At 63.8% G+C, this 57671-nt stretch carries 50 protein-coding genes (2 of these 50 running past the window's edge); 36 read left to right on the forward strand and 14 right to left on the reverse strand.

Features of this window, described 5'->3' with window-relative positions; translation table 11 throughout:
• Positions 1-462 carry the beginning of a type III PLP-dependent enzyme domain-containing protein gene (locus tag FME97_RS09960; protein WP_141429481.1) on the reverse strand. The gene continues 933 nt to the left of window position 1, outside the view, so the window shows 462 of its 1395 coding nt (coding positions 1-462); the start codon lies at positions 460-462; its stop codon lies off the left edge, out of view.
• 983 nt (positions 463-1445) lie between these two features.
• Between FME97_RS09960 and FME97_RS09965 the strand changes: the two genes are divergently transcribed.
• From FME97_RS09965 to secG, 11 genes are all read left to right on the forward strand, one after another.
• Positions 1446-2636: a DUF4595 domain-containing protein gene (locus FME97_RS09965; protein ID WP_141429483.1), complete on the forward strand. Its 1191-nt coding sequence runs from the start codon at positions 1446-1448 to the stop codon at positions 2634-2636.
• 18 nt (positions 2637-2654) lie between these two features.
• Positions 2655-3968 carry a BACON domain-containing protein gene (locus FME97_RS09970; protein WP_141429485.1) on the forward strand — a complete coding sequence of 438 codons (1314 nt, stop codon included), beginning with the start codon at positions 2655-2657 and terminating at the stop codon, positions 3966-3968.
• Positions 3969-4041: 73 nt separating this feature from the next.
• Complete coding sequence (locus FME97_RS09975; RefSeq protein WP_141429486.1) at positions 4042-5469, forward strand: BACON domain-containing protein; 1428 nt, start codon at positions 4042-4044, stop codon at positions 5467-5469.
• A 12-nt stretch (positions 5470-5481) separates the two neighbouring features.
• Positions 5482-6195, forward strand: a complete 714-nt coding sequence (locus FME97_RS09980; RefSeq protein ID WP_141429488.1) for a hypothetical protein — start codon at positions 5482-5484, stop codon at positions 6193-6195.
• Between the two features lie 84 nt (positions 6196-6279).
• Entirely contained in the window at positions 6280-8232 is a 1953-nt protein-coding gene (locus FME97_RS09985) for a tetratricopeptide repeat-containing sensor histidine kinase (protein ID WP_141429489.1), read from the forward strand.
• Positions 8229-8897, forward strand: a complete 669-nt coding sequence (locus FME97_RS09990; RefSeq protein WP_141429491.1) for a response regulator — start codon at positions 8229-8231, stop codon at positions 8895-8897. Before FME97_RS09985 ends, FME97_RS09990 begins: the two co-directional genes overlap by 4 nt.
• Positions 8898-9080: 183 nt before the next feature.
• Positions 9081-9902 carry a hypothetical protein gene (locus FME97_RS09995; protein WP_179954809.1) on the forward strand — a complete coding sequence of 274 codons (822 nt, stop codon included), beginning with the start codon at positions 9081-9083 and terminating at the stop codon, positions 9900-9902.
• 34 nt (positions 9903-9936) lie between these two features.
• Positions 9937-11145: a sigma-54 interaction domain-containing protein gene (locus tag FME97_RS10000; RefSeq protein WP_141429493.1), complete on the forward strand. Its 1209-nt coding sequence runs from the start codon at positions 9937-9939 to the stop codon at positions 11143-11145.
• A 3-nt stretch (positions 11146-11148) separates the two neighbouring features.
• Positions 11149-11661 carry an LptE family protein gene (locus FME97_RS10005; RefSeq protein ID WP_141429495.1) on the forward strand — a complete coding sequence of 171 codons (513 nt, stop codon included), beginning with the start codon at positions 11149-11151 and terminating at the stop codon, positions 11659-11661.
• Between the two features lie 8 nt (positions 11662-11669).
• Positions 11670-12155 (forward strand): hypothetical protein, encoded by a 486-nt coding sequence (locus FME97_RS10010; RefSeq protein WP_141429497.1) that lies wholly within the window; start codon positions 11670-11672, stop codon positions 12153-12155.
• 22 nt (positions 12156-12177) lie between these two features.
• Complete coding sequence (gene secG, locus FME97_RS10015; protein ID WP_141429499.1) at positions 12178-12549, forward strand: preprotein translocase subunit SecG; 372 nt, start codon at positions 12178-12180, stop codon at positions 12547-12549.
• 454 nt (positions 12550-13003) lie between these two features.
• Here secG and cdaA read toward each other — a convergent pair whose 3' ends face one another.
• Both cdaA and FME97_RS10025 read right to left on the reverse strand, forming a co-directional pair.
• A complete protein-coding gene (gene cdaA, locus FME97_RS10020; protein ID WP_141429501.1) occupies positions 13004-13804 on the reverse strand; it encodes a diadenylate cyclase CdaA in 801 nt (266 codons plus the stop codon).
• Positions 13805-13907: 103 nt separating this feature from the next.
• Entirely contained in the window at positions 13908-14498 is a 591-nt protein-coding gene (locus FME97_RS10025) for an OmpH/Skp family outer membrane protein (protein WP_141429503.1), read from the reverse strand.
• Between the two features lie 98 nt (positions 14499-14596).
• Between FME97_RS10025 and ruvA the strand changes: the two genes are divergently transcribed.
• The 5 genes from ruvA (at position 14597) to dnaK (ending at position 20663) form a co-directional block, all read left to right on the forward strand.
• Positions 14597-15184: a Holliday junction branch migration protein RuvA gene (gene ruvA, locus FME97_RS10030; protein WP_141429504.1), complete on the forward strand. Its 588-nt coding sequence runs from the start codon at positions 14597-14599 to the stop codon at positions 15182-15184.
• 366 nt (positions 15185-15550) lie between these two features.
• Positions 15551-16141 (forward strand): FKBP-type peptidyl-prolyl cis-trans isomerase, encoded by a 591-nt coding sequence (locus FME97_RS10035; protein WP_141429506.1) that lies wholly within the window; start codon positions 15551-15553, stop codon positions 16139-16141.
• A gap of 47 nt (positions 16142-16188) precedes the next feature.
• Positions 16189-17763, forward strand: coding sequence for a hypothetical protein (locus FME97_RS10040; protein ID WP_141429508.1), 1575 nt, complete (start codon positions 16189-16191; stop codon positions 17761-17763).
• Between the two features lie 389 nt (positions 17764-18152).
• The gene (locus FME97_RS10045; RefSeq protein ID WP_141429510.1) at positions 18153-18395 is read left to right on the forward strand and encodes a DNA-binding protein; all 243 of its coding nucleotides are present in this window, start codon (positions 18153-18155) and stop codon (positions 18393-18395) included.
• Positions 18396-18743: 348 nt separating this feature from the next.
• On the forward strand, positions 18744-20663 hold the full coding sequence (dnaK, locus tag FME97_RS10050) for a molecular chaperone DnaK (protein WP_141429511.1): 1920 nt from the start codon (positions 18744-18746) through the stop codon (positions 20661-20663).
• 382 nt (positions 20664-21045) lie between these two features.
• On the opposite strand, the gene FME97_RS10055 is transcribed toward dnaK, so the two are convergent.
• Together FME97_RS10055 and FME97_RS10060 are read right to left on the reverse strand one after the other, a co-directional pair.
• Entirely contained in the window at positions 21046-22350 is a 1305-nt protein-coding gene (locus FME97_RS10055) for an alpha-L-fucosidase (RefSeq protein WP_141429512.1), read from the reverse strand.
• 124 nt (positions 22351-22474) lie between these two features.
• Positions 22475-23353, reverse strand: a complete 879-nt coding sequence (locus tag FME97_RS10060) for a DMT family transporter (RefSeq protein ID WP_141429513.1) — start codon at positions 23351-23353, stop codon at positions 22475-22477.
• Positions 23354-23477: 124 nt separating this feature from the next.
• Here FME97_RS10060 and secDF point away from each other — a divergent pair, with 124 nt between their 5' ends.
• The 9 genes from secDF (at position 23478) to FME97_RS10110 (ending at position 32603) form a co-directional block, all read left to right on the forward strand.
• The gene (gene secDF / locus FME97_RS10065) at positions 23478-26501 is read left to right on the forward strand and encodes a protein translocase subunit SecDF (RefSeq protein ID WP_141429514.1); all 3024 of its coding nucleotides are present in this window, start codon (positions 23478-23480) and stop codon (positions 26499-26501) included.
• 207 nt (positions 26502-26708) lie between these two features.
• Positions 26709-27104 carry a hypothetical protein gene (locus FME97_RS10070; RefSeq protein ID WP_141429515.1) on the forward strand — a complete coding sequence of 132 codons (396 nt, stop codon included), beginning with the start codon at positions 26709-26711 and terminating at the stop codon, positions 27102-27104.
• A 7-nt stretch (positions 27105-27111) separates the two neighbouring features.
• A complete protein-coding gene (gene coaE / locus FME97_RS10075; RefSeq protein WP_141430013.1) occupies positions 27112-27702 on the forward strand; it encodes a dephospho-CoA kinase in 591 nt (196 codons plus the stop codon).
• The gene (gene folP, locus FME97_RS10080; RefSeq protein ID WP_458574550.1) at positions 27683-28525 is read left to right on the forward strand and encodes a dihydropteroate synthase; all 843 of its coding nucleotides are present in this window, start codon (positions 27683-27685) and stop codon (positions 28523-28525) included. The genes coaE and folP overlap by 20 nt, the downstream gene beginning before the upstream one ends.
• On the forward strand, positions 28522-29172 hold the full coding sequence (locus FME97_RS10085) for an ABC transporter ATP-binding protein (protein ID WP_141429516.1): 651 nt from the start codon (positions 28522-28524) through the stop codon (positions 29170-29172). The genes folP and FME97_RS10085 overlap by 4 nt, the downstream gene beginning before the upstream one ends.
• Positions 29156-29941: a TIGR02757 family protein gene (locus tag FME97_RS10090; protein ID WP_141429517.1), complete on the forward strand. Its 786-nt coding sequence runs from the start codon at positions 29156-29158 to the stop codon at positions 29939-29941. Before FME97_RS10085 ends, FME97_RS10090 begins: the two co-directional genes overlap by 17 nt.
• Positions 29942-29944: 3 nt before the next feature.
• A complete protein-coding gene (locus FME97_RS12595) occupies positions 29945-30829 on the forward strand; it encodes a tRNA1(Val) (adenine(37)-N6)-methyltransferase (RefSeq protein ID WP_232522866.1) in 885 nt (294 codons plus the stop codon).
• Positions 30830-30881: 52 nt separating this feature from the next.
• On the forward strand, positions 30882-31775 hold the full coding sequence (locus FME97_RS10105) for a DUF4831 family protein (RefSeq protein ID WP_141429518.1): 894 nt from the start codon (positions 30882-30884) through the stop codon (positions 31773-31775).
• Positions 31776-31784: 9 nt separating this feature from the next.
• Positions 31785-32603: a DNA alkylation repair protein gene (locus tag FME97_RS10110; RefSeq protein WP_141429519.1), complete on the forward strand. Its 819-nt coding sequence runs from the start codon at positions 31785-31787 to the stop codon at positions 32601-32603.
• On the opposite strand, the gene FME97_RS10115 is transcribed toward FME97_RS10110, so the two are convergent.
• From FME97_RS10115 to FME97_RS10150, 8 genes are all read right to left on the reverse strand, one after another.
• A complete protein-coding gene (locus tag FME97_RS10115) occupies positions 32597-32923 on the reverse strand; it encodes a thioredoxin family protein (RefSeq protein WP_141429520.1) in 327 nt (108 codons plus the stop codon). The two genes, FME97_RS10110 and FME97_RS10115, sit on opposite strands and share 7 nt — an antisense overlap.
• A gap of 68 nt (positions 32924-32991) precedes the next feature.
• The gene (gene radA, locus FME97_RS10120; protein WP_141429521.1) at positions 32992-34359 is read right to left on the reverse strand and encodes a DNA repair protein RadA; all 1368 of its coding nucleotides are present in this window, start codon (positions 34357-34359) and stop codon (positions 32992-32994) included.
• Between the two features lie 5 nt (positions 34360-34364).
• Positions 34365-35075, reverse strand: coding sequence for a hypothetical protein (locus FME97_RS10125; RefSeq protein ID WP_232522868.1), 711 nt, complete (start codon positions 35073-35075; stop codon positions 34365-34367).
• A 13-nt stretch (positions 35076-35088) separates the two neighbouring features.
• Positions 35089-35766: a lactate utilization protein gene (locus FME97_RS10130; protein WP_141429522.1), complete on the reverse strand. Its 678-nt coding sequence runs from the start codon at positions 35764-35766 to the stop codon at positions 35089-35091.
• Positions 35767-35810: 44 nt separating this feature from the next.
• Positions 35811-36365 carry a sugar O-acetyltransferase gene (locus FME97_RS10135; protein ID WP_141429523.1) on the reverse strand — a complete coding sequence of 185 codons (555 nt, stop codon included), beginning with the start codon at positions 36363-36365 and terminating at the stop codon, positions 35811-35813.
• Between the two features lie 10 nt (positions 36366-36375).
• A complete protein-coding gene (gene rseP / locus FME97_RS10140; protein WP_141429524.1) occupies positions 36376-37698 on the reverse strand; it encodes an RIP metalloprotease RseP in 1323 nt (440 codons plus the stop codon).
• Between the two features lie 12 nt (positions 37699-37710).
• Positions 37711-38862 carry a 1-deoxy-D-xylulose-5-phosphate reductoisomerase gene (locus FME97_RS10145; protein WP_141429525.1) on the reverse strand — a complete coding sequence of 384 codons (1152 nt, stop codon included), beginning with the start codon at positions 38860-38862 and terminating at the stop codon, positions 37711-37713.
• 5 nt (positions 38863-38867) lie between these two features.
• Entirely contained in the window at positions 38868-39737 is an 870-nt protein-coding gene (locus FME97_RS10150; protein WP_141429526.1) for a murein hydrolase activator EnvC family protein, read from the reverse strand.
• Between the two features lie 169 nt (positions 39738-39906).
• Here FME97_RS10150 and FME97_RS10155 point away from each other — a divergent pair, with 169 nt between their 5' ends.
• From FME97_RS10155 to FME97_RS10175, 5 genes are all read left to right on the forward strand, one after another.
• Complete coding sequence (locus tag FME97_RS10155) at positions 39907-40818, forward strand: nucleotidyltransferase family protein (protein ID WP_179954811.1); 912 nt, start codon at positions 39907-39909, stop codon at positions 40816-40818.
• Positions 40819-40974: 156 nt separating this feature from the next.
• A complete protein-coding gene (locus FME97_RS10160) occupies positions 40975-42261 on the forward strand; it encodes an alpha-amylase family glycosyl hydrolase (RefSeq protein WP_141429527.1) in 1287 nt (428 codons plus the stop codon).
• A gap of 33 nt (positions 42262-42294) precedes the next feature.
• On the forward strand, positions 42295-43197 hold the full coding sequence (locus FME97_RS10165) for a TPM domain-containing protein (protein ID WP_141429528.1): 903 nt from the start codon (positions 42295-42297) through the stop codon (positions 43195-43197).
• Positions 43198-43257: 60 nt separating this feature from the next.
• Positions 43258-43833, forward strand: coding sequence for a LemA family protein (locus tag FME97_RS10170; RefSeq protein WP_141429529.1), 576 nt, complete (start codon positions 43258-43260; stop codon positions 43831-43833).
• Between the two features lies 1 nt (position 43834).
• Positions 43835-44827, forward strand: coding sequence for an EamA family transporter (locus FME97_RS10175; RefSeq protein WP_141429530.1), 993 nt, complete (start codon positions 43835-43837; stop codon positions 44825-44827).
• A 54-nt stretch (positions 44828-44881) separates the two neighbouring features.
• Here FME97_RS10175 and FME97_RS10180 read toward each other — a convergent pair whose 3' ends face one another.
• Entirely contained in the window at positions 44882-47248 is a 2367-nt protein-coding gene (locus tag FME97_RS10180; protein WP_141429531.1) for an outer membrane beta-barrel protein, read from the reverse strand.
• Between the two features lie 426 nt (positions 47249-47674).
• On the opposite strand from FME97_RS10180, the gene FME97_RS10185 reads away from it, so the two are divergent.
• The 6 genes from FME97_RS10185 to FME97_RS10210 form a co-directional block, all read left to right on the forward strand.
• On the forward strand, positions 47675-48403 hold the full coding sequence (locus FME97_RS10185) for a lysophospholipid acyltransferase family protein (RefSeq protein ID WP_141429532.1): 729 nt from the start codon (positions 47675-47677) through the stop codon (positions 48401-48403).
• A 3-nt stretch (positions 48404-48406) separates the two neighbouring features.
• Positions 48407-50281 carry a DNA topoisomerase IV subunit B gene (locus FME97_RS10190; RefSeq protein ID WP_141429533.1) on the forward strand — a complete coding sequence of 625 codons (1875 nt, stop codon included), beginning with the start codon at positions 48407-48409 and terminating at the stop codon, positions 50279-50281.
• An 83-nt stretch (positions 50282-50364) separates the two neighbouring features.
• The gene (locus tag FME97_RS10195; protein ID WP_417281451.1) at positions 50365-53397 is read left to right on the forward strand and encodes a DNA gyrase/topoisomerase IV subunit A; all 3033 of its coding nucleotides are present in this window, start codon (positions 50365-50367) and stop codon (positions 53395-53397) included.
• A 2-nt stretch (positions 53398-53399) separates the two neighbouring features.
• Positions 53400-53933 carry a shikimate kinase gene (locus tag FME97_RS10200; RefSeq protein ID WP_141429534.1) on the forward strand — a complete coding sequence of 178 codons (534 nt, stop codon included), beginning with the start codon at positions 53400-53402 and terminating at the stop codon, positions 53931-53933.
• The gene (gene murI, locus FME97_RS10205) at positions 53914-54693 is read left to right on the forward strand and encodes a glutamate racemase (protein WP_141429535.1); all 780 of its coding nucleotides are present in this window, start codon (positions 53914-53916) and stop codon (positions 54691-54693) included. Before FME97_RS10200 ends, murI begins: the two co-directional genes overlap by 20 nt.
• A gap of 224 nt (positions 54694-54917) precedes the next feature.
• On the forward strand, positions 54918-57671 hold the 5' portion of the coding sequence (locus tag FME97_RS10210) for a DNA translocase FtsK (protein WP_141429536.1). The gene runs 516 nt beyond the window's last position; the window shows 2754 of its 3270 coding nt (coding positions 1-2754); it begins with the start codon at positions 54918-54920; the stop codon falls past the right edge of the window.

The following is a 57671-nucleotide window of genomic DNA, read 5'->3' on the forward strand; positions in this document are numbered from 1 at the left end:
AATCGTGTTGGTGAATCCGTCGTTCACCAACTGGGCGATGTTCTCCACATACTGCGGACGCTTGAATCCGTTGCAGATGATGTAGCGGTCCTTGTCTATGATGCCGCCGTCGTAGAGGGCGTTGATGATGTGGATGTCGTATGCCGACGAGGTTTCGAGGTGGATGTCGTTCTTCATCGCCTCCTCCAGCACGAACGAGAAATGGCTCGACTTGGTGCAGTAGCAGTAGTTGTACGAACCCTTGTAATCGACCTTGGCCATCGCCACGTTGAACATGCGCTTGGCGCGGTTGATCTGTTGCGAAATTTTCGGCAGATAGGTGATTTTCAGCGGTGTTCCGTACTGTTTTATCAGCTCCATGAGCGGAATGTCGTGGAAGAGCAGCTCGCTGTCCTCGACGGAAAACTCGTCCTGCGGAAAATCGAACGACTGTTCGATCAGATCGATGTACTTGTCTTTCATGTCTCGTTTGCGGCGGTTTTCGGAATCCGGCTTCGCTACATGCTTCGATTTCGGCCGAAGTGGCTCGTCCGGATTCCCGTAATTTTCGGGATGCAAAGTAGGTGAATATTTTTCGGATAACCAACTGTTCGGTCGATTATTTTCCGAAAAACAGGGTGATTGCGACGATTTGCCGTCCTCCGCTTCCGTGCGGCGTGCGTCCCGGACGTTCCGGGGGAACGGGCGGGGCCGTTTCCGGATGGCGGTCCGAAGAGCGGAAAGCGTCGTGCGGTGTTCTCTCCGGCCGGTCCGGAAGGAGGACGCGGGATGCCGGAATGCGTCGCAGGCGGCCGGACAGGGGGCCGGAGCGGTTGTCGGAAAAAGCCCCGAACGGATTAAAAAACGCCCGTATCCCGGAAAACGGTGATGTTTATATGAAGACATTCTCCGATCTTTGCTCCCGAATCCGTTTCGTCCGGGCGTCTTTCGGCCGGCGGTCCGCCGCCGCGCCATCCGGGATGCCCGGGACCGCAACGGATGACCGCGACAGATTTCGAACGATTCGCCATGAAACGACAGCAGTTTTTTCCGTCGGGGGTCCGTCCGTGCCGCCGCATTGCGGTCCGGAGAGCCGGAATGCGACGTTCGGCCGTGCGCCGCAAGGCGGTTTCTGCCGTCCGGCCGTGGCCGGAGAGCGGCTTCGGCCGGCATACCGTTGCAAATTCCGGATATGTTTCCTATTTTTGCGGTAACATATTGACCAACACGGAAAGTGTAAGTTTATTCTCGTTAAGCGAATCTGGAAAATTCAAAGGAGAGAGAGTAAGCAAACATTCCCGCGTCTTATCCCATCGTGGATACAGGCGTGGGGCTGTCGCTCGTTTCATCTCCGGGGTTTTCCAGAACCTGCTTAAGTGAAATAGGCTTCGGCTCCACGCTTTCTGTATTTTTAACAATCCTTCGCCGGGGAGCGGGCGGAGGAACGATCGACTTCAATACTATTTATGAGAAGATTCCGCACTTTGTTGCTGGCCGCTGCGGCGGCCGCTTTCTGCGCCTGCTCGGACGACAACGGCGGCGACGGAGGCAAGGACATCCAGTTGGCTCCCGGTACGCCGAAAGACTACACGATTTTCGCCGACGAGACCTCGGGCACTCCTTCCGAGGGCATTTCGTTCACGACGACGGGTCCGTGGCGCGCCACGGTTGCCGAGACCCGCGCCGAGGTATCCGGCGGGTCGCCGTCGTGGGTGACCGTCTCCCCGGACCACGGCGATGCGGCGGGCGACTACACGATTACGATCGGGCTCGGGGTGAACGCCACGGGCAAGGACCGTCGTGCTACGGTCACGATCGAGTGCGGCTCGACGAAGATCACGATCACCGTCGAGCAGAAGGGCACGACCGAGGAGGGCGAGGTTCCCGACGAGGGCGACGAACCCGTCGTACCGGCCGGCGTGCAACTGGTTTCGGAGGTGTATTGCTACTTCAACGACTCTCCCGGCGTGGAGGACAGACGCATCGAGCTGACCTACGACGAGCGGAACCGGCTGGTCCGCTGGAAGGAGACGACGAACGAGGTCGTATCTCCCGGAACGGTCGAGACGGTTACCCGAACGTACGAATACGAGTACGGCGACGGCGTCGTGCGGATCGCCAACCCCGAGGAGGATACGCACTTTACGGTCTGGCTCAACGCCGCGGGGTATGCCGAACGGGTCGAGCGGAGCCGTTCCGGAGAGTCGGCGGACATCACCACCTATGAATACGATTCCGAAAACCGTCTGATCCGCACCGAGCAGGAGGACGAGTGGGAGGATTACGTGTGGGAAAACGGCAACCTCGTGGAGAGCCGCTACGGCAGTCCGGACGGCGAGAGCGACGTGACGCGGTTTACCTATACCGATCTGGAGAACCGCGAACGGCCGGATTTCATCGGCGCATGGAACGAGCTTCCTTCGTGGTACGAGGAGCTGGCGTGGGCCGGACTGCTGGGCGTCCGGAACCGCAACCTCATGCAAGGGACGAGAGGCGACGGCGAATGGTCCTACAAGGATGATTTCTGCATGGAATACGAGGTGGATGCCGAAGGCTATGTCACCGAGGCCGTCGAGTACGGGCTGACCTCCGAAGGAGAGACGGACCGTTCGAATCCCCGCACATACGAAGTCAAACACATTGCATCCCGTAAATAACCTGAAAAATGACGAATCATGAAACGCATTTTCGCATTCCTGTTCGCAGCGGCCGCTTTCTGCGCCTGCTCGGACGACAACGGCGGCGACGGAGGCAAGGACATCCAGTTGGCTCCCGGCACGCCGAAAGACTACACGATTTTCGCCGACGAGACTTCGGGCACGCCCTCCGAGGGCATTTCGTTCACGACGACGGGTCCGTGGCGCGCCACGGTTGCCGAGACCCGTGCCGACGTATCCGGCGGGTCGCCGTCATGGGTGACCGTCTCCCCGGACTACGGCGATGCGGCGGGCGACTACACGATTACGATCGGGTTCGGGGTGAACGCCACGGGCAAGGACCGTCGTGCTACGATCACGATCGAGTGCGGCTCGACGAAGATCACGATCACCGTCGAACAGAAGGGCACGACCGAGGAGGGCGAGGTTCCCGACGAGGGCGACGAACCCGTCGTGCCGGCCGGCAAGAAGCTGATTTCCCGTATGGAGAATACCTATTGGTACGATTTCGGTTCGGGGATCGAGGAAGATGGCGGAGAAATCGTGAATTATTTCTACGACGAGAAGTCCCGCCTGACGAAGATGGTCGTGGAGACCTATTCCGAGACGAATGAGCCCTCTCCGGCCTTTATCCGCAGGCGGATTCCCGCTGCGTCCGCTGCCACCCGTACGCGCGTTCCCGTCACGTTCACGGCCGCTTTTACCTACGGCGACCGGAGCGTTTCCTACGAGATAACGCGCGAGGAGAACGGCGTGGCGGATTCCCGAAAGGATACCGGTTCGGTCGAACTGGACGAGGCCGGGCGCGCCGTGTCGGGCAAATGGACCTCGTACTACGACGAAGACGGTGGTACCCCGACTTCCGCCACGTACGAACTGTTTTACGATGCCGAAGGGTATCTGGTGAAATCGGTCTCCTCCGAGGACGGCGAGGAGCGTATCACGTGGACGGGCGGCAACCCGACCGAAGTGTGGTGGGGAACGATCGACGGGCAGGATGTGATCGACAAGGCGAGCTACGGAACGGTTCCCAACAAGACCAACCTCGACCTGAACTGGTTCTGCGTACTGAAGACCGAAGGCTGGGCCTTCGCTTCGGGAGATGCCGACAACATCTTCCCGCTCATCGGCCTTACGGGCAAACGGTCGGCGTATATGGCCGAAACGGTCACTGGATATATGTTTGCCGGATATTCCGACGGAGACTCTTACGAGTACGTTTACCAGACCGACGCCGACGGCCTGCTGATCAAGATCACGCAGAAGAGGCACAGCTCGTACGTCGAACAGCCGTACAAGAGCTTCGAAACCGTAATCACCTACACCGAATGATTCGTGCCGTTGCCGCCGGTTGCGCCGAAGCTTCCGGCGGCAGCGGTCCGATCCGAACGACAAACGATTGATTATGAAACGTATTTTCGCGTTCCTGTTCGCGGCGGCCGCTTTGGCTGGCTGCTCGGACGACAACGGCGGCGACGGAGGCAAGGACATCCAGTTGGCTCCCGGCACGCCGAAAGACTACACGATTTTCGCCGACGAGACCTCGGGCACTCCTTCCGAGGGCATTTCGTTCACGACGACGGGTCCGTGGCGCGCCACGGTGGCCGAGACCCGCGCCGAGGTATCCGGCGGGTCGCCGTCGTGGGTGACCGTCTCCCCGGACCACGGCGATGCGGCGGGCGACTACACGATTACGATCGGGCTCGGGGTGAACGCCACGGGCAAGGACCGTCGTGCTACGATCACGATCGAGTGCGGCTCGACGAAGATCACGATCACCGTCGAGCAGAAGGGCACGACCGAGGAGGGCGAGGTTCCCGACGAGGATGACGACGACCCCGCCGTGCCCGAACCTTCGGTGCGGAAGCTCGTCAGCCGGATCGACCAGACGATCGACTACTGGTCGGGCTGCGAGGACCGGTTCGATACCGATACCTATGTTTTCAAGTACGACGACCGCGACCGTATCGTCGAATATTCGATCGAAGTGGATCGTGACGGCAGCGTTTCCGACCGGCGCGTCTGCCGGCTCGACTACTCGGTCGCGGACGAAATCCGCATCGAGGAGGCCTATGATTTTTCGGACGGCGGCATGCCGGAACGCTATACCGTCTCCCTGAACGATGCGGGGTATGTCCGGCACGTCGAACTGCCCACCGCGATAAGCACCCCCTTTGTCTGCGATTTCGGATACGACGACGCGGGACGGCTGATACGTCAGGAATGGTCCGCCGGCTATTCGTCGGGGTGGACGACCTTCGACTATACGGACGGCGTCGTTTCGGGCGGTACGGTCTGCGACGACGAGGGTGAGAACTCGGCCGACGGGTTCGAACGCTATTTCGGCGACGTGAAGAACGATCTGCTGAACATCGACCCCAATGCGCTTTTCATGGGCGGACTGCTCTACGACGGTACGGAGAACTACTCCGATATCCTCGGTCCGCTCGACCGGCTGGCGTTGCTGCGGCTCGTGGGACGGGGATCCGACCGGTATGTCGTGCGTTACGACGGAGGAGACGAATCGGTGTCCGGGGATGAGATGGGATCGTGGCCGGAACCGAACGTCACGGTTCATCAGAGTTCCGAATATTGCGAATACGAGTGGGACGAGACGCTCCGCTATGCCTTCAACGACGACGGTTCGATTGCGACCGTTTCCCAGGAGGAGCTCTGCACGAGGATTCGCTATGAATACGACATCGTGGTGGGCGACGAACTGGTGAATCCCGACTATCCGGAGGGCGGATACAAGTGTACCATCGCCAATGAAACCCGGACTCCGGTCGGAAAGGGTACGAATACTTATATTTATACCTTCACTTACCGTTAAACCCCGGCGGTCATGGCTTACGTTTATCTGATTGTCGCGCTAAGCTGGCTTCTCGGCCTGCTCTGCCTGGCGGTGCTGCTCGCTCCGCCCGTCCTCTGGTTCCTCCACCGCCGCGATGCGAATTTCGCCCGTCCGGTCCGCTGGGTGGCGCGCATCGACCTCGCTTTCATTCTGTCGTGGTTCGTGTCGTTCTTCTTTTTCAACCTGCGTGATGTCCGGCCCGACGGCGTAGGTTACGATCTGCTCTACATCGTCTTCGGACTGCTGACGCTGATCGCCGTGTGGAAGATGAAGGCCGGCGAGGGCTTCAGGGGGCTGTTCCGCAATCCCGGTACGGGGAAATTCCCGTTCGCCGTTTACCTGCTGACCGCAGCCGGGGTGACTGTCGTCACGGTGGTGAGTCTGGTGAGCTACGTGATCGTCGCGGCGTGCATCATCCTGCTCTTCTGGCTGCTGTTCATCAAGCTGGACGTCCTTTCGATGGCCTTCGGCGGTTCCGGCGGGGGCGGCGGTCTGTCGCTGGGCGGCTTCGGAGGCGGCTCGGGCGGCGGTGCGGATACGGACGGGAGTTGGCCCCTCATGCAGGGCGACGAGACGTGCGACGCCAAGGTGGAAGACCCTTCGTGCGGCATCTGCAATCTGAACAAGGTCAGCGAAACGGCTTTCGAGGACCAGTACGGACGCCGCTGGGAGAAGACCCAGAACGGCAAGGTCCGCCTGTTCTGAATAAAAAAGAGCCGCCGAAACGCTTCGGCGGCTCTTTTTTGCTATCTTTGTCGAAGAAGACGCAACAAACCCGACGAAAACCCGATGAAACGAATCCTGATGACGGGCTGTCTTGCCGCTGCCTGTTCCTTCGCGGCTGCGGCGGCCGCACCCGCCGACGAACTGGAAGGGTTGCTCGGCCGCCTGCGCCGTGCCGAGGCGATGGCCGGCGGAGCCGTGAAAAACGACTCCGTGGCTTCGGTCTGCGCCGATCTGAGCGGCTACTACAACTATATTTCGGCCGACTCGTCGCGCCTCTACGCCGAGCGCGGGCTGGCTCTGCTGCCGGACACGCCGTCGGAGCTCCACGCCACGCTGCTGAACAACTGCGCCAACGCTTTCTTTTCGGCCGGCGACATGCCCCGGGCCAAGGAGTGGCTGTTCCGGACGCTCCGCGAGGCCGAAGCGCTCGGCATCGGGTCGCTGCGCATCGACGCGCTTTCGGCGCTGGGCGTGGTTTACCGGCGGTGCGAGATGCCCGACTCGGCCTTCGTCTGCTACTCCCGCGCCGCCGAACTGGCCGAGGCGAGCGGCGAGGAGTCGTCGGTGGCGAATCTCTACATCAACATCGCCGTGCTCTATGCCAATACGCGGCGGCTCGACGAGGCGCTGGTCTATGCCCGGAAGGGGTTGGAACGCTCGCTCCGGAGCGACGAGACGGGGCAGCAGCTCTACGCCTACCAGACGCTGGGCAGCATCCAGGTCCTGCTCGAACGCCGTGAGGAGGCTGCCGCCACGCTGCGCGACGCCTATGCGCTCGCCGTGCGGGCGGACATGCCTACGTTCGTGGTCAAATGCGCCGCGCCGCTCATCAGCAACTTCACGCTTCTCGGCCGGCCCGATTCCGTGCGCCGCTACATCTCCCTGACGGAACCTTACCTCGGGCGGGTGGCTCCCGGCAGCGTCGAGGGGCTGGGCTACAAGGAGGTCATCGCGCAGTTCTACCTCAATACGGGCCGTTACGGCGAAAGCCTGCGGCTGTACCGCGAGCTGCTGGCCGAGGAGGGCAACCTGGCGACTCCCCGGCCGCTGCTGCTCAACCGCATCGCGCGGGCCGAAGCCGGACTGGGCCGCTACGCCGAGGCCTACCGGACCATGGCCGAATGCTATGCCGTGCAGGATTCGGTCTCCGGGGCGCGTTTCCAGGAACAGTTGTCGGATTTCTCGGCCCGTTACGATGCGCAGCAGAAGGAGCTGGAGATCGCCACGCTGCGCGAGGAACGGGCCCTGCAACGGGTCTCGACGATGCGCTACGTCGTCTGGTCGGTGGTGCTGATCGTACTGCTCGCCGCGGCCGTGTCGCTGCTGCTCTTCCTGCGCAGGCGTCAGATCGCCCGCGGGCGGGCCCGCGAACGGGAGTTCGAGGCGTTCCGTCGGCAGACCGACCTGCGGCTGGCCCGCAAGTACATCGACGGACTGGAGGCCGAGCGTACGCGGCTGGCCCGGGAGTTGCACGACGGCATCTGCAGCGACCTGCTGGGGCTGGAGATGCGCATGCGCCATGCCGATCCGACTCCCGGGGCGCAGCGCGAGGCGGTGGAGCTGCTGGCCTTGATGCGCGAGAGCGTGCGCAACATTTCGCACGAACTGATGCCGCCCGCGCTGCAATACGCCACGCTCGACGAGATGATAGGCGACTACACATCCCATCTCGAACTGCCTCCGGCGGTCGATCTGCGCTACCGCTCCTCGTCGCCGGACGGCTGGGGCGACATTCCGCCGAAGGTCTCCTACGAGCTCTACCGCATCCTGCAGGAGGTGATGAGCAACCTGGTCCGTCACAGCGGCGCGACGCTGATCGACGTCGAGCTGCGCCGCGAGGCGCGCCGGATCGTCTGCACGGTCCGCGACGACGGCCGTGCGCCCGACCGTCGGCAGCAGCGCACGCAGGGAATCGGCCTGCGCACCGTGGCCGACCGGTTGCGGACCATCGGCGGAGGGATGCGCCTCGAACGCACCGATACGGGCACGACGCTTACTTTGGAGATCGCGCTATGACCGCCGCCGGACACGCCGAAAAACTCGCCCTGCTGCTCGTGGACGACCACGAGCTGATTCTGCTCGGTATCCGCCAGAGCCTCGAACGCGAAGGAACGGCGGGCGATCTGGTCGCGGTCCGCAGCGCCGCAGAGGCTTTGCAGGCGCTCCGCAGCAGGCGCTTCGACCTTTGCGTCGTCGATCTCGAACTGCCCGATCTGCCGGGATTCGAACTGATCGACGCCATCCGGCGGCAGGACCCTGCGGCCCGGATCGTCGTCAATACCATGCACAACGAGATATGGACCGTCAATCGCCTGCTGCAAAGCGGCGTGCAGGGCGTCGTGATGAAGGATTCCGATGCCGGGGAGCTCGCCCGCGCCGTCCGTGCCGTGGCATTCGGGGGCCGTTATTTCTGTCCCCGCTTCGAACAGCTCCGCCGGCGTTTGCTGTGCGGTTCCGGACCCGATCCGCTCACGCGCCGCGAGCAGGAGGTGCTCGAACGGATCGCCGAGGGGCACAGTACGGCGGAGATCGCCCGCCGCATGTCGCTTTCGCAGAATACGGTCGAAACCTACCGCAAGCATCTCTTCGCCAAACTCGGAGCCCGCAACTCGGTCGATCTCACGATGCGGGCCGTCGCCCGAGGTCTGATCCGCGCCGACCTCTCCGGCCGGGAAAACTGAAGGCCCGCGGCGGCTGCCGGCTGCCTGTCGTCTGTCGGCCGCTTTTGCCGGCGGGGGACTCGGCCTTCCGTCCGGCCGTTTCCCGCCGCCGCTCGGCCCTTCCTGCGAATTGGGAAGCGAATATTTGGTCTTTTCTCGGAAAAAAGGTAATTTTGAAGCCGGATTAAACCTGCTTTCGGAATCGTGCTGAGTCTTGTCATATCGCAATACCTGGAGTCGCACAAGCGGCTCGTCGTTCCCCAACTGGGGGCTTTCATCGTCAAGGAGCCGGGACATGCCGTGCTCTTTTCGGAACTGCTCAAACGCGACGACGGCGTGCTGCGCCGTCTGCTTTCGGAGCGGGGAATGAACGAGCTGGAGGCCGCGGGCGAGATCGACCGGTTCGTTTTCGAGGTGCGCCATGCCGCGGAACACGGCGGGGAGTATCCGCTGCCCGGTTTCGGCGTTCTCGCCGCCGGTCCGAACGGGACCGTCGCCTTCCGCTACGACCCCGCTCCCGTGTCCGGGACGGCCTCCCCGGAATCCCCGGCTGCGGAGACCGTAGGAAAGGAGACGCCGGTTGGTGCGGCCGCAGCGGCCGACGGTTCCGGAGAGGCGCCCGCTGCCCCGGTCCGCACGCCGCGCGTGCATCCCGGACGGCTGACCGAGGCCGTGAAGCAGGCTTTCGACGAACCGCACGTGTCGCCTTCGGCCAAACTGAACCCCGATCCCTCGGTGCGCGGCCTGCGTTACGGCCGTCCGCCGAAGAATACCGATGCCTACACCTATGTCGGCCGCGTCCCGCGCCGCCGTACGGACCGTTTCATCTGGATCGCCGTGATCGCCGCCGTGCTGGCGCTCGCCGCGATCGGATACGGTTATTACCGCGACTACCGCGAGCGGCAGATCGAGGCGGAGTGGGCCGCTCCCGCCGTGCCGGACGAACCGCAGCCCGATGCTGCCGCGGCGGGGGAGACGGGCGTTTCCGATGCCGTGCCGGTTCCGGCATCCGCTTCCGCCGTGTGACCGCCGCACCGAACCCGAACATCATACGAACCCAATGACAGAGATCGCAACCGTAAAACAACGCTTCGGCATCATCGGCACTTCGGAACTTCTGGACCGGGCGCTGGAGGTGGCCCTGCGCGTGGCTCCCACCGACCTGACGGTACTCGTCACGGGCGAAAGCGGCGTGGGCAAGGAGTTCTTCCCGCAGGTCATCCATGCCTATTCCGCGCGCAAGCACAACAAATACATCGCCGTGAACTGCGCGGCGATTCCCGAAGGAACCATCGACTCGGAACTTTTCGGCCATGAAAAGGGGGCCTTCACCGGAGCCACGGAGGCCCGGAAGGGTTATTTCGAAGAGGCCGACGGCGGCACGATCTTCCTGGACGAGGTGGCCGAGCTGCCGCATCCGACGCAGGCGCGCCTGCTGCGCGTGTTGCAGACGGGCGAATTCATCCGTGTCGGGTCGTCGAAGGTGCAGAAGACGAACGTCCGCGTCGTCGCCGCGACGAACATGAACCTGCAGGAGGCCATCGCCCAGGGGCGTTTCCGTGAGGACCTCTTCTACCGCCTGAGCACAGTTCCCATCGTCGTGCCGTCGCTGCGCGAACGCCCGGAGGACATCCCGCTGCTGTTCCGCAAATTCGCCGCCGACGTGGCCGTGCAGTACCGCATGCCGGCCGTGACGCTCGACGAGGGGGCGCGGCAGATGCTCATGCACTACTATTGGCGGGGCAACATCCGCCAGTTGAAAAACGTCGCCGAGCAGATTTCGGCCATCGAGCAGGCGCGGGTCATCACCGCGGAGGTGCTGTCGAAGTACCTGCCCCGGCAGGAGGCCGGAGCCCCCGTGGCCGCCGGTTCGGTCCGTATGGACGACGACATGTCCACCGAGCGGGAGCTGCTCTACAAGGTGCTCTTCGACATGCGCGCCGACATCAACGACCTCAAGCGCATGATGGCCGAACTGATGCAGGCTTCGGGCCGCTGCCAGGAGCCGGTGCGCGACATTCGGGGGCTGCTGCCGTCCGCCGCGCAGAGCAGCCTCGCTCCCGTGCAGCCCGCTCCGGTCTATGCCGAGAGCGAGGAGGTGACCGACGACCCGCCGCGCGAGCGGACCAAGGCCGACATGCAGCGCGAGCAGATCATCCGCGCCCTGCGCCGCAACAACGGCCGCCGCCGCGAGGCCGCCGCCGAACTTTTCATGTCCGAACGCACCCTCTACCGGAAGATCAAGGAGCTGGGTATAGCGGAAAATTAGCTTATGAAGAAGACACGCATTCTCCTGTTCTCGTTTTGCGCCGTGCTTTTGACCGGCTGCGGCGTGGCCATCAAGTATTCGCTCTCGGGCGCGTCAATCCCGCCCGACGCCAAGACCTTCTCGGTGGCCTATTTCCCCAACAACGCCACGATGGTGTCGCCCATTCTGAGTTCGACGCTCACCGAGGCGCTGGTCGATATTTTCACGCGCCGGACGCGCCTGACGCAGGTGGACGAGGGGGGCGATTTCGCCTTCGAGGGCGAGATCACGAACTACACCTCGACGACCTCCTCGGTGTCGAGCGACGAATACGCGCTGTTGAACCGCCTGACGATCACCGTCAAGGTGCGTTTCACGAACGCGCTCGACGAGAGCATGTCGTTCAACCGCACCTTCACGGCCTTCGAGGACTACGAATCGACGCAGTTGCTTACCGAGGTCGAGGGAACGCTCATTCCGCTGATCGTCGATAAGCTCGTCACGGACATCTTCCAGGCTTCGGCCTCCAACTGGTAAATGGCGATATGGACTCTCTGAAAGCGTTTTTCGCATCGCCCGCCGGAGCGTCGCTCCCTCCGGCCGGGGAGGTCGCCGCCGCCGTCGGACGTTACGGATGGTTCGCGCCGGTTCGCGTGATGCGCGAACTGCAAACGGGCGATGCCGATCCGCAGTTGGCGCTCTTCGCTCCGTGGCGCGGGGAGAGTTCCCTGCGTCGTGCGGCGGTGGATGCGGAGGCCCTCACGCGGCTCTCTTCGGAGGAGGTCATCGACCGGTTCCTGCGCGAGGAGGATCTGCGTATCGTGGCCGACGACGGGGCGCCCGACTGCGAGGTGCGCACCGCTCCCGAATTGGACGACGAGGACGAGATCGTGAGCGAGGAGCTGGCGGCGATCTACCTTTCGCAGGGGCTTCGCCGCGAAGCCATAGCGATTTATCGCAAATTAAGTTTGCTAAATCCCGAAAAAAGTGTTTACTTTGCCGAACTTATCGGCAAAATTGAAGAACAATAAAAAATAATTAATAATTGAGGATATGTTATACACGATTTGCATTGCCCTGATTCTCATTGCGAGCGTTCTGGTCATTCTCGCGGTACTGGTGCAGAACCCCAAGAGCGGCATGGCCGCCAATTTCGGCGCGTCGAACCAGGTGATGGGTGTGCGTGAAACGACGAACTTCCTGGAGAAGTTCACCTGGACGATGGCCATCGCCATCGTGGTGCTGAGCCTCGTGGCCACGCTGGCCATGGACAAGGGCCTCGTCGCCCAGAGCAATTCGGAGATTTCGAAGGACGCTAAGGCGTTGCAGGAGCAACTGCTCGACACCGAGGCCGCTCCCGCGATGCCGCAGGCCGAGATTCCAGCCGAGCAGCCCGCACAGCCTGCCGAGACTCCCGCCGAGTAATCCGGCGACCGGGAGAAATAACCTTTTCGTTCCGCGGGGATTCACTCCTCGCGGAATTTCGGTTTATACCTCGCCGGGTTTCCCGCTGTTCCCGGTCTCTTCCGTCCGGTTCTCTTTCGCTTGGCTCTCCGAGGCTTTCTCGGGGCTTTCTGCCCTTTGCCGTCTCCCGTCCTTTTGGGGCCTGGCATTTGTCCCTCCGGCTTCTGTTTTTCTCCCGCATCCGTGTCCGGTTCCCGTTGTCTCCGGGTTAGGGGAGACTTCGGCGGCTGTGCCGTCCGGTCTCCGCTGGCTTTCGGGGCCTTCGCGTTCGCCGTTTCGTCCGGAGCCTGCTGTCCGGCACGTCTCTGCAAATAAGAATCACCCCTGTCGGCGCGATCTCCCGACAGGGGTGAAATCGTAAGCCCGAACTCGTTGGGGAGCTTCTCCGTCCGCTTCTCTTCGTGCGGCGGTCCGCTCACTCCGCCACCTCGCCTTTCGACTGCTTGCGCGAATTGATCGTCAGGTAGCGTTGGAGGGTCTGTTGCAAATGCACGGGGTCTATGTTGCGGCGGATTTCGCCGTTCTGGGCGATCGAGATGCCGCCCGTCTCCTCCGACACGACGACGATGATGGCATCCGAGATTTCGCTCATGCCGATCGCCGCACGGTGGCGCGTGCCGTAGGACTTGGGCACGGCGCTCTGCGTCACCGGGAGGATGCACTTGGCCGCCACGATGCGGTCGCCTTCGATCAGTGCGGCGCCGTCGTGCAGCGGGGCGTTCTTGAAGAAGATGTTCTTCAGCAGCGGCGTCGAAACCTTGGCGTCGAGGGCGATGCCGCCTTCGGCGATGAGCCGCAGGTCGCTCCGCTGTCCGATGACGATCAGCGCTCCGGTCTTCGTCTCGGCCATTTCGCGGCAGGCCGTGACGATCGGCACGACGTTCGTCTGCACGCGGTCTTCGCCCGAGGAAAAGATGCGGGTGATGAAGTTGAACTGTTTCTGACGCATCCCGATCATCTGCAGAAACCTCCGCAGCTCGGGCTGGAAGACGATAATCAGGGCGATGGCGCCCACCGAGATCAACTGTCCGAGAATGGTCGAGAGCAACTCCATGTTCAGCGCCCGCACGATCACCCACAGCAGGTAGATGGCGATGATCCCCGAAAGGATGTAGGGGGCGTTGGTTCCCTTGGTCATGCGGTAGATCCAGTACATGATCGCGGCGACCAGGATGATGTCCATGAAGTCGATGAATGTGAACGGAACGAATCCCATTGCTTCGAAAAATTAATCCGTTGTCAGTTTTCCTGCAAATGTATGAAAAAAACGGCTTCCCCGCTGTCGTGGAAACCGCTTTTTTGCCTTTTGTCCGGCCGTTTTACTTCTTCTCGGCCTTTTTGTCGGCGGCGTACAGCTCATTGACCTTCTGCAATACGGCAGGCGTGATGTTGAGCGTCGTGTCGGCGTCGATGAGCGCCGAGGCGTTGATGATGAGCTTGTACTTCCTGTCGGCGTTGATCTGCTGCACGGCGCGGTTGAGCAGGTCCTGCGCCCGGTTCGTGAAGACGTAGTTCTCCTCGTCGAGCGACTGGGCCTCCTTCTGGGCGTTGTTCTGATAGGATGCCGCCCGTTTCTGGAGGCTCTCCTGCTGTGCCTGCGCGTCGCGCGAGGTGATGAGCCCCTTCTGGAACTTCTCCTGCAACTGCGCCACCTCGGCCTGGAGGTTCTGCTCGCGCTGCGCCCAGCTCTTCTGCGCCTTCTCGGTCTTCTCCTGCAGGGCCTTGCCTTCGGTCAGGAAGAGGTCGCACTGCGCCAGCACGGCTTCGACCTGCACGTAGGCGATATCGCTCGCGCCGACCCGGGCCGTCGTTTCGGTCTGGGCCGTCTGAGCGGTCTGTTCCGTCGTTTTCGTGCCGCAGGCGGTCATTACGAGCGCTGCAGCCAGCACCGGAAAGAGAGTTTTTTTCATATCGTTTTTTTCGGTTTTTGGTAATTATTCCGTATTTGAGACACAAAGGTAGGAAAATTTCTTTATTTTTGCCCGTCCGCGTCTAAATTTTGTCTTTTATGTACGAATATATCAGCGGCGTCGTGGCCGAGGCGGCTCCCGCCTATGCCGTCATCGACGTCGGCGGGGTAGGGTACTACCTCAATATCTCGCTCGAAACCTATTCGGCGATCGAACACGCCGAGCGCGCGAAGCTCTTCGTGCACTACGTCGTGCGCGAGGATGCGCAGTTGCTCTACGGCTTCTCGACGCGCGTGGAGCGCGAGCTGTTCCGGCTTCTGATCGGCGTTTCGGGCGTGGGCGGCAATACGGCGCGGATGATTCTCTCGACCTATTCGCCGCGCGAATTGCAGGGGATCATCTCGTCGGGCAACGCCGTGCTGCTGAAGAACGTGAAGGGGCTGGGGCTCAAGACGGCTCAGAAGATCATCGTGGAGCTTACGGGCAAGCTCACCGCGCTGGGCGCCGGGGAGGGTGCGCCGTTGGCCGCCGCTGCCGGCGGCGGGGAGATCGACGAGGCCCTCTCGGCGCTGGTCATGCTCGGCTTCGCCCGCTCGGCGGCCGAAAAGGTGCTGCGCGCCGTCGTCCGCGAATCTCCGTCGGCCTCGGTCGAGGAGCTGGTGCGCATGGCTCTCAAACGTCTTTGACGGCCGGCCCTTACGCCTCCGGCGCCGGCGGCCGCTCCCGCAGCCGTTCCGTTCCCTGTGTTTCCCCGTCCTGTTTCCCGTGTTCTCCCGGACCGTCTCCGCATTTTCCGGCTGCTTCCGCACTGCGGTCCGCCGCTGCATTTTCCGTAACCGGCCTTCGGGGGCTTCGCCCTTTGGGTTACCCCCCCCCGCTTTCCCGGTCCGTTTCCTTTCCGGCCTTCCCTCTCCTCCGGAAGCGCGGCTGCGCCTTCCGGTCTTCGCCTTTCCGTTCTCTTTTTTTCTTCGGCGGCATGCTGCGGAGGCGTTTTTTTGCGTTTGTTGTGCGGAAATCGGATTGTTTTTGTAAATTTGCACGATTATATGCCGATGAAAAGAGTGATATACGCCCTTGCCGCGCTCGTCGCGCTGTGCTGTGCCTGCTCGAACGAGGAGGAGGTGCTGCCCCAGCAGCGGGAGAAGCTGGTCTCCTATCTCGAATCGTCCCACGCCCCGGCGCTCGTCGAGGAGTCGGAGGCCGACAAGGAGGCCCGGCAGCCGTTCTATTCCCTTTCGGGCAGCACGGTTTACCGCTATATCGAGACCTACTATGCTCCCGGGCGGGAGAGCCGTGCGGAGGTAACCTCCTCGTCGAAGGTGACGATCACCTTCCGGGCCTACGAGTTCACCTATTCGAACATCACCGACAGCACCTTTCCGTTCTATTCGAACGATCCGCTGCTGGAGCAGGCCTACCTCGAGGCGGGGCTGACCCCCGGGGCCTGGTCGTTCGAACCGCTGACGCTCGACATGCGCGGCGACATACTAAAAGGGCTTCGTCTCGCGTTGTTGGGTTGTCGCGCGGGCGACGAGGTGGAGGCGTATATGACCTACAACATGGCCTTCGGCGACCGGAATTTCGGCACGATCCCCCGGGAGAGTCCTATTGCGTGGTTCTTCACGGTCGAGAGCGTCGAATAGGTCCGGAGCCGGCAACCGATTGAAAAAGAATGAGAATGCGACGAAATATGAAATTGCGTATCCTGTGCCTTGCGGCGGCCGGTCTGCTGCTGCTCGGTTCCTGCGCGAAGGAGGAGGCCGAATCGTTCGACAAGTTCGAGGATATGGCGCTCGAAGCGTGGATGCAGCAGCATCGCCCCGAGCTGCTGAAAAACTACCAGTCCGACGGCGGCTATTACGTGGACGTCCTCGATGCCGGCGATATGGAGGCGGCTCCGATCAGCGACACGGTCTGCTGGGTGTCGTTCGACTTTTCGGGCCGCGACCTGAGCGGCAACATCATCCTCACGCGCCGTGCGGACGAGGCCCATCAGGTAGGGTCGTTCACCAAATACACCCGTTACGTGCCCTATTACCGCTATTGCGGCGAGCGCTTCTCGGGATCGTTGATCGAGGGGACCTACCTGGCCATGCGCAACACGCTGCATCTCGATCCCGACTACGTGGCGGCGCATCCCGAGCGGAACCTTCCTACCGAGCTCCGGCTCCGCGAGGGGTCGCAGGTGGTGCTCTACATGCCTTCGCGCGTCGTGGGGTCCGGCGGCGTTTCGGGCGACGGCGGCTACGAAGGGCAGAGCGGCTATACGCTCGATGCGCGGCGGCCGTTCATCGTCACGATGACGATCTGCGACACGGTCAAGAATCCGCTCGAGCACGAAGGCCGCGAGGTTGACGAGTTCTGCAAGACGCATAACGGCGGCCTGAAAATGTACGACAAGGACGACGATACGGCCGACATCGGGCCGCTGCCTTCCGATCCCGAGGACAAGAATCACCCCTACAATGTCGCCGAGGAGTGGGTGAGCGCCAACGACACCATTCCGCAGGTCTATATCAACTACCGGTTCAACCCGGCGAAGAAGGGACTGAAATTCCCCGATCCCTATTTTTCGGGCTTCCTGCCCTATGCCGAGGCGTCGTCGATGGAGACGCTCGAGACGAAGATCAACGAAGCGCTCGTCAAACGCTTCCATCCCGACGAGGACAATCCTTATCCGACCGATATCAAGGAACTGGAAGCCGACTCGGTGAAGCTCGACGGCACGGCTAAGGTGTGGTATATCGGCCGTTTCCTCGATGGTTTCATTTTCGATACGAATATCGACGAGGTGAAGGAGTTGATCTACGGCGAGGTGGTTTCGGAGGGCGAAGCCTACGAATACACTCCCAAGGAGGGCGGAGCCGTTACCATGTGGTACTATTCGATTCCCAATCTCAAGTACGGGCAGTGGGCGGCCGTCGTCGCCACCTCGACCAACGGTTACGGTTCGACGGGCCGTTCGGGCGGAACCTCCTCTTCGGGGGGATATTCCTCCTCGGATTATTACGATTATCTCAATTATCTGAACTATTACAACAGCTATTACGGCAACAACGGCTATTATAATCCCTATTACGGCGGCTACTACGGCTACGGCGGCTATTACGGCGGTTATTACAATCCCTATTACGGCTATGGCTACGGCTACGGTTACGGCAGCGATTCCGACGATTCGGAGAGCGTGACGACCGTCAGCACGGAGATTCCGCCCTTCTCGCCGCTGATTTTCGAACTCTACATCGAACCCGAGGAGGAAGAGTAGCCTCCCCCGGGTCGTCGTCTGCGACCGTCGCTCCCGCGAAAAATTGCTTTCGCGGGAGCGGTTCGTTTTCGCACGTCCCGCTCTTTCGGAACCCTCTTTGTCAGAGACTCCCGGTCTTGATGCGTTTTTTCCGGGTTTCACGGCTCTCCCGACCCGGCCTTCCCGGTTTCCGCGGGCGCCCCGCATCCCGTTTTTCCGGGGGCGGTTCGTCCGGAATGCCTGCCGGACTGCGGCCGAAGATTCCGGATCCTTTCGCTCCGCTTTCGTTTTTCTCGTCCCGCGATCCGTTTTTCCTGTTTCCCGCTACTTTTTCAGGCAGAAATTTTGTAATTCCGTAAAAATGTATTAATTTAGTTGTGCAGAAGTGCAACACCTAAAATTCAACAGATATGATTATCACATTTAACGAGTTGCGTCGTATCAAGGACCGGCTGCCGAGCGGCAGTTCGCAACGTATCGCAGATGAACTGGGAATAGACGTAGAAACCGTCCGCAACTATTTCGGAGGCAAACACGAGGCCAAGGAGTGTGTCGGCGTGCACTTCGAACCGGGTCCCGACGGCGGTGTCGTGACGCTGGACGACACGACGATTCTCGACGTGGCGATGCGTATCCTGAGCGAACAGCAGTAAGAGCTTACGATATTTTGTCCGGCCGTGTGCCGGGTCGAAGGCCGGATTCCGTGCGGATCCGGCCTTTCGCATGCCGGGTTCCGTCCCGGTCCGTTTGTACCGTCGCCCTGCGCCGTCCGTCCCTTTTCGCTCCGTTCCGCCGGGGCGCCTTTTGACCGTTCCTGCCAAAATGCCGTGCGCGGGGCGCTCCGGAACCGCTCTTCCTGCCATTCGTCTGACAATTTGGCAGGGATTGCCGTTTGGTACAACCTTTGTTCGGAAAACGGACGTGTCCTGCGGCGGATGCCCGAAGGCCGGAAACCGCAGGCACGGAAAAGACGGAAAAACAATTAAAACATATTTACGATTATGGCAAAGATTATTGGTATTGATTTAGGAACTACGAACTCCTGCGTGGCAGTGATGGAGGGCAACGAGCCCGTGGTCATCCCCAACTCGGAGGGACACCGCACGACCCCTTCGGTCGTGGCGTTCACCGCCGACGGCGAGCGCAAGGTCGGCGATCCGGCGAAGCGTCAGGCCATTACGAATCCCAAGCGCACGGTCTTCTCGATCAAGCGTTTCATGGGCGAGACCTACGACAAGGTGACTGCCGACATCGCGCGCGCTCCCTATTCGATCGTCCGGGGCGACAACAACACGCCGCGCGTCGATATCGACGGACGCCTCTATACGCCGCAGGAGATCTCGGCCATCATTTTGCAGAAGATGAAGAAGACGGCCGAGGACTATCTGGGCCAGGAGGTCACGGAGGCCGTCATCACCGTTCCGGCCTATTTCTCCGATTCGCAGCGCCAGGCCACGAAGGAGGCGGGCGAGATCGCGGGCCTCAAGGTGCGCCGTATCATCAACGAGCCTACGGCCGCCGCGCTGGCTTACGGTCTGGACAAGAAGCAGAACGACATGAAGATCGCCGTGTACGACCTGGGCGGCGGTACGTTCGATATTTCGATTCTGGAGCTGGGCGACGGTGTCTTCGAGGTGAAGTCCACCAACGGCGACACGCACCTGGGAGGCGACGACTTCGACCACGTGCTGATCGACTACATGGCCGAGGCCTTCAAGGCCGAGCACGGCATCGACCTGCGTGAGGATGCAATGGCCCTGCAGCGTCTGAAGGAGGCTGCCGAGAAGGCGAAGATCGAACTTTCGTCCTCGACCACGACGGAGATCAACCTGCCCTACATCATGCCGGTGAACGGCATTCCGCAGCACCTCGTGATGACGCTGACGCGCGCCAAGTTCGAGCAGTTGTGCGACCATCTGATCCGCAAGACCGTCGAGCCGTGCAAGCTGGCGCTGCGCGACGCGGGCCTCGAGGCTTCGCAGATCGACGAGGTGATTCTCGTGGGCGGTTCGACGCGTATTCCCGCCATCCAGAAGATCGTGCAGGAGTTCTTCGGCAAGGCTCCCAACAAGTCGGTGAACCCCGACGAGGTCGTTGCCATCGGTGCGGCCATCCAGGGCGGCGTGCTGACGGGCGAGGTGAAGGACGTGCTGCTGCTCGACGTCACGCCGCTGTCGCTGGGCATCGAGACGCTGGGCGGCGTGATGACCAAACTCATCGACGCCAACACGACGATCCCGACGCGCAAGTCGGAGGTCTTCTCGACGGCCGCCGACAACCAGCCTTCGGTGGAGATCAACGTCTGCCAGGGCGAACGTCCGCTGGCGCGCGACAACAAGTCGATCGGCCGCTTCCACCTCGACGGCATTCCGGCCGCGCCGCGCGGCGTGCCGCAGATCGAGGTGACGTTCGACATCGACGCCAACGGCATCCTGAACGTCTCGGCCAAGGACAAGGGCACGGGCAAGGAGCAGAAGATCCGTATCGAGGCTTCGTCGGGTCTGACCGAGCAGGAGATCCAGCGCATGCGCGACGAGGCGAAGGCCAACGAGGCGAAGGACAAGGCCGAGAAGGAGCGTATCGACAAGATCAACGCCGCCGACTCGAACATCTTCGCCACCGAGAAGCAGCTCAAGGAGTACGGCGACAAGCTGCCGGCCGACAAGAAGACCGCTATCGAGACGGCGCTCGGCAAGCTGAAGGAGGCGCACAAGAACGCCGACGTGGCTGCCATCGACACGGCCATCGCCGAGCTGAACGCCGCATGGCAGGCCGCTTCGCAGGACATCTACGCGCAGCAGCAGGCCCAGGGGGCGCAGCAGAACGCCGGAGCCGGCCAGCAGTCGCAGGCCGATGCGGGCGGCGCCCGGTCCGAGGGCGGCTCGCAGCCCGAGGACGTCGAGTTCGAGGAGGTGAAGTAACGCACCGGCTTCCGGCCCGGGCGGCGATCGCGGAACGGGTCGGTATCCGAAAACGAAAGCGGGGAAGTGGACATCCACTTCCCCGCTTTTTTCGTCTTCTCTCGATTTGCTGGCCCGGCTTTTTGGACGCGGAATATATCGTATGCCCGGCGAGGGTATCCCGGACACCGTGCACCCCCTCCCGGATTTTCCGGCCGTTTCCGGATTGTCCGATCCTTTCCGGACTGTCCCGTATTCCCGGCGAGAGCTTGCAGGATTGCAGCATCGCATGTTCGGTCGGGTCCTGCCGGGCCTTGTCCGGTCCTGTCGGGGCTATCAGGCCTTGTCGGGTCTTGTCCGGTCAGAACGGCGGACCGCTCCGCCGTGCGGGCGGGTTCCCGGCCTATTTCCCCATCGTCAGTTCGACGATGTGATCCGGTCCTGCCGGACGTTCGCCCAGACGGAGCGTCACGCCCTCCTCGTCCTGCCGGAACTCCAGCCTGCGGCCGTCGGCGAAGGCTTTCGCTTCGCGCACCCGTTCTCCGCGGATGGGCACGAACAGCTCCGCGTCGGGCCAGTCGAGCACGTGGACGTAGATCTTGTCGCCCCGGCGGGTCGTGACGCCCCATGCGCGCGGCGTCACGGGCCCGGCCTGCGTGCCGTAGATCGTCTCGCCGTTCTTCCGCAGCCAGGCGCCGATTCCCGCGAGGCGTTCCAAAGCCGCCGCGGGCAGCGCCCCGTCGGGCTGCGGGCCGATATTGAGCAGCAGGTTCCCTCCGCGTCCCGCAGCCCCCGCGAGGTAGCGGACGAGTTCGTCCGTCGGTTTGTAGCTCCGGTCCGTGATCCGGTATCCCCACGAGCCGTTCATCGTCTGGCATGTTTCGAGCGGCAGGCGGCTCACGGCCTGCCCCGAGAGTCCCGCCGTGTTCTCGCCCGGCAGGTCGCGTTCGAAGGTCTGCACGTCCTCGCCCTCGAACGGCGTGAGGTGGTGGTTGTTCACCACCAGGCAGGCCGGTTGCAGCGTGTGAATCAGTTCGTACAGTTCGTCCAGGCGCCAGTCGAACCCGGGATTTTCGTCCTGGTCCCATACGCCGTCGAACCAGATCGCCCCCACCGGGCCGTATTGCGTGAGCAGCTCGGTGAGCTGCGCCTTCATGAAGTCGAAATAGGCCTCCACATCCTCCTTTTCGGCCGGACGTCCCGTGCCGCGCCCCGTGCGGCCGCGCGGCGCATCCTCCCGCCACCAGTCGATGAGCGAATAGTAGAAGTGGATGCCCAGACCCTGCCGGCGGCACTCTTCGGCCAGCTCCTTCACCACGTCGCGTCCGAACGGCGTGGCGTCCGCGACGTTGTAGGGCGACTGCGCCGTGCGGAACATCGAGAATCCGTCATGGTGGCGCGTCGTGAAGCAGACGTAGCGGGCTCCTGCCTCGCGGAAGGCCGTCACCCACGCCTTCGCGTCGAATGCCGCCGGACAGAACGCCCCGGCGAGCTTCTCGTATTCGCGGTAGTCGATGTCCTGGTTGGTCATCACCCATTCGCCCTGTCCGAGCAGGGCGTAGAGACCCCAGTGGAGGAAAATGCCGAACCTACCGTCGGCGAATCGTTGCCGTGCGGCGAGGTTCTCGGGCGACGGCTCGTAGGCGGGTTGTGCGGACGCGTTCGCGGCGAACAGCGCGGTGCAGCAGCAAAGCAGCAGTTTTTTCATGGCGTTTTTCGGGTTGAGGTTTCCAAATATAGTGAAAATTTCCGGAATTTCCGCATGCCGCCTCCGGCGGCTTCTTGCTAACCGGTCCGTCGTTTGCTGCGGACCGGAAAGTCCCGCGATCGGCTCACCGTCGCTCCGCGTGCCACATGCCGCAGAGGATCATCGCCGCACCCGCGAGAGCCGGCGCCGTGATGCGCTCGCCGATGCAGAGCGCCGCCGTGAGCATCGTCACCAGCGGGTTGAAGAAGATGTAGTTGGTCGCCCGGACGGCTCCCAGCCGGCGCATCACGGCGTTCCAGAGGGCGTAGCAGAATCCCGAGGCCACGACGCCCAGGAACAGCAGGTTGGCCCATACGACGGGGCGCGCGAGCAGCTCCCCGGTCGCGGCGAACGGGCGGAATGCGAAGACCGGCAGGATCGTCGCCATGCCGTAGAAGAAGACCTTCCGGGCGATGAATGACGCCGGATAACGCGCCCCCAGCCGTTTGATGACCAGCGAATAGCCCATCCACGACAGCGCGGCGGCCAGTGCCAGCAGGTCGCCCGCCGGCGAGATGTGCAGCACGAAACGTCCGTTGAGCACCACCAGCGCCATGCCAGCCGCCGCCAGCGCGGCTCCGGCGGCCTGACGCCGCGTCATGCGTTCGCCGCGGTCGGCGCGTCCGGCCGCGAGGGCCGTCCAGACGGGCGCCGTGCAGACCAGCAGCGAAACGTTCGACGCCGGGGCGTACTCCAGCGCGACGTTCTCCAGCAGGAAATAGAGCGATCCGCCGCAGACGCCCGCCGCGGCGAACGCCGCCTCGTCGCGCCGGTTTTCCGCCCGGAGCCGGCGGGGCGCCAGCGGCAGGATGCAGAGGTATCCCAACGCGAAACGCATGAGGAAAATCTCCGCCGGGGTGAGTCCCGCGGCGATCAGCGCCTTGGTCGAAACGAACGTTGCGCCCCATACCGAGACGGTGAAGAGCGCCGCCAAATGGTATCTGTATTCGGACAAACGTGCCATACGGCTCCAAAAATAGAGATTTTTCAGCCGGGATACATATTTTCCATTCTTTTTTTTTATCTTTGCGTGCTATTGTGCGTAATGACTGAATAACAACAAATAATAACAAATTTTTTTCAAGCAGATGCAAAGTAAAGGTTTTATTAAACTCATCGCGGTGCTGCTGGCGCTCGCGTGCGTTTATCAACTCTCGTTTACGTTCAAGACACGTAGCGTGGAGAAGAAAGCGGCCGAGTACGCCGCGCAGTTCCCGCTCGAGGAACAGCCCGGGGCCGAGCAGCACTATCTCGACTCGGTGCAGAACCTGCCGGTCTATAACATGGGGCTGCGCAAGTTCACCTACAAGGAGTGCAAGGAGAAGGAGCTGAATCTGGGTCTGGACCTGAAGGGCGGCATGAACGTCATGCTGGAGGTGCAGGTCGAGGACGTCGTGAAGGCCCTCGCCGGTGACAGCCAGAACGATCCGGCCTTCGTCGAGGCCATCGCCGAGGCCAACGAGGCCATGAAGCAGGGCTCCTCGAACGACTATATCGCCGATTTCGTCAAGGCCTACGAGCGCCTCTCGGGCGGGCGGCCGATCGCCGGGATCTTCGTCAGCCCCGACCGCAAGGACATCACGCTCGAGAGCTCCGACGCCGACGTGGAGAAGATCCTCAAGCGCGAGACCGAAGCCGCCATCGCCGCTTCGTTCAACGTGCTCCGCAGCCGTATCGACCACTTCGGCGTGACGCAGCCCAACATCATGCGTCTGCCCAACTCGCACCGCATTCTGGTCGAGCTGCCGGGCGTGAAGGAGCCGCAGCGCGTCCGCGACCTGTTGCAGGGAACCGCCTCGCTCGAGTTCTGGACCACCTACGACGCCCGCGAGGTGCTGCCGATTCTGGTTTCGGCCGACAAGTTCATCCGTTCCGAGCAGTCCGCTCAGCCTGCTGCCGGGGAGGCGGAGGTTTCGGCGGAGGCCGCTTCGACGGCTCCCGCCGCCGGTGAGACTTCGGGTCTGATCGCCGAGGTGGGCGCCGATTCCGCGTCGGTGGCCGAGTCGGCCCGCACGGGCAACTACGACCGTGAGGAGAATCCGCTCTTCGCCGTGCTCGACCCGTCGTTCGCCGGCGGAGCCGCCATCGGCGCCGCCTACAAGGCCGACATGGCCGCCGTGAACGCCTACCTGGCCCAGCCTGCCGTGCGCGAGCTCTTCCCGGCCGACATCCTTTTCAAGTGGGGCGTCAAGGGCGACGACCATATCGACGGCCGCTATTACCTCTACGCCATCCGCGTCTCCACTCCCGACGGCAAGGCTCCGCTCGACGGTTCGGTCGTCACGGAGGCTACCGAGCAGTACGCCCAGCGCGGCGCCACGGCCGAAGTCTCGATGACGATGAACGCCGAGGGTACGCAGGAGTGGGCGCGCATGACGGGCGAGAACATCGGCAAGTGCATCGCCATCGTGCTCGACGGCTACGTCTATTCGGCGCCCCGTGTGAACGGCAAGATCGACAAGGGCCAGTCCTCGATCACGGGCGATTTCACGATTCAGGAGGCCAAGGACCTGGCCAACGTGCTCAACTCGGGCAAGGTCCCCGCTCCCGCGAAGATCATTCAGGATACGGTCGTCGGTCCTTCGCTGGGCCAGGAGTCGATCAACGCCGGTATGCTTTCGTTCGTGATCGCCTTCATCCTCGTACTCCTCTACATGGGCCTCTTCTATAAGACGGCGGGCTGGATGGCCGACATCGCGCTGTTGACCAACGTCTTCCTGCTGATGGGCGTGCTCGTGTCGTTCGGCGCCGTGCTGACCCTTCCGGGTATCGCCGGTATCGTGCTGACGATGGGTATGGCCGTCGATGCCAACGTCATCATCTACGAACGCATCAAGGAGGAGCTCCGCGGCGGCAAGGGCATTTCGCTGGCCATCAAGGACGGTTTCTCGAAGGCCTACTCGGCCATCATCGACGGTCAGCTGACCACCATCATCACGGGTATCGTCCTCTTCGTCTTCGGTACGGGTCCCGTGCAGGGCTTCGCTACGACGCTCATCATCGGTATCGTCACCTCGGTCTTCTGCGCCATCTTCATCACGCGCCTGATGATCGAGTGGATCGTTGCGAAATGGGGTTCCATTTCGTTCTCCTACAAGTGGTCCGAGGCGTTCCTCAGCAACACGCACGTCGATTTCATCGGCAAGCGCAAGGTCGCCTACGTACTGGCCGTGGCGCTGATGGCGCTCTCGTGCGTTTCGTTCGCCGTCCGCGGACTGAACCTCGGAGCCGAGTTCACCGGCGGCCGCGCCTACGTGGTCCGCTTCGACAAGCCCGTATCGGCCGAGGATGTCCGCGAGAACCTCGACAAGGCCTTCTCCCGGATCGCCGACGCCGACGCTTCGTCCGTGAGCTTCGAGGTGAAGCAGTACGGCAACGAGAACCAGATGCGCATCGTGACGCAGTACCGTTACGACGACACGTCGGACGAGGCTACGGCCGAGGTCGAGAAGATCGTCTATGACGCGTTGAGCCCGCTCTACTCCTATGCCATCACCTTCGAACAGTTCCGCAACACGCAGACCGACCTGAACGGTATTCTCACCGCCGACAAGATCGGTCCTTCGATCGCTCAGGACATGACGTGGAACGCCATCTACTCGGTGCTCTTCTCGCTCATCGCCATCGGTCTCTACATCACCTTCCGCTTCAAGCGCTGGCAGTGGGCTACGGGAGCCACGGCCGCACTGGCGTTCAACGCCCTGCTCATCATCGGTATCTTCTCGATGTTCTACGGGCTGCTGCCCTTCAACCTCGAGGTGAACCAGGCCTTCATCGCCGCCATTCTGACCATCATCGGTTACGCCATCAACGACACGGTGGTGGTCTTCGACCGAATCCGCGAGTATCTGGGCCTCTACCCGAAGCGCAATCTCAAGGAGCTGGTGAACGGCGCCATCAACTCGACGCTGTCGCGTACGATCAACACTTCGGGCACGACGCTCGTGACGCTGCTGGCGATCTTCTTCTTCGGCGGCGAGACGATCCGCGGCTTCATCTTCGCGCTCATCATCGGCGTCGTGGTCGGTACGGCCGCCACGATCTTCATCGCCACGCCGATCGCCTACGATCTGATGATCCGGCGCGCCGCGAAGGCCGGCGAGGAGAAATAATCCCCGCGTATATCTGATTTTATAAATAGCGAAAGGACCGTATCTCCGCGATACGGTCCTTTTTCGTCGGGCGGCGGCAAATAAATTTGGCGTTGCGCGCATCTTGCCTTATCTTTGCATATCGGATCGCTTTTCGGCCGTAGGGCCGCATCCCGCCACGGGTTGCGGCGCCTTCGATGCCGGAGTGGCTATTTTTTTGTAGGACACATGGAAAATCTGCTGAAGTGGATGCGCCGCTACGTCTCGCCGGTCTTTCTGGCGCTGCTCGTCGCCTCGTTCATCTTGTGGTATCTGGCCAAACTGACTTATATGTATACCACCGAACAGACCATCCGGCTGAGCATCGACGGCCAGCCCGTCGAAATTACCTGCGTGGTCGAAGGGGTGGGGACCAACCTGTTCGGTTACAGGGTCTATATGAACAAGACGCTGCGCATTCCCCTCGCCGAGCTCAAGACGCGCCGGGCGACCGGGGAGGGCCACGAGGGCAAGCTCGTCATCGACCCGCAGTCGTTGCAGCACGCGATTTCGGTGCGCTTCAGCGACATCAAGATCATCTCCATCGGTGCGATCCCCGAGATCGACGACCCCGTAAAGGAGTGACGCCATGATGAAGGTCGGAATCACGGGCGGCATCGGCAGCGGCAAAAGCACCGTCTGCCGTTTGTTCACGGCGCGGGGTGTCGCGGTCTATGACTCCGATACCGAGGCCCGGCGGCTGATGACCGGTTCCGCGGAGTTGCGGCAGGCGATCGCGGCGCGCTTCGGCGCCGACATCTACCGCGGCGGTGCGCTCGACCGCGCCCGTCTGGCCGGGATGGTCTTCTCCGACGGGGCGGCGCTGACCGATCTCAATGCGCTGGTGCATCCCGCCGTCGTGGCCGATTTCGCCGCCTGGGCCGAACGGCAGGCGGGTGATTACGTGATTCTGGAGAGCGCCATCCTCTTCGAGGCCGGACTGCGTGGGGCGGTCGATCGCACGGTCGCCGTGCTGGCCCCGCTGGAACTCCGTATCGAACGCACCTGCCGCCGCGACGGTTGCGACGCCGAAGCCGTCCGCCGCCGGATCGCGGCCCAGGCCGACGACGACACGCTCTGCGCCGCAGCCGATTTCACCCTTGTCAATATCCTCGAAGAGGAGCTCGAACCCGCCGTGGCGGCCCTCGACCGCCGTTTCCGTTATGAAGCACAGCACCGTTGATCCGTTTCCGGCCACGCCGTGCGTGATGGCCATTCTGAATGTCACTCCCGACTCGTTCTACGCCGGGAGCCGGACCCCTTCGGCCGGAGAGGTCGAACGCCGTGTCCTCGAAGCCGTGGGGGAGGGCGCCTCGATCATCGACGTCGGGGGCTACTCCTCGCGTCCCGGGGCCGACGAGGTTCCGCCCGACGAGGAGTGGCGGCGCGTGGCGCTGGGCGTGGAGGCCGTGCGGCGGCTGGCTCCCGATACGGCCGTTTCGGTCGATACGTTCCGCAGCGGCATCGCCGCCCGGGCCATCGAGACCTTCGGTCCGCTGATGATAAACGACATTTCGGCCGGCGAGCTGGACCCTGCCATGTTCGCCGTCGCCGCCCGTTACGACGTGCCCTATGTCGCCATGCACATGAAGGGCGACCCGCAGACGATGCAGTCGCTCACCGACTACCGCCGGGACATCGTTTCCGAGGTGGTCGCCTATTTCCGCCGCCGTGTCGAACGGATGCTCGCCGCCGGTATCCGCCGCGAACGGATCGTCCTCGATCCCGGTTTCGGATTCGCCAAGACCGCGGAGCAGAACTACCGCTTGCTCGCCGGGCTGCACGAGCTCTGTGCGCTGGGCTACCCGGTACTCGCGGGGCTTTCGCGCAAGTCGATGATCTATAAGGTGCTCGGCACGACGCCCGCCTGTTCGCTCGCCGGGTCGGTCGCGCTGGGATGGGAGTGCCTGCGCCAGGGTGCGGCGATTCTCCGCGTGCACGACGTGCGCGAGGCCGTCGATACGGTGCGGCTTTTCGGAATGTACGAACGACAGGTTTCGCTATGATACGACTTACAGACATACGCAAACGCTTCGGCGAGCTGGAGGTGCTCAAGGGCGTCTCGCTCGGGGTCCGGCAGGGCGAGGTGGTCTCCGTCGTCGGAGCCAGCGGCGCCGGCAAGACGACGCTCCTGCAAATCATGGGCACGCTTTCGCGTCCCGACGCGGGCCGGGTGGAGATCGGCGGCGAAGACCCCTTCGCGCTGGGCGACAAGGCGCTGTCGCGTTTCCGCAACGACCGCATCGGCTTCGTTTTCCAGTTCCACCACCTGCTGCCCGAGTTCTCGGCCTTCGAGAATGTCTGCATTCCGGGGCTGATCGGCCGGCGGCCCCGCGCCGAGGTCGAGCGCCGTGCCGCGGAGCTGCTCGCGCTGGTGGGTCTCACCGCCCGCCGCGACCACAAGCCCGGCCAGTTGTCGGGCGGCGAGCAGCAGCGCGTGGCCATCGCCCGGGCCATCGTCAATGCGCCTGCCGTGCTGCTGGCCGACGAGCCTTCGGGCAACCTCGACACCCGCAACCGCGAAGAGATCCACCGTCTGTTCTTCGACCTGCGCGACGAGCTGGGGCAGACCGTGGTGATCGTCACCCACGACGAGCGCCTCGCCGCGATGGCCGACCGGAAAATCACCATGTCCGATGGCCGGATTATCTGATCGCGGGGCATTGCGCGAGCTGCTCGAGCGGCTCCACGACCGGTACAACCGCCCGGAGTTCATTCCGGACGACCCCGTCGCCGTGCCGCACCGCTACACGGGCCGTGCCGACCGGGAGATCGCCGGCTTCTTCGCCGCCACCATCGCCTGGGGCAGCCGTCCCACGATCGTCCGTAACGGCCACCGCCTGATGCGCTACATGGACGATGCTCCGGCCGATTTCGTGCGCAACGCCTCGGAGCGCGAGCTGGCGGGACTCGGCGCCTTCGTCCACCGCACCTTCAACGGGGGCGACGCCCGCGATTTCGTGCTGGCCCTGCGCCGCATCGAAACGCTCTACGGCGGCATCGGGGCCTTTTTCGAGAGCCGCTACGCCGCCGTGGGCGACCTTCCGGCGGTCTTCGCCGATTTCCGCCGCGAATTTTTCGCCGCCGACCATGCGCCGCGCTGCGAGAAACACCTCTCTTCCGTCGAGCGCGGCGCGGCGTGCAAACGCTTGTGCATGTACCTGCGGTGGATGGTCCGCCGCGACGACCGGGGCGTGGACTTCGGGGAGTGGCGCACCATTCCCGCTTCGGCCCTGCGGCTGCCGCTCGACGTCCATGCCGGCGACATGGCCCGCGCATTGGGGTTGCTCTCGCGCCGTCAGAACGACTGGCGAGCCGTCGAGGAGGTCACCGCCGCGCTCCGCACCTTCGATGCCGACGATCCCGTGCGGTACGATTTTTCGTTGTTCGGCGCCGGCATCGGCGGTTATCTGAAGGATTGATCCATGTTCCGTTTCAAGCAGTTTGCCGTGCGGCAGGACCGCTGCCCGATGAAGGTCGGCACGGACGGCGTGCTCCTCGGGGCCTGGGCCCCGGTGCTGCCTTCCGACCGCCGGGTACTCGACATCGGCACGGGCACGGGACTGATCGCCCTGATGATGGCCCAGCGCATGCCGCAGGCACGGATCGCGGGGGTGGACATCGACGACGTTTCGCAGGCCCGCGAGAATGCCGACGCCTCGCCGTGGGGGGCACGCCTCGAATTTCACCGCTGCCCCGTGCAGGAGTTCGCCGCCGGCGGGGCGTTCGATCTCATCGTCTCCAATCCGCCCTATTTCGTCGGTTCGCTCACCTGTCCCGATGCGGGCCGCACCGCCGCGCGTCATGCCGTCCATCTGCCTTTCGAGGCGCTGCGCGACGCCGTGCTGCGGCTGCTCGCTCCCGGAGGTCGTTTCGCGCTGATCCTTCCCTCATCCGAGGCCGAACGCTTCCTCGCCGTTTGCCGGGACGCCCTGACCCTCGTGCATCGTACCGACGTGCGCACCACGCCGCGTCGCGAAGCGAAGCGCGCCCTGCTCTGCCTGACCCGCCCGGCCGGGGCTCCGCTTCTTCTCCGGCAACTGACGGCCGGAGCTTCCGCTTTGGCCGGTCCCGCCGTTTCGGCCGGGGCTTCCGCTTCCGCCCCTTCCGGTCTTGTCGCTTCCGTCGTTTCTCCCTTGAACGTTCCCGGTGCTGCCGTCGCCGTCCCGGCCGTTTCCGCAGCCCTGCCGGAGGAGACCGGGCGGCCCGTCGTCCCGCTGCGCGACGAACTGGTGGTCGGCACGGGCGGACACGAATCCTATACTCCCGAATACCGGGCCCTTACGCGCGATTTTTACCTGAAATTTTGACGGCACGCGAAAAAAAGTTACATTTGTAGATGGTATCCAAACTTCGTGCACTATGAAATTCCGTCTTTTGACCCTGGCCCTGTTGTGTTGCGGCGCTGCCGCCACGGCCCAAAATCCCTATATCGCCCTCGAAGGCGCCGCCGAAAGCGCTGCGGGGATCGCCGTCAGCATGCCCCGTTCGGTGCTGGCCGTCGATCTTTCGGTCGAGTGCAGCACCGTCCTCTGCGGACCTTATGCCCGCTATGCGCAGAAATACCTCGGTGTGCGCGCTCCGCTGACCGACAAGACGACATGGAGCATCGCGGGGGCGCGGATCGCGCTGGCCGGCGATGACGCGTTCGGGGCAGCCGCACCCGCGGCCGATGCCTCCCGCGTCGTTTCCCATGCGGCTTCGGACGAGGCTTTCGCGGCCCTGCAACCCGACAAGACCTCGGCGACGGTCTATTCGCTCGAGGATGCCGCGCGCATGGCCGCCGAGCAGATTTTCTCCCTGCGCCGTCACCGCCTGGAACTGATTACGGGCGAAGCCGGCGAGAATGTCTTCGGCGAGGGGCTGAACGCCGCGCTGGCCGAGATCGAACGGCTCGAGCAGAGCTACCTGGAGCTGTTCCTCGGCAAGCAGATCGTTTCGACCCGGACGCAGCGCTACCTGGTCTATCCCTCCGCCGACCGGAAACAGTATGTCTTCTGCCGCTTCAGCCCGGCCGCCGGGCTGCTTCCCGAGAGCGATCTCTCGGGCGATATGGTGGTGTTGCAGATCGAGCCGTCGGGCGACACGGAGTGTCCGATCGAGGCCGGTCCGAAAGAGCAAGGTACGGTGAAGTGCCGCATGGCCGATCCTTCGACCTGCACGGTGATCGCCTCCGGCCGCGAATACGCCCGTGCCGTCGTGCCGCTGTTCGAATTCGGCCGCACGGTCCAGGTGGCTCTTCCGCGTCGCAGATAGCAGACGTATATGAACCATACCTCCCGCATGACGGCGCTGCTCGGCGAGTTGCGCCGTGAGCGCAACGGGGCCGTGGCCGATGCCATGCGCCTCGTCGGCGCGCCCTACGGGCTGAATTACGGCGTGAGCCTTCCGACGTTGCGCCGTTTGGCGCGTGCCGAAAAGCCCGATTACGCATTTGCGAAGTTCCTCTCGTTGCAGGATGTGCGCGAACTGCGCCTTGCGGCCTACCACATTGCCGATCCGGCCGGCCTTACGCCCGGCGAATTTCCGTTCTGGGCCTCCGGCATCGTCAATCACGAGCTGGCCGAGGAGGCCGCCTTCGCCCTGTTGCCGCGTATCGGAGACTTTCCCGCCCTGTTCCGGACGTGGACGGCGACCGATATGCCGTGGCCGTTGCAGTATGCAGCGCTGATGGCCGCTTCCCGCGTCGTGCCGCCCGACTCCGGGTGGGTCGATTCCGCCGTCGAAGCGGTCCGCAGGGCTGCCGCGGCCGCCGAAACCGTGCCGCCGGACGTTGCAGCTTCCGAAGGAGGCCTTGTTTCTGCCGCACCCGTTGCTGCCGTCGTTGCCGGGACCGGCCCCGCAGTGTCCGCCTCCCCGGAAAGCGGTTTTTCCGCGTCCGCAACCCCTTCCGCCGCCTGCTCCGTGTGCACTCCCGCCGCTGCACTCCTTGTCGCACAGGGGGCGGTGGCGCTGCTCGCGGCCGTCGGGTCCCGAAACGGGGAGAGCCGGCAGGCGGTGCTCCGCAAAGCCGGCTCTCTGGGCCGGCTCCGTGCCGAAGACTACGTCCACGAGGAGCTGGCCTGGCGGTTGGAAGTTCAGTGATGTACGGCGTGTTCGCGCTGTTCGATCGTGTCGAAAGCCTCCCTGAGTTCCCTGTAGCCTATGAGACCGCTTCGGCGCCAGAGCACTTCGCCGCGGCGGAAGATCACCAGAGTCGGAACCGAGGAGATGTTGTAACGCCGCACGATCTCCAGCATGTCGGGGTCGTCCACGTCGATCCGGTAAACGTCCGCACGACCGTTCATTTCCGTTTGGAATCTGTCGATTACGGGAACCATTGCCTGGCACGGTCCGCACCAGGTGGCGAAGAAGTCCGCGAGCGTCACCGCGTCCCTCCAGATGATTTTGTCGAAATCTTTCATAGTCGCTCCTTTCGGAAGAGGCGGCCGTTCGCCGCGTCCCCCGCGTTTTTCCGGGGGAGCAGCAAATTCTATTCCAGAAAGAGCGCCCGGGGCAACTGGTCGATGCTGTTTATCCGCACGATTTCGATGCCTCTGGGGTGTTTGGCTCCTTTGGCGAGGTATCCCGAGACGACGATCCGCCGGAATCCCAGCCGGGCGGCCTCGCTGATACGCTGTTCGGTGCGCGGGGCGGGGCGCACCTCGCCCGACAGCCCGATTTCGCCCGCGCAGCAGACGCCCTCTCCCACGGGACGGTCGTAGTAGGAGGAGATCACCGCCGCCACGACGGCCAGGTCCAGCCCCGGGTCGGCGACCTTGAACCCTCCGGCGAAGTTCAGGAAGACGTCCTTCTGGAACATCTTCATCCCGACGCGCTTTTCGAGCACCGCCAGCAGCATGTTCATCCGCCGCGTGTCGAATCCCGTGGCCGTGCGCTGGGGCGTGCCGTAGGCCGCGCCGCTCACCAGCGCCTGCACTTCGATCAGGTAGGGTCTCACGCCGTCGGCCGCAGCACCCACGGCGATGCCGCTCAGCGGCTCCTCGTAGTGCGTGAGCAGGATTTCCGACGGGTTGTCCACGCCCCGCAGTCCGGTGTCCAGCATTTCGAACACGCCGATTTCGAACGTCGCGCCGAAGCGGTTCTTGATGCCGCGCAGGATGCGGTATATGTTGTTGCTGTCGCCCTCGAATTGCAGGACGACGTCCACGATGTGTTCGAGGATCTTCGGTCCGGCGATGGTCCCGTCCTTGGTGATGTGGCCGATGATGACGATCGACGTGGCGGTCGATTTGGCGTATTTGAGCAGCGTCGCGGCGCATTCGCGGATCTGCGACACGCTTCCGGCCGACGAATCCATCAGCTCGGTGTAGATGGTCTGTATCGAGTCGATGACGACCAGGTCGGGCTTCTGCTCGGCGATTTGCGCCACGATGTTCTCCAGCAGCGTCTCGGGGTAGATCATGCACTCCTCGTTGCCGATCCCGAGCCGCATGGCGCGCATCTTGATCTGCTCGGCCGACTCCTCGCCCGAGACGTAGAGGGTCTTCAGCCCGTTCGCGGCCAGAGCTATCTGGAGCGAAAGGGTCGATTTGCCGATGCCCGGCTCGCCGCCCAGCAGCACGAGCGATCCGGGGACCATGCCGCCGCCCAGCACGCGGTTCACCTCGGCGTTGCCCAGATCGAGCCGCCGGTGTTCGCTCTCGCGGATGTCACGCACCCGCTGGGGTTTCGCCGCCGGCAGCGACCCTGCGGCGACGGCCGGTACGGAGCCGCTCTCGCGCGCCACGATCTCTTCCGCGAAGGTGTTCCATTCCCCGCACGAGGGACATTTCCCCAGCCATTTGGGGGCTTCGAATCCGCAGTTTTTGCAGAAGAAGGCTTTTTTTACCTTTGCCATCCTGTTCAGTATGCGTTTGCCGAGGTGTACTCCCTGCGCACGGCCCGCGTGATGCCGGCCGCGGGGTAGAGGGCCTGGTACTGTTCCGTGAGGTCCACCTCCAGCACGATTTTCCGCTCGCCCTCCTCGTCGGTGTACGATGCGGGCGAACATACGTAGTCCTCCTCGCCGAAGAGAACCTCGAACTGCTCCTTGCCCGGCTCCTTGCCGAACAGTCCCGTCACGGGTTCCGTGTCGGGCGCGGTCCTGATTTCGGCCCGTCCGCCGTTGTATTGCGAGAAGTGCAGCGTGTAGCCGCCTCCCGCCTGCACGGGGGCCGCCGACACGATCTCGGCCTCGATCTGCGCGACCAGCGGATTCTCCCCGCTGCCGCCGTCTTCTTCGCTGTCGCCTTCGTCGCCGCCGTCGTCCGGATTCCCGCCTCCGGCCGCTCCGGTTCCGTCGCTGTCCCCCGTCCCGGTATCATCGCCGGTTCCGGTATTGTCTCCGGTTCCGTCTTCGTTGCCGTCTCCGGTCTCTCCGCTGCCGGAGTTATCCCCGGAGCCGTCTCCCTCCTCTCCCGTGCCGGGATCGGAGTTTTCGGTCAGGGCGACGTCGGCTTCGACCCGGGTGACGGGGTAGCGGGCCGTGTAGAATACGCCGGTCCGGGATTCTCCGCACGCTGCCGTGAGCAGCGCCGCGCACAGGGCGCACAATAGATAGAACAGCCGTTTCATGCGTTTCTGTTTTTCATAATCCCCGGTCTTCGTCGATCAGCACCACCAGCACGCGCCCTGCCGGGTGGCAGCGCAGCATCTCCATCCGGGTATTGCAAATGCGGTCGGGGGAGTTGCAGTCCATGCAGACCCCGGTTTTGGCGCACGGTGTGCGGAATCCGGGGTGGCGGGCTATGTTTTGCGGCGCGGCGATGCGCCGGATGCGTTCTTCGGCCTCTCTGCGGTCGGCCACGATTTTGTTGCGTCCCGCCACGAGGAGCACCTTGCGGGGACCGAACGCCACCGGGGCGATGCGGTTGCCTACCATGTCGAGCCAATGGAGCGTGCCCTCTTCGGTCACGGCGTTGATTCCCGTTACGAAAAGGTCCGACAGCAGGGCCTGCCGCCGGATTTCGAGTCTTTCGGGCCGGGGCATCGAGGCGTCGAATCCGTCGAGCAGCCTCCACCGCCCGTCCCGGCGCAGCCATTCTACGATTCCCGTGTCGCGCATCGTCATTGAATCGCCGAACGATACGAGTTCCGGCATCTCGGCCTCGACCGCCGCGCGCAGCCTTTCGAACGCCTCCTGCGCGTCCTTCGTCACGACCGCTTCGAAGCCGTGGCGGCGCAGCGCTTCGGCGCAGCGTGCGAGCCGTGCCGTCTGGTCCGCCGTATCGTTTCGTTCCGTCTTTGTCGTCTGGTTCGTCTGCATCGTGTTTTGCTTTGTGTGTCGTCGTGTGAAACTTCCGTTTGTCCTCAGCGCAGCTTCCGCTTCACGACCGCCGGATTTCCCGCGGCCAGCGAGTCCTCGGGAATGTCGTGCACGACGACGCTCCCTGCGCCGATGATCGAGCGGGCGCCGATCCGGACGCCCGGGCAGACCGTGACGCCGGCTCCCAGCCAGCAGTCCTCGCCGATCGTGATCGGGAGGCCCGTTTCGACGGGTTTGCGGCGCTCTTCGAAGTCTATCGGATGCTGCGGCGTGCAGATACGGCAGCCGGGGCCGATGAGCGTGTGGTCGCCGACCGTGATGCCGCCGCAGTCGAGAAACGTGCAGCCGGCGTTGATAAAGACGCCTTCGCCCAATTGAATCCGATGACCGTGGTCGCAGTAGAACGGCGGCATGATCCGGGCAGTGGGATGGCGATGGGGGATTAGCGCTGAGAGCGCTTCGTCGTAGGCTTTGCCGTCGTCGAATGACACGGCGTTGAAATGTGCCTGGTTCACCCGCCTTCGGCGAAGGCTTTCTGCCACATCGGGCGCTGTGAAATCGAACGGCTCGCCTGCGAGCATCTTTTCCATTTCGGTCATGATGTCGTTCCTATTTGATGAAGAACCGGTATATGTCGTTGCCGTTGGCGTAGAGCAGCAGCATGAGCAGGACGATCATGCCGACGTACTGCGCCGCTTCGAGCACCTTGTCGCTCACCTTGCGTCCGGAGATCATTTCCCAGAAGGTGAACAGGGCGTGTCCGCCGTCCAGCCCCGGGATGGGCAGAATGTTCATCACCGCGAGGATGATCGACAGGAATGCGGTCTTCATCCAGAAATCCTGCCAGTCCCACGCCGCGGGGAAGATGCTCCCGATGGCGATGAATCCGCCCAGCTCCTCGTACATCTTCGTCTTGGGCTGCACGATCAGTTTCAGTTGTTCCCAGTAGGAGGAGATCACCTCTCCCGTTTTGCGGATGCCCGCCGGGATGGACTCCCGGAGGGTGTACTCCTGCGTGCGCGGGGTGTAGAGGTCCTGCCGCGGCGCGACGCCGATCAGCCCCTCCTCCGATACGGGCAGCGTCATGGTCAGCACCATGTCCCCTTCGCGCAGCGCCTCGATCCGCACCGAGTCCCCGGCGCGCGAGCGGATATACCGCTGGTAGTCGGGAAACTCCGCTCCGCGGAGGTCGTCCACGGCCAGGATTTCGTCGCCCTTCTTCAGGACCGCGGAGGCCGCCGCCGACACCGTGCTGTCCACGATGAACGGGAAGCGCAGGGCGAGGAATCCCTCGTAACCCTTTTTCTGCCGCATGGCGATCAGGTCGTCGAGCGGCAGGTTCAGCGTCACCGCCCGGCCGTCGCGCTCCACCTCCACGCGGCGGTCGTCCTCGGTGATGAGCAGCGAGGAGATGATCTCCTGCACGTTGTCCACCGGCCTCCCGTCGATCGAGAGGATGCGGTCTCCGTCGCGGAATCCCAGCTCGTGCCCCGCCTCGTTGAAGTCGTAGCCCCAGCGGGCGTCTTTGTTCGAGAAGTAGGTGTCGCCCCACGTGTAGCAGATGCCGCAGTAGATCGCCACGGCCAGCACGACGTTCATCACCACGCCGGCGATCATCACCAGGAAGCGCTGCCACGCGGGTTTGGCGCGGAATTCGTCCTGCTGCACGGGGCGTTTCATCTGCTCCTTGTCCATCGACTCGTCGATCATGCCGGCGATCTTGACGTAGCCGCCCAGCGGCAGCCACCCCAGTCCGTATTCGGTGTTTCCGCGTTTGAATTTGAAGAGCGAGAACCACGGGTCGAAGAAGATGTAGAACTTTTCGACGCGGATCCGGAACACGCGCGCCATGATGAAATGCCCCAGCTCGTGAATGCCCACGAGGATGGTGAAACAGAGGAAAAACTGAAGAATCTTGATTGCTATGTCCATTGTGCGTATCGGTTACAGTTCGAGAAATTCGGCGGCCAGCGCGCGGGCTTCGGCATCGGCCGCGGCGTAGTCGTCGAGCGTGGGGGAGGCGACGAACGAGGCGTGTTCGAGCGCATGGCGGATCGCCCGCACGATGTCGAGCCAGGCGCACCGCCGCGCGAGGAAGGCTCCCACGGCCGTTTCGTTCGCGCCGTTCATCGTGCACGCCGCCGTGCCGCCGCGGCGCAGGCAGTCGTAGGCGATCTCCAGCGCCGGGTACTTCTCGCGGTCCACCGCCGCGAAGGTGAGCTGCGAGTGGGCCAGGAAGTCGAAGCGCTCGCCCGGCCGTGCGGCCCGGTCGGGGTACATGAGGGCGTAGCTGATGGGCATGCGCATGTCGGGCGTTCCGAGCTGCGCCTTGATCGCACCGTCCTCGAACTCGACCATCGAGTGAACGATCGACTGCGGGTGCAGCACCACGTCGATCCGCTCGGCGGGCGTGCCGAAGAGCCAGTGGGCCTCGATCACCTCGAAGCCCTTGTTCACGAGCGTCGAGGAGTCGATCGTGATCTTCGCGCCCATCCGCCATTGGGGATGGCGCAGCGCCTGTTCCACGGTGACGCCGGCCAGCTCCTCGCGTCTGAGGTCGCGGAACGCCCCGCCGCTGCACGTGACGATCAGCCGCCGCACCGGGGCGCGTTCGCCCGCGAGACACTGGAATATGGCCGAGTGCTCCGAGTCGATCGGGACGATCGGCGCGCGGTGTTTCCGTGCCAGCGGCATCACGCAGGCGCCGCCCACCACGAGCGACTCCTTGTTGGCCAGCGCCAGCTTCTTGCCCGCTCCGATGGCGGCCACCGTGGGCGCCAGTCCGGCGTATCCCACCAGCGCGTTCACCACGACCTCCGTGTCCCCCGCGGCGGCCAGCTGCGCCACGGCCTCCTCGCCGGCATACACCTTCGTGTCGGTGCCGGCGAGCGCGTCGCGCAGCGGCGCATAGTGCCGTTCGTCGGCTATCGCCACGGCGTCGGCGTCGAACTCCCGGGCCTGCTCGGCGAGCCGCTCCCAGCGGCTGCGGGCCGTCAGTACGCGGGCTTCGAACCGTTCGGGATTCTCCCGCACGATGTCGAGCGTCTGTTCGCCGATCGAGCCGGTCGAACCCAGAATGGCAAGTCGTTGTCTCATGGTCTTCAGAATACGATATAACTCTCCGGATCGACCGGTTTCCCGTCGCTCCACAATTCGAATTCGAACATGCGCACCTCGCCGTTCTCGGCTTCGGAGTTGTAACCCACCAGCTCGCCCGGGCGGAGCGTCTGCCCCGGAGCCGCGAGCGACTGCGAAAGGTTGCGATAGACCGACAGCAGGCCGCCGCGGTGCTGCATGATGACCGTGTAGCCCCGCTCGGGGGTCCAGAGGCTCTGCACCACCGTCCCGCCGTCCACGGCCGCGATGCGGTCGGAGGCCGCCGCGGCGATCTTCACCCCGAAACGGCCCTGCGAGATGTCGAAACGCTCGGTGATGATCCCCTCGACGGGTTTCGCCAGCTCGATCGCTTCGCGTATCCTGCGCCGCGAGTCGCTGCCCCGCCCCGCGAGCGAGTAGGGGCCGTCGCCCTCCATCTGGGCGCGCAGGAGCGAATCCTCGGCCGACGGCATCACGAGCACCTTGCTCGCGCGCGTGCTGTCGCTTCCCGGCAGGGTCCGCGCTACGGGGGTGTTGCCCTCCAGAATCATGGCGATATTCTCGTTGTAGGTCATCATGTCGTTCATCATGCGCTCCATCGAGTCCAGACGGATGATGTTCTGGATGAGGCTCTCGCGCGAACGGTCCGCCTCGGTCCGGTAGCCGGGCAGGAACTCCAGCACGGGCGAATAGGCCACCAGCGAGAGCGTGAGGATGAAGAGCACCAGCACGAAGGCCACCAGTCCGGCCAGCAGGCTGGCCGGGGAGACGTGCACGTGCCACTCCTCGCTGTTGTCCGTGGCGTTGAGCATGTTGAAGCGGCGTTTGCGGAACAGTCCGCGCCACCATGCCCGGACGGATTTTATCGTTTTCATCGTTCGGAAACCTTTGCGTTCAATCCCACAAATATAGTATAAGCCGTGCGGACTGCCAAATTTATTTCTTCCCGCCGCTCCTGCGGACGGAATCGTTTGCAGGTCCCGCTATTTTTCCTATCTTTGCATGATCCGACTTCGAATCAACGTCGAAACTAACGATAAAAGTATGGTAAAACCTGCACTTCTCGTACTCGCCGCGGGCATGGGTTCCCGCTACGGGTCGCTCAAACAGATGGACGGCGTGGGTCCCAACCGCGAGGCCATCATCGACTATTCGGTCTATGACGCCATCCGCGCCGGCTTCGGCAAGGTGGTCTTCGTCATCCGCCACTCCTTCGCCGACGAGTTCCGCGAGGTCTTCTCGGCCGACCGCTTCGGCGGCCGCATCGCCGTGGAGTATGTCTTTCAGGAGCTGGACAGCCTGCCCGAAGGGCTGACGGTCCCCGAAGGCCGCGTGAAGCCGTGGGGCACGAACCACGCCGTGATGATGGCCTCCGGGGTCATCCGCGAACCGTTCGCCGTCATCAACGCCGACGACTTCTACGGCGCCGAAGCCTACCGCACCATCGGCGACTACCTCTCGCAGTTGGGCGACAGCCGCAACCGCTACTGCATGGTGGCCTACGATCTCGACCGGACGCTTTCGGACAACGGAACCGTCTCGCGCGGCGTCTGCGGCGTCGATGCCGAGGGCAACCTCGTTTCGATGGTCGAGCGCACGCAGATCGAGCGGATGCCCGACGGCCGTATCGTCTTCCACGACGGCGGAGCCGACGAGCCGCTGGCGGAGAACACCCCCGTGTCGATGAACCTCTTCGGATTCACGCCCGACTATTTCGCCTATTCGCAGGAGTATTTCCCGGTGTGGTTCGAGGCCAACCGGTCCAATCCGAAGGCCGAGTTCTACATCCCTACGGTGGTGAACAGGCTCATCGGCGACGGTACGGCTTCGCTGCGCGTGCTGCGCTCCGCAGCCCAATGGCACGGCGTCACCTACAAGGAGGACAAGCCGGCGCTCATGGCCGCCATCGAGCGGATGATCGCCAAGGGCCGTTACCCGCGCGATCTGTGGAAGTGACTTCCCGCGCCGTCGTGCCGGAGGGATCCTGCCGCGGCGCGCGAAATTTCCGGACCGTCTCCTGCGCGGAGCGGTCCGGATTTTTTTCGGAAAAAATCGTATCTTTGGCCTCCGGAATCCGGACCCGAACCGGGATTCCCCCAAAACGCAATGCCGATGAATCAGCATCCCGAATGGAGCTACGGGGCCGTGCTCTATGAAATGAACGTGCGCCAGCTCACGCCCGAAGGCACGTTGCGCGCCGCTGCCGCGCGGCTGGAATTCCTGCGCGATCTGGGCGTCGATGCCGTGTGGCTCATGCCCATCTACCCGATCGGGGAGAAGAACCGCAAGGGCACGCTCGGCTCCTACTATTCGATCCGCGACTACTGCGCCGTCAATCCCGAGCTGGGCACGATGGACGATTTCGACGATTTCGTGGCCGAAGCGCACCGCCTCGGCATGAAGGTGCTCATGGACTGGGTGGCCAACCACACTTCGCGCGATGCGCGGTGGATCGCCGGGAAGCCCGCCTCGTGGTACGAGCGCGACGCCTCGGGCGAGCCCGCCGTGCCGTGGGACTGGACCGATACGGCCAAGCTCGACTATGCGAACCGCGACGTATGGGAGGCCCAGGCCGCGGCCATGGAGTTCTGGATCGCGCGGCACGCCGTGGACGGCTTCCGCTGCGATATGGCGATGCTCGTGCCGATCGGGTTCTGGCAGTACGCCGCCGCGCGCCTGCGCCGCGTGAAGCCCGACCTGTTCCTGCTGGCCGAGGCCGAACAGCGGAACCTCTTCGACGACGGCGTGTTCGACGCCTGCTACGGGTGGGAGATGCATCACCTGCTCAACGACGTGGCGCAGCAGCGCGTGCGGGTCACGGCGCTGCGCGACTGGCTCCGCGCCGACCGCGGCCGCTATCCCCGCTCGGCCATGCGGCTGGCCTTCACCTCGAACCACGACGAGAATTCGTGGAACGGTTCGGAGTTCGCCCGCATGGGGGCCGCGCGGGGCATCATGGCGGCGTTCACCTTCGTCGTTCCGGGCGGCCTGCCGCTGATCTATACCGGGCAGGAGGTGGGCTACGACCATTCGTTCGCCTTCTTCGACCGCGACCCGATTCCTGCGGAATCCTACCGGGCCAACGCCTACACGGAGTTCTACCGCCGCCTGACGGAGCTGCGCCATGCCAATCCGGCCCTCGCGGCGGGCGGGCGGGGCGGCGACATGGTCGAGATCAGCAACAACGCCGAGGACTGCCTGATGACCTTCGTGCGCGAGGTTCCCGGCAACCAGGTCGTCGCCGTGATGAACCTTTCGCCCTACGCGATCGAGACCGATTACTATACGGGCATCTACGCCGGCATGTACACCGACGCCCTGACGGGCCGCCCCAGCGAACTGCGGGGGCACGTCGTAGAGCCGATGGGACCGTGGAGCTACCGGATTCTGACCCGGTAGCGGTTCTGCGGATTTTTCGTATCTTTGCCCCCGATGAAACGATCGCTGCTTTTCTGCCTGCTCTTTCTGGCGGCCGCGGTTCCTGCCGCCGCCGGGACCTACCGCGTGGAGGAGATTCCCCATGTCCAGCGCGCCGACCGCCGCCGCTACGTCTCGAATCCCGACGGGATTCTCTCCCCGGAGGCCGTGGCGCGCATCGACGCCGTGTGCGCCTCGCTCCGCGAGCGGGGGCTGGCCCAGGTGGCCGTCGTCGCCGTGGACGACATTGCCGGCGGCGATACGTTCTCTTTCGCCGTCGAGCTGTTCGGCCGCTGGGGCGTGGGCGGCGCGGAGAGCGACAACGGGCTGGGCATCCTGCTGGTGAAGGACCTGCGCGAGATCCGCTTCGTCACGGGCGGCGGGGTCGAGGGCGTGCTGCCCGACGCTCTCTGCAAGCGCATCCAGCTCAGATACATGCTTCCTGCTTTCCGGGAGGGGAATTACGACGCGGGCATGGTCGCAGGCGTGGAGGCCGCGGCGCAACTGCTCGAAGGAGGCGATCCCGACCTGGGGGAGGAGGAAGGGCTTTCGCTCGGGGCGATTCTGCTGATCGTCGCCGGCTTCGTCTTTCTGCCGCTGGCCGCGGGACTGGCCGTCCACTACCTTTCGCGCCGTTGTCCCCGCTGCCGCAGGTTCGCGTTGCAGTGCGACTCGCAGCGGGTGCTCGGGACGACGCCCTCCTACCGCGAGGTGGAGTACACCTACGTCTGCCGTCATTGCGGCGCCGTGGTGACGCGGCGTTCCCGCCAGTCGCGCGGCAACGGCTTCGGCGGCGGTTCGGGCGGCGGCATGATTATCGGCGGAGGCGGCTTCGGCGGACTGGGCGGAGGCGGGAGCCTCGGCGGCGGTTTCGGCGGCGGATCGTTCGGGGGCGGCGGCGCCGGATCGAAGTGGTGACGGCCGTGCGGGGAGTTTTCGGAATCGGCAAATGTATAATAAGGTAAAAAGCAAGACAATATGAAAAAGTGGATTTGGATCGGCCTCGTCGCCGTCGTCGCGATTTTCTTTTACGCCACCTACAACGGCTTCGTCACGAAGGAGGAGGGGCTCAACAGCGCCTGGTCGAACGTGGAGACGCAGTACCAGCGCCGTTCCGACCTCATTCCCAATCTGGTCAATACGGTAAAGGGCTATGCCGCCCACGAGTCGGAGACGCTCGGCGCCGTGACCGATGCGCGAGCCCGCGCCGCCTCGATCAGCCTTTCGGCCGGCGAGCTGACACCCGCGAAGCTGGCCGAGTTCCAGGAGGCGCAGGCCGGGGTGCGTTCGGCTCTGGGGCGGCTTATCGCCGTGGCGGAGAGTTATCCCGACCTGAAGGCCAATCAGAATTTCCTGGAGCTGCAAGCCCAGATCGAAGGTACGGAGAACCGCATCGCCGTGGCGCGCAAGGAGTTCAACGATGCCGCGCGGCATTACAACGTCGCCGTGCGCCGCTTCCCGGCCAATCTGGTCGCCGGGCTGTTCGGCTTCGAGCAGAAGCCCTATTTCGAGTCGGCCGAAGGGACCGACGCGGCTCCCGAGGTGAAGTTCTGAGATGCCCGGCGAAAAGACCCGCGGCTACGTACTGGGCGCCGTGGCCGCCGCCAGTTACGGACTCAATCCGCTCTTCGCGCTGCCCCTCTACGGGGCGGGGCTGGGTCCGGATTCGGTCCTTTTCTACCGCTATCTGCTGGCTGTCGTCATGCTCGGTTCGCTGATGATCTTCCGGCGGCAGTCCTTCGCGCTCACACGGCGCGACATCCTGCCGCTGGCGGTCATGGGACTGCTTTTTTCCTTCTCGTCGCTGTGCCTGTTCGCCAGCTACAACTACATGGACGCGGGCATCGCCTCGACGATCCTGTTCCTCTACCCCGTGATGGTGGCCGTCATCATGTCGGCTTGCTTCGGCGAGCGGGTCACCGCCTCCACCGTGCTTTCGATTCTGCTGGCTCTGGGCGGCATCGCGCTGCTCTACAAGGGCGGCGACGGAGCCACGCTGAGCCTTGCGGGCGTTGCGCTGGTCTTCCTCTCGTCGCTCTGCTACGCCGTTTATATCGTGGGGGTCAATCGCTCTTCGCTGCGCGACCTTTCGACCGAGAAGCTGACTTTCTATTCGCTGCTCTTCGGCCTGAGCGTCTATCTGGTCCGTCTGCGGGGCGTCGCCGGTTTGCAGATGATCCCTTCGCCGCTGCTTTGGATCAATGCCGTCTCGCTGGCGCTGTTTCCCACGATCGTCTCGCTCGTCACGATGGCCGGCGCCATCCGCCGCATCGGCTCCACGCCCACGGCGATTCTCGGGGCGCTGGAACCCGTCACGGCGCTCTTTTTCGGTGTGCTGGTCTTCGGCGAACGGCTCACGCCGCGCATTCTCACGGGTGTAGCGCTGATTCTTGCCGCCGTGACACTCATCATCGCCGGCAAGTCGCTCCGCATCCCGACCGCCGCGACGCACCTCGCGCACTGGCTTTCGCGGCCCCGCCTGCCGCACTGGACCCTCGCCTGGCTGCGCCGTCTGCCGCTGCCGCGCCTGCGGCACGGGGCGAAATGAAAAAGCGGTCCGCTCTCCGGAGCCGGACCGCTTTCCGTTTCGGGCCGCGCGCCGTTACATGCGTCCTTTGTCCTCGGAGGCTCCCGCCTCCACGGATTTTTTTCGGAAGGCCTTGCCTGACTTGAAGTTGCAGGTGATTCCGATCTGATAGCTGCGGGCGCACCACGGCTGCCGCGTGATGACCCGGCGCACGAATCCGTCGCCCTGCGCCGTGATCTCCTGCCCCTCGTCGAGCAGGCTGCGCGCCGAGAACGAGAGCGTGAACCGCCTGCCGAAACGCTTCTTTACCTCTGCGTTGAGGAACTGCATCGGCTCGACTGTCGCATTGCCGAATGTCATGCGGCTTTGGTAGCGGTAGGAGAGGTCCACATAGAAGTTCGCCGGCAGTTCGATCGTCGCCGAGACATTGGCCAGCAGGATATGCTGGAAGGTCTCGGGGGCATGCTGTTCGACACGCTGGCCGCGCCGCATATAGTTGGCTCCCATGTTGATCTGTAACCATTCGGTCGGTTGTATGGGCAGGTTTGCCGCCGCATACCACGTCTTCGTGTCGTCGTAATTGACCCAGAGGATGCCGAGCATGTCCGGATTGTCCGCATCGGCCGCGGTGGTCTGGTTGATTTCGTCCCGCTGGAGGATGACGCCGCCCGTGAGCGTGTATTTGTGCGCCAGCACCAGCGTCAGGCTCACGTCCTGCTTGTAGGCGGGGTCGAGCAGCGGGTTTCCGGTCTGGTAGGTGTAGTCCGAAATCTGCATCCGCTGGGGTGTGAGCGTCCAGAACCGCGGCCGTTCGATCGTGCGGGCGTATTGGGCGACGAGCGAATAGGCGCCGTCCTCCGAGAGACGGCAGGAGAGGTTCGCGTTCGGGAAGAGCGAGAAGTAATCTTGCCCGACGTCGCCGCGTCCGTAGGTGTGGGTATATTCTCCGCGCAGGCCGGCCACCGCGCTCCAGCGGCCCAGTGAAGCCGTCACGACGCCGTACGCCGCTGCGATATGTTCCGTGTAGTTGATTTCGAAGCTCTGCGCCTCGTTGCGCGTCCATGCCTCTCCGCGGAGGTATTCGTAACGGGCGTCGTTGCGCATTTCGTTACGCGTGTATTTGATCCCGGTCCTGAGTCTCCAGCGCTTCGAGAAACGCTTGTCGAGTGCGAGCGTCAGCGCCGCCACGTCGTAGCTGCTGCGCGTGCGGTCGCGGTAGAGCGAATCGACGGCCGGAGCGGGCGCGGGCGGGGCGATACGGCTGCGGTTATCGTTGCGGAGCGACGTGTTGCGGTGTGCGTAGTCGCCCAGCACCTTGAAGGTCGAACCCAGCGTGTCGATCTTCCGGACGTAGTTGAACGTCCCCTCGTAGCCGTTTGCGGCGTTCCCGCCCGCATAGCGGCTCGCGGTGTTCGTCACGCTTCCGGACGTCATGTCCGTCGAGGTTCCGGTCGTCGTCTGCGTGTTGAGGTGCAGGTACGAGAATTCGGCTCCGAGGCTGTTCCTTCCGTCGAACTCGTAAACGGCCCCCAGTGTCGCGCCGCCGTTGTAGTCGTCGTCGTTCATCGACGATGCGGCGCTCAGCCGTTTCCGCCCTGCGGTGTAGGAGGTCTCCTCCTGGCTGTCCATTTCCGATGAGCCGAGCTGTCCCCAGGCCGAGACGTTGAGGTCGAGCCGTCCGCTGTGGATCGAGACGTTGCCCCCGGGGCCGTAGCGATGTATCAGTCCGCTCTGTTCCGTGCGCAGCGAGAGCGAGCCCTGCAAGCCGTCCTCGCGCCGTTTGCGGAGCGTGATGAGGACGATGCCGCCCGCCGCGTCGGCGTCGTGGTCCGCGCCGGCCGTGGGGACGATCTCGATCCGCTGGATTTCCTCGGCGCGCAGCGATCGGAGGTAGGCCATGAGCTGCGCGGGTTCCATGCGCAGCTCGCGGTCGTTCACGAACACCTTCGTGCCGCCCTTGCCGTTGATCGAGATTTTCTCGCCGTCCATCCATACGCCGGGAGCGCGTTCGAGCAGCTCCGCGCCGTCGCGCCCTGCCGCCGCCGGCGCATTGGCCACGTCCACCACGAAGCGGTCGGCCTCGCGCCGGACGATCCGGGCCTTCACCACGACCCCTTCGATCTGCGTGGCCGAGCTGCGCAGTACGAAGTCCCCCAGGTCGCTCTCCGCCGCCACATGCACCTGCCGCGTCAGCGGGTCGTAGCCCAGGTATTGAATCCGGAGCGTGTAGTCTCCCGCAGGGGCTTTCAGCGTGAAGCGCCCCTCGGCGTCGGTGGCTGTTCCCGTCACCTGCGCCGAATCCCGGAGCAGGACGACCGTGGCGTATTCCACGGCTCCGCCCCGTTCGTCCATCACGCGTCCTTTCGAGGGGCATAGACGTGCCGCGGAGAGCTCTCCGGCGACGAAAACCAGCATGACGATCAGGGTAATCAGTTTTTTCATAATATTATGTGTTTAATTGTAGTGTGTCTCGATCTCTATATTGCTCTGCAAATATATATAAAAATAATAATAGTTTGCAATACATAGTACTAAGAAAATATCGGAAAAAATATTCCTTCTTCCGGTCCGGACCGCATATTTCGCTGTGTCATGGGCGGTTGGTTTCTTCTTGTCCGCCCCGGCATTCCGGGAACCCTGCCGAATCCCTGCCGGACCTCCGCCCGGTGCGCGATGGGACGGATCCGCAGGTGCGTTCCCGGATTGCGGACGCCGACCGTTGCCGATTTATGAAACGGCAGGGCGGCGGAGTTAGGAATCCCGGAAAAAATCGCTATCTTTGCTGCTTGGATTGATTAATATGGTGTATCGGCTCCCGGCGCCTCCGAAAGCCGCGCCGTGCGGAGCGTTCCTTTCCGAACCGAGATTATGCTGAGTGCCCTCTATTACCTGTTTTTGGTGCTGTTGTGCACCTTTTTCATGTTGCTTTCGGCCGTCGCGCTGGTGGTCTGTTGGCCGTTCGACCGCGCGCGCCGTGTCGTGCATTTCCTCTCGCGCGTGCTGGTGCGGATTTTCTTCGCCGTGCCTCCCTTCTGGCGGCAGCGGGTCGAGGGGCTCGGGCGGATCGACCGCCGCCGGCCCTACGTCATCGTCGTGAACCACAATACGGTGATCGACATTCCGGCGCTTTACTACCTGCCGCTCAATTTCCGCTGGGTCTCCAAGCGCGAGGTCTATAAGGTCCCCTTCTTCGGGCAGTTCCTCTTCCTGCACGGCGACATCTGCATCGACCGCGGCCGTGCCGCGGAGGCGATGGAGCAGTTGCTCCGCGAGGGCCGCATGTGGATCGCCCGCGGAGCCTCCGTGGCCGTCTTCCCCGAGGGCACGCGTTCGAAGGACGGCGAGATTCACCGCTTCAAGGCCGGGGCCTTCACGCTGGCGAAGGAGACCGGTGCGGACATCCTTCCCGTGGTGCTCGACGGCACGAAGAGCCTGATCGGTCCGAAGGGCCTCTTCGACTGGCGCAACCGCATCACGATCCGCGTGCTGCCGCCCGTGCCGGCCGGCGAGGTGGCCTCGGCGGATACGCACGAGCTGATGCGGCGCGTGCACGACGACATGTGTGCCGCGCTGGCCGACATCCGCAACAACCGTTAGACTATGGCAGATTTACTCAATACGAATCCCAACGACACCTACGGCGACGACGCCATCGTGACCCTCTCGCCGCGGGAGCATATCCGGCTGCGTCCGGGCATGTATATCGGCAAGCTGGGCGACGGCTCGCAGGCCGACGACGGCATCTACGTGCTCATCAAGGAGGTGGTCGATAACTCGGTGGACGAATTTATCATGGGAGCCGGCCACCGGGTCGAGATCACCGTCGAGCAGAACGTCGTGACGGTGCGCGATTACGGCCGCGGCATTCCTCTCAAGTCGCTCGCGGCGGCCGTCTCGGAGATGAACACCGGCGGCAAGTACGGCGGCTCGGCCTTCAAGAAGACCGTGGGCCTGAACGGCGTGGGCGTCAAGGCCGTCAATATGCTCTCGAGCGAGTTTACGGCCCGCTCGGTCCGCGACGGCGAGGCCCGCACGGTGACCTTCGCCAAGGGACTGGAGCAGAGCGACCGCTGGGAGTCGGGCGTCGCGGAGAAGAACGGCACGCTGATTTCGTTCCGTGTGGACGAGGAGGTTTTCGGGCAGTACGCCTACAACCTCGAATACGTCGAGCAGATGGTGAAGAACTACACCTACCTGAACCTCGGGCTGACGTTCTGTCTCAACGGGCGGAACTATGTCTCGAAGAACGGCCTGCTGGACCTGCTGGGCGAGAATCTGACCGAGGAGCCGCTCTATGCGCCGATCCACCTCTCGGGCGACGACATCGAGGTGGCGATCACCCACGGCACGGGCTACGGCGAGAGTTATTTCTCGTTCGTGAACGGGCAGTACACCTCGCAGGGCGGCACGCACCAGGCGGCCTTCCGCGAGGCCATCGCCAAGACCGTCAAGGAGTTCTTCCACAAGGACTACGACCCGTCGGACATCCGCACGTCGGTCATCGCCGCCATTTCGGTCAAGGTCACCGACCCGGTCTTCGAGTCGCAGACCAAGATCAAGCTCGGCTCGAAGGAGATCGAACCGGGCGTCTCGATGCGCAACTTCGTCATGGACTTCCTCGGCAAGCACCTCGACGACTACCTGCACAAGCATCCCGAAACGGCCCAGACGTTGCAGAAGAAGATCGTCGAGAACGAGAAGGAGCGCAAGGCCATCTCGGGCATTCAGAAGAAGGCCCGCGAGACGGCCAAGAAGGTGTCGCTCAACAACCGCAAGCTGCGCGACTGCAAGATTCACTTCACCGACCGCAGCGAGCTGGCCGAACAGTCGATGATCTTCATCACGGAGGGCGACTCGGCCTCGGGGTCGATCACCGCCTCGCGCGACGTGCGCACGCAGGCCGTCTTCTCGCTGCGCGGCAAGCCGCTCAACTGCTACGGGCTCACGAAGAAGGTGGTTTACGAGAACGAGGAGTTCAACCTCCTGCAGGCGGCGCTCAACATCGAGGAGGATATGGAGAACCTGCGTTACAACAAGGTCATCATCGCCACCGACGCCGACGTGGACGGCATGCACATCCGTCTGTTGCTTACCTCGTTTTTCCTGCAGTTCTTCCCCGACGTGATCCGCACGGGCCACCTCTACATCCTCCAGACGCCGCTGTTCCGCGTCCGCAACCGGAAGAAGACCTTCTACTGCTACTCCGACGAGGAACGTCAGCGGGCCATCGCCGAGTGCGGCGCCGGCGTGGAGATCACCCGTTTCAAAGGTCTGGGCGAGATCTCCTCCGTGGAGTTCAAGGAGTTCATCGGCGAGAACATGCGCCTCGACCGGGTGCGTCTGACGAAGGATGACCCGATCCACGACCTGCTGGAGTTCTACATGGGCAAGAACACCTTCGAGCGGCAGGGCTTCATCATCGACAACCTGCGCATCGAGGAGGACCTCGTCGAGCAGGATCTGAAAATCAGCTGACGACTATGGCAGAAAACGACAAAGATACACGCAGCCCGCTCTCCGGCGATGCGCCCGACATGCCCGGCACGCCCGGCGCCGACATGCCCGCCGGAACATTCGCCGCTTCCGGAACACCCGCCGCTCCGGGGAAGGGTTCGGAGCTTTCCGGCGATTCCGCCGCACCGGCATCTTCCGGAGCTTCCGGCAGCGCCGCCGCCCCGGCGGAGACCGGAGAGGAGAATGCGGCGGCTCCGACCCGTCCGGGCCGGTTCGGCCGCCTGACGCAGGACGAAGGGGTGCGCAAACTGACGGGCATGTACCGCAACTGGTTCCTCGACTATGCCTCCTACGTGATTCTGGAGCGTGCCGTGCCGCACGTCGAGGACGGTCTGAAACCCGTGCAGCGGCGTATCCTCCACGCCATGAAGACCGTGGACGACGGCCGCTACAACAAGGTGGCGGGCATCGTCGGCGAAACGATGAAATACCACCCGCACGGCGACGCTTCGATCAAGGACGCGCTGGTGCAGCTCGGGCAGAAGGACCTGCTGATCGACTGCCAGGGCAACTGGGGCAATATCCTGACGGGCGACGAGGCCGCCGCAGGCCGGTACATCGAGGCGCGCCTGTCGAAATTCGCGCTCGACGTGGTTTTCAACCGGAAGACTACCGAGTGGATGCGCTCCTACGACGGCCGCAACGACGAGCCGGTGACCCTTCCGATCAAATTCCCGCTGCTGCTGGCCCAGGGATCGGACGGCATCGCCGTGGGACTGGCGTCGAAGATTTTGCCCCACAACTTCGTGGAGCTCATCAACGCCGCCATCGCCCACCTCGAAGGGCGCGATTTCCAGCTCTATCCCGACTTCCCGACGGGCGGCATGGCCGACGTGAGCCGTTACAACGACGGTCTGCGCGGCGGCGCGGTGAAGGTGCGCGCGAAGATTTCGAAGATCGACAAGCGCACGCTGGCCATCACCGAAATTCCCTATACCACCACCACCGAGTCGATCAAGGAGTCGATCATCAAGGCCAACGACAAGGGCAAGATCAAGATTCGCAAGGTGGACGACAACACGGCCGACAAGGTCGAGATCGTGATCCAGGTCGCCCCCGACGAGTCGTCGGACAAGACCATCGACGCCCTCTACGCCTTCACCGACTGCGAGGTGTCGATCGCTCCGAACGCCTGCGTCATCTGGGACGAGAAGCCGCATTTCCTGGGCGTGAAGGAGATTCTGCGCCGTTCGGCCGAACATACGAAATACCTGCTGGGCCGCGAGCTGGAGATCCGCCTCGGCGAGTTGCAGGAGGCGTGGCACGCCGCGTCGCTCGAGCGCATCTTCATCGAGCACAGGCTCTATCAGCTCATCGAGGGCTGCAAGACGCGCGAAGAGGCCTATGCGGCTGTCGATAAGGGGCTGGAGCCCTTCAAGAAACAGTTGCGGCGCGAAGTGACGACGGAGGACGTGCAGAAGCTCACCGAGCTGAAGTTCATCCGTATTTCGCGCTACGACACGGAGAAGGCCGACAACGAAATCCGCCAGATCGAGGAGGATATCCGCTCGACGCAGTACCATCTGGCGCACCTGACGGAGTACGCCGTCGCCTGGTACGAGCGCATCCGCGACAAGTACGGCAAGGGGCGCGAACGCCGCACCGAACTGCGCGAGTTCGACTCGATCGAGGCGACGAAGGTGGCCGTCACCAACGCCCGGCTCTACGTGGACCGCGCCGAGGGTTTCTTCGGCATCGGCAAGTCGATGAAGGACGCCGAACCGGTCTGCGACTGCTCGGACATCGACGACGTGATCGTCTTCACGAAGGAGGGGCGCTATGTCATTACGAAGGTTTCGGACAAAGCCTTTTTCCAGAAGGGCATCTACTACATCGGTGTCTTCAAGCGCAACGACGAGCGTACGATCTACAATGTCCTCTACCGCGACGGCAAGAACGGTCCGCTGATGATGAAGCGGTGCGCCATCAAGGGCGTCACGCGCGACAAGGAGTACGACATCACGAAAGGCACGCCCAAGAGCGAGATTCTCTATATGTCTGTCAATCCGAACGGTGAGGCCGAAGTGCTGAAGGTTTACTTCAAGCCGCGTCCGCGCCTGAAGAAGGTGATCGTGGACCTCGACTTCTCGACGCTCGCCATCAAGGGCCGTCAGAGCCAGGGCAACCTCTTTTCGCGGTACGGCATCCACAAGATCGTGCTCAAGGAGCGCGGCGCCTCGACGCTCGGCGGGCTGAACGTCTGGTTCGACGAGGACGTGCGGCGTCTCAATTCGGACGGCCGCGGCAAGTGGCTCGGCGAGTTCAAGGGGGACGACAAGCTGATCGTGTGGACCTCTAAGAATCAATACTATATTACGGGGTATGACCTCGGGCAGCACTTCCCCGACGAGACGGTGCGCGTGGACCGCTACGATCCCGACCGGATTTACAGCCTCTGCTACTACGACCGGGGACAGCGGTACTACTACATGAAGCGTTTCACGGCCGAGACGAGCGACCGCCTGCAAGCGTTCCTCGACGAGGACGCCGATTTCGTCTGCGTCACCGATTGCCGTGGCGCGCAGCTCGAGATTGCCTACAAGGGGGCGCATGCCACGCGTCCGGCCGATCTGGTGGATGTGGACGAGTTCGTGGGCGTGAAGAGCCACCGGGCCAAGGGCAAGCGCTTGACGACTTACGACGTGGCCGCGCTTCGCTTCGTCGAACCCGAACTGCCGCCCGAGCCGGACGGGGAGGAAGTCCCCTCGGACGGGGATCCGGACGGAGCCTTCGGCGGGGGAAATCCGGCGGCCGCCGCTGACGGCGGTGCGGTCGGGAGCGAGGATGCCGGCAATGCCGGGAACGCCTCCGGAAACGGCGGACATGCCGGGTGTGACGGACATGCGGGAAACGGCGCGGTTCCCGGGAATCCGGAAGGCCCTGCCGGGAATGTCCCCGGAGCGGCCGGCCGGGATGCCGTAAGCCGGACCGGGAAACCCGCCGCCGCGAAGCCGGTGGCGGCGACGCACGGACTGCCTCAGTCGGGTACGGTCGCAGGGGGCGTGGAGTTCGAGATCGAACGGGCGAAAGGCGATGCGGACGAGGTGATTGACCCCGAGCAGTTAAACCTTTTCTGAAGATGGAACCGTTGTTTCTGGTGGGATACATGGGTTGCGGCAAGAGTACGCTCGGCCGCAAGCTGGCCCGGCGGCTCGGCGTTCCCTTCGCCGATACGGATGCGCTCGTCGAGCGGCGCGAAGGCGCCTCCGTGGCCGACGTCTTCCGTTACGAGGGCGAGGCGTGTTTCCGCCGGATCGAGCGCGAGGTGCTGGAGGAGACGGTCGGGGCGGGCGAAGCCGCCGTCGTCTCCACGGGCGGCGGCCTGCCCGTCTGGGGCGACAACATGGCGTATATGAACCGCGCGGGGCGGACGGTCTATCTGCGCCGGACGGCGGAGCAAATCGCCCGGCGGCTCAGCCCCTACGGACGGCAGAAGCGGCCCCGCCTGCGGGGACTCGGCGACGGGGAACTGGTGGACTTCATGACGCGCGACATGGCCTCCCGCGAACCTTTCTATGCGCAGGCTGCGCTGACCGTCGAGTGCGGCGCCTGCACGGACGACGAAATCGTGGAACGGATTCTGACTTTCCTGCGTGAATGCGAAGTACGATAACGCCCCCGTCGGGGTGTACGATTCCGGGCTGGGCGGGCTGACCGTCTGGCGCGAGATCCGCCGTGCGCTGCCCGCCGAGTCGCTCGTCTATCTGGGCGACGGCGCGAACTGTCCCTACGGGTCGCGGCCGCGCGAGGAGGTGCGGCGGCTGGCCGATGCGGCCGTCGGACGGCTCGCGGAGGCGGGGTGCAAGCTGGTCGTCGTGGCCTGCAACACGGCTACGGCCGCCGCGATCGACAGCCTGCGCTCCGGATATGCCCCGCTGCCGATCGTGGGGATGGAGCCGGCCGTGAAACCCGCCTGTCTGGCCACCCGCAGCGGGGTGGTGGGGGTGCTGGCCACCGAGCGGAGCCTCGACGGCGAGCTGTTCCGCCGCACCGCCGCGAAATACGGCGGCGGCATCGAGGTGCTGACCGTTCCGGGACGGGGCTTCGTGGAGCTGGTGGAGGCCGACCGGGAGGATACGCCCGAGGCCGAAGCCTGCGTGCGTGCCGTCGTGGAGCCGATGCTGGAGCGGGGCGCCGATCAGATCGTGCTCGGCTGCACGCACTATCCCTTTCTGCGGCCCGTGCTCGACCGCATCGTGGCGGGACGCGACGTGCGGATCGTCGATCCGTCGCCCGCCGTCGCGCGTCGGGTGGCGGAGCTGCTCGACCGCGGCGGACTGCGCGCCGCGCCGGACCACCTTCCCCGCTACGAATTCATCACCTTCGCCGACGAAGCCTATCGTCTGCGGCTCGTGCGGAAAGCCCTCGGCTGACCGGGGGAGGGAGCCGGGCCGGGTCGCATGGCCGGGATACGGATGAATGTCCGGGTTCCTTGGATGTCTTGTCCCCGTATATGATGCGAAATGAGATATGACCGGACCTACTGCGTTGTCGTCTATTGCGTTGCGTGTTCGGGTCGGTGCGATTTTTTCCGCTGCGTTTTTAATTCCGCAAATTATTCCGTATCTTCGCTTGATATTATCAAGCGTTAGACGACATGGCATCCAAAAACAGCACGAATAATACGTCGCCGGCCTCCGGCCGGAGGCCGACTGCCGAACGGACCAACGGCGACAGCATCCGCTGGATCGGGGGTTTGCTGCTCCTCTTCGCGGGACTGTTCGCCGTCGCGTCGGTCCTCTTCTCGTTCGTTAGCTGGGATGTGGACCAGAGCATCTTGCAGAAGCCGGCCGAGGAGCGCGAGCTGCTCGGCAACGAGGTGGAGAACCTCTGCGGCGAGACGGGGGCTCGGCTGGGGCGTCTGCTGGTGGACGATTCGTTCGGGGTGTTCGGCATACTGATTCCCGTGATGGTGGTGCTCGTGGGGCTGCGGATCATCCGTCAGCGTCCGCTGCTGGTGAACCATTCGCTCCTCTCGCTGTTCCTCATCCTGATTCTCGGGTCGCTGACCCTGGGATTCGCCTTCGGTGACAACTGGAGCATCTGCTGCTCGACGGGCTGGGGCGGGGCGTTCGGCATCGAGGTCGCGGCGGTGCTGCATGCCCGTATCGGGGTCTTCGGAACGTTGATCCTGCTGCTCGGCGGCTGGATTCTGACCGGCGTGTTCATCAACCGCAACTTCATCAACAAAGTCAATCGGGCGGGCAACGCGATGGTGGACCGGAGCGGGCGCATCGTGGAGACCGTGCGCCGCAGGGTGGCGGGACGCATGCCGCTCGACGAGCCGCTCGGAGGCGAGGAGTTCCGCGGGACGGAACCAGCGGCCGCGGAGCCTTCGGAACCGTCCGGAGCGCATTCGCCGGGGGCGGAAAAGGCGGTGCGGGAGCGCGGTGCGTCCGCTCTCCGGGAGAATGTGTCGCCGGATGCCGGCGAAGAGGAGATCGCCGAAGCGGAGCGGCGGGCGTGGAGTGCGGCCGGAGCGGCGCGCACGACGCCGCAGTCCCATAGCGGCGGAACGGCGGCGGAGCATCGTCCGTCGGAGCCGTTCGCCGTGGAGCGTGCCGCGGCGGAACCGGAGGCGGTCCGGCGGACTGCCGGGCCGGAAGGGGCCTCCGAAGTGCGGATTTCGCGTCCTGCCGGGGAGGAGGAGAGTCCGTTCGTCGAGCTGACGCCCGACGGCGAGCCGCTCGTGCCGGAAAAGGCGGCTCCGGCCGTTCCTCCTGCTGCGGAGGAGGAGTTTACCGAGGTGGACCTGTCGCGTCCCGACGGGCGCTTGGTGATGGGCCGCGGAGGGCTCGTGGAGCTGGAGCGCCCGGCCGTGCGGCGGGAGACCGTGTCGGACGGACCTTTCACCGAGATCACCGTAGGCGGCGGAGAGGCTCCTGCGGAGGATCTGCGCACCCTTGCGGAGCGGATCGTGGCCGAACGCGCCGGAGCGCGGCGCGACGCCGCGCGGCCCGTGTTCGAGGAGCTGTCCGTGGCGGGGACCGGAGATGCCGGCATGTCCGCCGGAGGGGAGGAACCGCACCGTGCGGGGGCCCCCGGAGCCGGAGGCCCGGACATTGCGGAGCCGGAAGCCGGGGGATACGCGGCGGAGGAAGGATACGCGGCGGCCCGTCCGGAAGGCGGCGCGGGAAGCGCGGACGGGACCGTCCCGTCCGGTGCGGCGCCGGAGGGCGGAATGCCGGGGACGAGGCCGGAAACGGCGGCGGCCGGAAGTGTTGTGCCGGGAGTTCCGGCATCGGGCCAAACGGCTCCGGGCGGTGCGCAGCGGACGGAAGGGGTCGTGGTGACGGTCGAGGCCCGCGAGGCGCGGCTGGTCGATGAACGGCGGATTCCGACGGAGGCCTACGATCCGCTGAAGGACCTGGTGAACTACCGCAGGCCGCCCGTGACGCTGCTCGAGGACTACGTTTCCGATTCGGAGGTTTCGGACGAGGAGATTTTCGAGAACAAGACCCGGATCGAGGAGACGCTCCGGAATTTCGGCATCCCGATCCAGCGTATCAAGGCCACGGTCGGCCCGACGGTGACGCTGTACGAGATCGTGCAGAAACAGGGGGTCAAGATCGCCAAGATACAGGGCCTCCAGAACGACATAGCCCAGAGCCTCAAGGCCGAATCGGGCATCCGCATCATCGCGCCGATTCCGGGCCGCGGAACGATCGGCATCGAGGTCCCGAACCGCAGCAAGCAGGTCGTGTCGATGTACTCGGCCGTCCGGTCGCTGCGCTTTCAGGAGTCGAAGGCCGAGCTGCCGGTGGTGATCGGCCGCACGATCCAGAACGAGAACTTCGTCTTCGACCTGGCGAAGATGCCCCACCTGCTCGTGGCCGGAGCCACGGGACAGGGCAAGTCCGTCGGACTGAACGCCATCATCACGTCGCTGCTCTACCGCAAGCATCCCGCGCAGCTCAAGTTCGTGATGATCGACCCCAAGATGGTCGAATTCTCGCTCTACGCCAAGGTCGAGCGGCACTTCCTGGCCAAGATGGAATCCGAGGAGGAGGCGATCATCACCGATCCCAAGAAGGCGGTCTATACGCTCAACTCGCTCTGCACGGAGATGGACAACCGGCTGGAGCTGTGCAAGAAGGCCGGAGCGCGCAATATCGCCGAGTACAACGAGAAGTTCACCGCGCGGCGGCTCAACCCGATGAACGGCCACCGCTACATGCCCTACATCGTCGTGGTGATCGACGAGTTCGCCGATCTGATCATGACGGCCAAGGAGGTCGAGACGCCCGTGACGCGGCTGGCGCAGAAGGCCCGCGCGATCGGCATTCACCTCATCATCGCCACGCAGCGTCCCTCGGTCGATGTCATCACCGGCAAGATCAAGGCCAACTTC

Source organism: Alistipes dispar (genome assembly GCF_006542685.1).
Classification (GTDB): domain Bacteria; phylum Bacteroidota; class Bacteroidia; order Bacteroidales; family Rikenellaceae; genus Alistipes; species Alistipes dispar.

Coding starts and splice junctions, on each gene's coding strand:
- FME97_RS09965 (WP_141429483.1), top strand. CDS start 1,446: ATGAGAAGATTCCGCACTTTGTTGCTGGCCGCTGCGGCGGCCGCTTTC.
- FME97_RS09970 (WP_141429485.1), top strand. CDS start 2,655: ATGAAACGCATTTTCGCATTCCTGTTCGCAGCGGCCGCTTTCTGCGCC.
- FME97_RS09975 (WP_141429486.1), top strand. CDS start 4,042: ATGAAACGTATTTTCGCGTTCCTGTTCGCGGCGGCCGCTTTGGCTGGC.
- FME97_RS09980 (WP_141429488.1), top strand. CDS start 5,482: ATGGCTTACGTTTATCTGATTGTCGCGCTAAGCTGGCTTCTCGGCCTG.
- FME97_RS09985 (WP_141429489.1), top strand. CDS start 6,280: ATGAAACGAATCCTGATGACGGGCTGTCTTGCCGCTGCCTGTTCCTTC.
- FME97_RS09990 (WP_141429491.1), top strand. CDS start 8,229: ATGACCGCCGCCGGACACGCCGAAAAACTCGCCCTGCTGCTCGTGGAC.
- FME97_RS10000 (WP_141429493.1), top strand. CDS start 9,937: ATGACAGAGATCGCAACCGTAAAACAACGCTTCGGCATCATCGGCACT.
- FME97_RS10005 (WP_141429495.1), top strand. CDS start 11,149: ATGAAGAAGACACGCATTCTCCTGTTCTCGTTTTGCGCCGTGCTTTTG.
- FME97_RS10010 (WP_141429497.1), top strand. CDS start 11,670: ATGGACTCTCTGAAAGCGTTTTTCGCATCGCCCGCCGGAGCGTCGCTC.
- secG (WP_141429499.1), top strand. CDS start 12,178: ATGTTATACACGATTTGCATTGCCCTGATTCTCATTGCGAGCGTTCTG.
- cdaA (WP_141429501.1), bottom strand. CDS start 13,804: ATGGGATTCGTTCCGTTCACATTCATCGACTTCATGGACATCATCCTG.
- FME97_RS10025 (WP_141429503.1), bottom strand. CDS start 14,498: ATGAAAAAAACTCTCTTTCCGGTGCTGGCTGCAGCGCTCGTAATGACC.
- ruvA (WP_141429504.1), top strand. CDS start 14,597: ATGTACGAATATATCAGCGGCGTCGTGGCCGAGGCGGCTCCCGCCTAT.
- FME97_RS10035 (WP_141429506.1), top strand. CDS start 15,551: ATGAAAAGAGTGATATACGCCCTTGCCGCGCTCGTCGCGCTGTGCTGT.
- FME97_RS10040 (WP_141429508.1), top strand. CDS start 16,189: ATGAAATTGCGTATCCTGTGCCTTGCGGCGGCCGGTCTGCTGCTGCTC.
- FME97_RS10045 (WP_141429510.1), top strand. CDS start 18,153: ATGATTATCACATTTAACGAGTTGCGTCGTATCAAGGACCGGCTGCCG.
- dnaK (WP_141429511.1), top strand. CDS start 18,744: ATGGCAAAGATTATTGGTATTGATTTAGGAACTACGAACTCCTGCGTG.
- FME97_RS10055 (WP_141429512.1), bottom strand. CDS start 22,350: ATGAAAAAACTGCTGCTTTGCTGCTGCACCGCGCTGTTCGCCGCGAAC.
- FME97_RS10060 (WP_141429513.1), bottom strand. CDS start 23,353: ATGGCACGTTTGTCCGAATACAGATACCATTTGGCGGCGCTCTTCACC.
- secDF (WP_141429514.1), top strand. CDS start 23,478: ATGCAAAGTAAAGGTTTTATTAAACTCATCGCGGTGCTGCTGGCGCTC.
- FME97_RS10070 (WP_141429515.1), top strand. CDS start 26,709: ATGGAAAATCTGCTGAAGTGGATGCGCCGCTACGTCTCGCCGGTCTTT.
- coaE (WP_141430013.1), top strand. CDS start 27,112: ATGAAGGTCGGAATCACGGGCGGCATCGGCAGCGGCAAAAGCACCGTC.
- folP (WP_458574550.1), top strand. CDS start 27,683: ATGAAGCACAGCACCGTTGATCCGTTTCCGGCCACGCCGTGCGTGATG.
- FME97_RS10085 (WP_141429516.1), top strand. CDS start 28,522: ATGATACGACTTACAGACATACGCAAACGCTTCGGCGAGCTGGAGGTG.
- FME97_RS10090 (WP_141429517.1), top strand. CDS start 29,156: ATGGCCGGATTATCTGATCGCGGGGCATTGCGCGAGCTGCTCGAGCGG.
- FME97_RS12595 (WP_232522866.1), top strand. CDS start 29,945: ATGTTCCGTTTCAAGCAGTTTGCCGTGCGGCAGGACCGCTGCCCGATG.
- FME97_RS10105 (WP_141429518.1), top strand. CDS start 30,882: ATGAAATTCCGTCTTTTGACCCTGGCCCTGTTGTGTTGCGGCGCTGCC.
- FME97_RS10110 (WP_141429519.1), top strand. CDS start 31,785: ATGAACCATACCTCCCGCATGACGGCGCTGCTCGGCGAGTTGCGCCGT.
- FME97_RS10115 (WP_141429520.1), bottom strand. CDS start 32,923: ATGAAAGATTTCGACAAAATCATCTGGAGGGACGCGGTGACGCTCGCG.
- radA (WP_141429521.1), bottom strand. CDS start 34,359: ATGGCAAAGGTAAAAAAAGCCTTCTTCTGCAAAAACTGCGGATTCGAA.
- FME97_RS10125 (WP_232522868.1), bottom strand. CDS start 35,075: ATGAAACGGCTGTTCTATCTATTGTGCGCCCTGTGCGCGGCGCTGCTC.
- FME97_RS10130 (WP_141429522.1), bottom strand. CDS start 35,766: ATGCAGACGAACCAGACGACAAAGACGGAACGAAACGATACGGCGGAC.
- FME97_RS10135 (WP_141429523.1), bottom strand. CDS start 36,365: ATGACCGAAATGGAAAAGATGCTCGCAGGCGAGCCGTTCGATTTCACA.
- rseP (WP_141429524.1), bottom strand. CDS start 37,698: ATGGACATAGCAATCAAGATTCTTCAGTTTTTCCTCTGTTTCACCATC.
- FME97_RS10145 (WP_141429525.1), bottom strand. CDS start 38,862: ATGAGACAACGACTTGCCATTCTGGGTTCGACCGGCTCGATCGGCGAA.
- FME97_RS10150 (WP_141429526.1), bottom strand. CDS start 39,737: ATGAAAACGATAAAATCCGTCCGGGCATGGTGGCGCGGACTGTTCCGC.
- FME97_RS10155 (WP_179954811.1), top strand. CDS start 39,907: ATGGTAAAACCTGCACTTCTCGTACTCGCCGCGGGCATGGGTTCCCGC.
- FME97_RS10160 (WP_141429527.1), top strand. CDS start 40,975: ATGAATCAGCATCCCGAATGGAGCTACGGGGCCGTGCTCTATGAAATG.
- FME97_RS10165 (WP_141429528.1), top strand. CDS start 42,295: ATGAAACGATCGCTGCTTTTCTGCCTGCTCTTTCTGGCGGCCGCGGTT.
- FME97_RS10170 (WP_141429529.1), top strand. CDS start 43,258: ATGAAAAAGTGGATTTGGATCGGCCTCGTCGCCGTCGTCGCGATTTTC.
- FME97_RS10175 (WP_141429530.1), top strand. CDS start 43,835: ATGCCCGGCGAAAAGACCCGCGGCTACGTACTGGGCGCCGTGGCCGCC.
- FME97_RS10180 (WP_141429531.1), bottom strand. CDS start 47,248: ATGAAAAAACTGATTACCCTGATCGTCATGCTGGTTTTCGTCGCCGGA.
- FME97_RS10185 (WP_141429532.1), top strand. CDS start 47,675: ATGCTGAGTGCCCTCTATTACCTGTTTTTGGTGCTGTTGTGCACCTTT.
- FME97_RS10190 (WP_141429533.1), top strand. CDS start 48,407: ATGGCAGATTTACTCAATACGAATCCCAACGACACCTACGGCGACGAC.
- FME97_RS10195 (WP_417281451.1), top strand. CDS start 50,365: ATGCCCGCCGGAACATTCGCCGCTTCCGGAACACCCGCCGCTCCGGGG.
- FME97_RS10200 (WP_141429534.1), top strand. CDS start 53,400: ATGGAACCGTTGTTTCTGGTGGGATACATGGGTTGCGGCAAGAGTACG.